General features: G+C 57.4%; 54 protein-coding genes and 1 tRNA gene (2 of these 55 cut by a window edge). 25 read left to right on the plus strand and 30 right to left on the minus strand.

Going from position 1 to position 57,076, the window contains the following annotated elements:
* The 8 genes from ACR0C6_RS05690 to ACR0C6_RS05725 form a co-directional block, all read left to right on the plus strand.
* A protein-coding gene (locus tag ACR0C6_RS05690) for a DMT family transporter (protein WP_480618617.1) crosses the window boundary here: on the plus strand, positions 1-830 show its 3' portion. The gene continues 76 nt to the left of window position 1, outside the view; 830 of the gene's 906 nt are visible here — the last part of the coding sequence; its start codon lies off the left edge, out of view; it ends in the stop codon at positions 828-830.
* A 126-nt stretch (positions 831-956) separates the two neighbouring features.
* The gene (locus ACR0C6_RS05695) at positions 957-2,117 is read left to right on the plus strand and encodes an OmpP1/FadL family transporter (protein ID WP_152457810.1); all 1,161 of its coding nucleotides are present in this window, start codon (positions 957-959) and stop codon (positions 2,115-2,117) included.
* A 101-nt stretch (positions 2,118-2,218) separates the two neighbouring features.
* The gene (locus ACR0C6_RS05700; RefSeq protein ID WP_480444960.1) at positions 2,219-3,115 is read left to right on the plus strand and encodes a DMT family transporter; all 897 of its coding nucleotides are present in this window, start codon (positions 2,219-2,221) and stop codon (positions 3,113-3,115) included.
* A 48-nt stretch (positions 3,116-3,163) separates the two neighbouring features.
* Positions 3,164-4,036 carry an ATPase gene (locus ACR0C6_RS05705; protein WP_171228638.1) on the plus strand — a complete coding sequence of 291 codons (873 nt, stop codon included), beginning with the start codon at positions 3,164-3,166 and terminating at the stop codon, positions 4,034-4,036.
* Positions 4,037-4,072: 36 nt separating this feature from the next.
* Entirely contained in the window at positions 4,073-4,990 is a 918-nt protein-coding gene (metA, locus tag ACR0C6_RS05710; protein ID WP_480618619.1) for a homoserine O-acetyltransferase MetA, read from the plus strand.
* Positions 4,980-5,933 (plus strand): alpha/beta fold hydrolase, encoded by a 954-nt coding sequence (locus tag ACR0C6_RS05715; RefSeq protein WP_480618621.1) that lies wholly within the window; start codon positions 4,980-4,982, stop codon positions 5,931-5,933. Before metA ends, ACR0C6_RS05715 begins: the two co-directional genes overlap by 11 nt.
* Before the next feature lie 49 nt (positions 5,934-5,982).
* On the plus strand, positions 5,983-6,852 hold the full coding sequence (gene ppk2, locus ACR0C6_RS05720; RefSeq protein WP_480618623.1) for a polyphosphate kinase 2: 870 nt from the start codon (positions 5,983-5,985) through the stop codon (positions 6,850-6,852).
* A gap of 113 nt (positions 6,853-6,965) precedes the next feature.
* Positions 6,966-7,580: a TetR/AcrR family transcriptional regulator gene (locus ACR0C6_RS05725; RefSeq protein WP_152457804.1), complete on the plus strand. Its 615-nt coding sequence runs from the start codon at positions 6,966-6,968 to the stop codon at positions 7,578-7,580.
* A 5-nt stretch (positions 7,581-7,585) separates the two neighbouring features.
* Here ACR0C6_RS05725 and ACR0C6_RS05730 read toward each other — a convergent pair whose 3' ends face one another.
* Both ACR0C6_RS05730 and ACR0C6_RS05735 read right to left on the minus strand, forming a co-directional pair.
* Positions 7,586-8,644, minus strand: coding sequence for an adenylate/guanylate cyclase domain-containing protein (locus ACR0C6_RS05730; RefSeq protein ID WP_171116220.1), 1,059 nt, complete (start codon positions 8,642-8,644; stop codon positions 7,586-7,588).
* Positions 8,641-9,009: a group I truncated hemoglobin gene (locus tag ACR0C6_RS05735; protein WP_152457802.1), complete on the minus strand. Its 369-nt coding sequence runs from the start codon at positions 9,007-9,009 to the stop codon at positions 8,641-8,643. Before ACR0C6_RS05735 ends, ACR0C6_RS05730 begins: the two co-directional genes overlap by 4 nt.
* Positions 9,010-9,408: 399 nt before the next feature.
* On the opposite strand from ACR0C6_RS05735, the gene speB reads away from it, so the two are divergent.
* The gene (gene speB, locus ACR0C6_RS05740) at positions 9,409-10,383 is read left to right on the plus strand and encodes an agmatinase (RefSeq protein WP_480618625.1); all 975 of its coding nucleotides are present in this window, start codon (positions 9,409-9,411) and stop codon (positions 10,381-10,383) included.
* Positions 10,384-10,416: 33 nt separating this feature from the next.
* Here the strand turns inward: speB and ACR0C6_RS05745 are convergent, their stop codons facing one another.
* The 7 genes from ACR0C6_RS05745 to ACR0C6_RS05775 form a co-directional block, all read right to left on the minus strand.
* Positions 10,417-11,637 carry an aminopeptidase P family protein gene (locus ACR0C6_RS05745; RefSeq protein ID WP_480618627.1) on the minus strand — a complete coding sequence of 407 codons (1,221 nt, stop codon included), beginning with the start codon at positions 11,635-11,637 and terminating at the stop codon, positions 10,417-10,419.
* 163 nt (positions 11,638-11,800) lie between these two features.
* Positions 11,801-13,012: an ABC transporter permease gene (locus ACR0C6_RS05750; RefSeq protein WP_152457799.1), complete on the minus strand. Its 1,212-nt coding sequence runs from the start codon at positions 13,010-13,012 to the stop codon at positions 11,801-11,803.
* Positions 13,013-13,017: 5 nt separating this feature from the next.
* Positions 13,018-14,292 (minus strand): ABC transporter permease, encoded by a 1,275-nt coding sequence (locus tag ACR0C6_RS05755; protein ID WP_480618629.1) that lies wholly within the window; start codon positions 14,290-14,292, stop codon positions 13,018-13,020.
* Positions 14,293-14,362: 70 nt separating this feature from the next.
* Positions 14,363-15,454, minus strand: coding sequence for an extracellular solute-binding protein (locus tag ACR0C6_RS05760; protein ID WP_480618631.1), 1,092 nt, complete (start codon positions 15,452-15,454; stop codon positions 14,363-14,365).
* A gap of 103 nt (positions 15,455-15,557) precedes the next feature.
* The gene (locus ACR0C6_RS05765) at positions 15,558-16,658 is read right to left on the minus strand and encodes an ABC transporter ATP-binding protein (RefSeq protein ID WP_152457796.1); all 1,101 of its coding nucleotides are present in this window, start codon (positions 16,656-16,658) and stop codon (positions 15,558-15,560) included.
* Between the two features lie 137 nt (positions 16,659-16,795).
* Positions 16,796-17,506 (minus strand): maleate cis-trans isomerase family protein, encoded by a 711-nt coding sequence (locus ACR0C6_RS05770; protein ID WP_480444952.1) that lies wholly within the window; start codon positions 17,504-17,506, stop codon positions 16,796-16,798.
* Positions 17,503-18,648, minus strand: a complete 1,146-nt coding sequence (locus tag ACR0C6_RS05775) for a M24 family metallopeptidase (RefSeq protein ID WP_480618633.1) — start codon at positions 18,646-18,648, stop codon at positions 17,503-17,505. The genes ACR0C6_RS05770 and ACR0C6_RS05775 overlap by 4 nt, the downstream gene beginning before the upstream one ends.
* A gap of 194 nt (positions 18,649-18,842) precedes the next feature.
* Between ACR0C6_RS05775 and ACR0C6_RS05780 the strand changes: the two genes are divergently transcribed.
* Positions 18,843-20,027, plus strand: coding sequence for a M24 family metallopeptidase (locus ACR0C6_RS05780; RefSeq protein WP_480618635.1), 1,185 nt, complete (start codon positions 18,843-18,845; stop codon positions 20,025-20,027).
* 33 nt (positions 20,028-20,060) lie between these two features.
* Here ACR0C6_RS05780 and ACR0C6_RS05785 read toward each other — a convergent pair whose 3' ends face one another.
* On the minus strand, positions 20,061-20,903 hold the full coding sequence (locus tag ACR0C6_RS05785; protein ID WP_480618636.1) for a LysR family transcriptional regulator: 843 nt from the start codon (positions 20,901-20,903) through the stop codon (positions 20,061-20,063).
* A 106-nt stretch (positions 20,904-21,009) separates the two neighbouring features.
* On the opposite strand from ACR0C6_RS05785, the gene ACR0C6_RS05790 reads away from it, so the two are divergent.
* From ACR0C6_RS05790 to ACR0C6_RS05810, 5 genes are read left to right on the plus strand one after another with little or no spacing between them, the layout of a single operon-like run.
* Entirely contained in the window at positions 21,010-21,609 is a 600-nt protein-coding gene (locus ACR0C6_RS05790; protein WP_480618637.1) for an amino acid synthesis family protein, read from the plus strand.
* Positions 21,581-22,369: an alpha/beta fold hydrolase gene (locus ACR0C6_RS05795; RefSeq protein ID WP_480618638.1), complete on the plus strand. Its 789-nt coding sequence runs from the start codon at positions 21,581-21,583 to the stop codon at positions 22,367-22,369. The genes ACR0C6_RS05790 and ACR0C6_RS05795 overlap by 29 nt, the downstream gene beginning before the upstream one ends.
* Entirely contained in the window at positions 22,366-23,283 is a 918-nt protein-coding gene (locus ACR0C6_RS05800) for a flavin reductase family protein (RefSeq protein WP_480618639.1), read from the plus strand. The genes ACR0C6_RS05795 and ACR0C6_RS05800 overlap by 4 nt, the downstream gene beginning before the upstream one ends.
* Positions 23,284-23,286: 3 nt before the next feature.
* The gene (locus ACR0C6_RS05805) at positions 23,287-24,321 is read left to right on the plus strand and encodes an LLM class flavin-dependent oxidoreductase (RefSeq protein ID WP_480618640.1); all 1,035 of its coding nucleotides are present in this window, start codon (positions 23,287-23,289) and stop codon (positions 24,319-24,321) included.
* Between the two features lie 9 nt (positions 24,322-24,330).
* A complete protein-coding gene (locus ACR0C6_RS05810; protein WP_480618641.1) occupies positions 24,331-25,809 on the plus strand; it encodes an aldehyde dehydrogenase in 1,479 nt (492 codons plus the stop codon).
* Positions 25,810-25,861: 52 nt separating this feature from the next.
* Here the strand turns inward: ACR0C6_RS05810 and ACR0C6_RS05815 are convergent, their stop codons facing one another.
* Genes ACR0C6_RS05815 through ACR0C6_RS05840 form a run of 6 tightly spaced genes read right to left on the minus strand, consistent with a single transcriptional unit; the run spans position 25,862 to position 29,881 of the window.
* Positions 25,862-26,182, minus strand: coding sequence for a hypothetical protein (locus tag ACR0C6_RS05815; RefSeq protein ID WP_480618642.1), 321 nt, complete (start codon positions 26,180-26,182; stop codon positions 25,862-25,864).
* A 52-nt stretch (positions 26,183-26,234) separates the two neighbouring features.
* Positions 26,235-27,023 (minus strand): SDR family NAD(P)-dependent oxidoreductase, encoded by a 789-nt coding sequence (locus ACR0C6_RS05820; protein ID WP_480618643.1) that lies wholly within the window; start codon positions 27,021-27,023, stop codon positions 26,235-26,237.
* A 22-nt stretch (positions 27,024-27,045) separates the two neighbouring features.
* Entirely contained in the window at positions 27,046-28,014 is a 969-nt protein-coding gene (locus ACR0C6_RS05825; protein WP_480618644.1) for an LLM class oxidoreductase, read from the minus strand.
* A 12-nt stretch (positions 28,015-28,026) separates the two neighbouring features.
* The gene (locus ACR0C6_RS05830; RefSeq protein ID WP_480618645.1) at positions 28,027-28,803 is read right to left on the minus strand and encodes a CmcJ/NvfI family oxidoreductase; all 777 of its coding nucleotides are present in this window, start codon (positions 28,801-28,803) and stop codon (positions 28,027-28,029) included.
* 49 nt (positions 28,804-28,852) lie between these two features.
* Positions 28,853-29,155, minus strand: coding sequence for a DUF1330 domain-containing protein (locus ACR0C6_RS05835; protein ID WP_480618646.1), 303 nt, complete (start codon positions 29,153-29,155; stop codon positions 28,853-28,855).
* An 18-nt stretch (positions 29,156-29,173) separates the two neighbouring features.
* The gene (locus ACR0C6_RS05840; protein WP_480618647.1) at positions 29,174-29,881 is read right to left on the minus strand and encodes an NAD(P)H-dependent oxidoreductase; all 708 of its coding nucleotides are present in this window, start codon (positions 29,879-29,881) and stop codon (positions 29,174-29,176) included.
* Positions 29,882-29,992: 111 nt separating this feature from the next.
* Here ACR0C6_RS05840 and ACR0C6_RS05845 point away from each other — a divergent pair, with 111 nt between their 5' ends.
* Complete coding sequence (locus tag ACR0C6_RS05845; RefSeq protein WP_480618648.1) at positions 29,993-30,922, plus strand: LysR family transcriptional regulator; 930 nt, start codon at positions 29,993-29,995, stop codon at positions 30,920-30,922.
* 52 nt (positions 30,923-30,974) lie between these two features.
* Here the strand turns inward: ACR0C6_RS05845 and ACR0C6_RS05850 are convergent.
* The 9 genes from ACR0C6_RS05850 to pyrH all read right to left on the minus strand — a co-directional run bounded on the left by ACR0C6_RS05850 (position 30,975) and on the right by pyrH (position 41,323).
* Positions 30,975-31,064: transfer RNA gene (locus ACR0C6_RS05850), tRNA-Ser, on the minus strand.
* Positions 31,065-31,198: 134 nt separating this feature from the next.
* On the minus strand, positions 31,199-33,625 hold the full coding sequence (locus ACR0C6_RS05855) for a DUF3772 domain-containing protein (protein ID WP_480444930.1): 2,427 nt from the start codon (positions 33,623-33,625) through the stop codon (positions 31,199-31,201).
* Complete coding sequence (locus ACR0C6_RS05860; RefSeq protein ID WP_171639622.1) at positions 33,625-34,659, minus strand: cysteine synthase A; 1,035 nt, start codon at positions 34,657-34,659, stop codon at positions 33,625-33,627. Before ACR0C6_RS05860 ends, ACR0C6_RS05855 begins: the two co-directional genes overlap by 1 nt.
* A gap of 68 nt (positions 34,660-34,727) precedes the next feature.
* Positions 34,728-35,843, minus strand: coding sequence for an NUDIX domain-containing protein (locus ACR0C6_RS05865; RefSeq protein WP_480444928.1), 1,116 nt, complete (start codon positions 35,841-35,843; stop codon positions 34,728-34,730).
* Positions 35,844-35,870: 27 nt separating this feature from the next.
* On the minus strand, positions 35,871-36,311 hold the full coding sequence (locus ACR0C6_RS05870; protein WP_171228617.1) for a TrgA family protein: 441 nt from the start codon (positions 36,309-36,311) through the stop codon (positions 35,871-35,873).
* Positions 36,312-36,326: 15 nt separating this feature from the next.
* On the minus strand, positions 36,327-37,535 hold the full coding sequence (locus ACR0C6_RS05875) for a class I SAM-dependent methyltransferase (protein ID WP_480444926.1): 1,209 nt from the start codon (positions 37,533-37,535) through the stop codon (positions 36,327-36,329).
* A gap of 69 nt (positions 37,536-37,604) precedes the next feature.
* Positions 37,605-39,029 carry a cryptochrome/photolyase family protein gene (locus tag ACR0C6_RS05880; protein ID WP_480618649.1) on the minus strand — a complete coding sequence of 475 codons (1,425 nt, stop codon included), beginning with the start codon at positions 39,027-39,029 and terminating at the stop codon, positions 37,605-37,607.
* Between the two features lie 50 nt (positions 39,030-39,079).
* Positions 39,080-40,306, minus strand: coding sequence for an aminotransferase class V-fold PLP-dependent enzyme (locus tag ACR0C6_RS05885; protein ID WP_480444922.1), 1,227 nt, complete (start codon positions 40,304-40,306; stop codon positions 39,080-39,082).
* 264 nt (positions 40,307-40,570) lie between these two features.
* Positions 40,571-41,323: a UMP kinase gene (gene pyrH / locus ACR0C6_RS05890; protein WP_152457773.1), complete on the minus strand. Its 753-nt coding sequence runs from the start codon at positions 41,321-41,323 to the stop codon at positions 40,571-40,573.
* A 97-nt stretch (positions 41,324-41,420) separates the two neighbouring features.
* On the opposite strand from pyrH, the gene miaA reads away from it, so the two are divergent.
* The 5 genes from miaA (at position 41,421) to ACR0C6_RS05915 (ending at position 49,183) form a co-directional block, all read left to right on the plus strand.
* Positions 41,421-42,314 (plus strand): tRNA (adenosine(37)-N6)-dimethylallyltransferase MiaA, encoded by an 894-nt coding sequence (gene miaA / locus ACR0C6_RS05895; RefSeq protein WP_480444920.1) that lies wholly within the window; start codon positions 41,421-41,423, stop codon positions 42,312-42,314.
* 363 nt (positions 42,315-42,677) lie between these two features.
* Positions 42,678-44,342, plus strand: coding sequence for an ABC transporter substrate-binding protein (locus tag ACR0C6_RS05900; protein ID WP_171639628.1), 1,665 nt, complete (start codon positions 42,678-42,680; stop codon positions 44,340-44,342).
* 136 nt (positions 44,343-44,478) lie between these two features.
* The gene (locus ACR0C6_RS05905) at positions 44,479-45,525 is read left to right on the plus strand and encodes an ABC transporter permease (protein WP_152457770.1); all 1,047 of its coding nucleotides are present in this window, start codon (positions 44,479-44,481) and stop codon (positions 45,523-45,525) included.
* 13 nt (positions 45,526-45,538) lie between these two features.
* Positions 45,539-47,002 (plus strand): ABC transporter permease, encoded by a 1,464-nt coding sequence (locus ACR0C6_RS05910; RefSeq protein ID WP_480618650.1) that lies wholly within the window; start codon positions 45,539-45,541, stop codon positions 47,000-47,002.
* Between the two features lie 93 nt (positions 47,003-47,095).
* Positions 47,096-49,183: a dipeptide ABC transporter ATP-binding protein gene (locus ACR0C6_RS05915; protein WP_480618651.1), complete on the plus strand. Its 2,088-nt coding sequence runs from the start codon at positions 47,096-47,098 to the stop codon at positions 49,181-49,183.
* Positions 49,184-49,303: 120 nt separating this feature from the next.
* Here the strand turns inward: ACR0C6_RS05915 and ACR0C6_RS05920 are convergent, their stop codons facing one another.
* From ACR0C6_RS05920 to ACR0C6_RS05930, 3 genes are all read right to left on the minus strand, one after another.
* Complete coding sequence (locus tag ACR0C6_RS05920) at positions 49,304-50,362, minus strand: MBL fold metallo-hydrolase (protein WP_480618652.1); 1,059 nt, start codon at positions 50,360-50,362, stop codon at positions 49,304-49,306.
* A gap of 58 nt (positions 50,363-50,420) precedes the next feature.
* Positions 50,421-51,383 carry a LuxR C-terminal-related transcriptional regulator gene (locus ACR0C6_RS05925; RefSeq protein ID WP_480618653.1) on the minus strand — a complete coding sequence of 321 codons (963 nt, stop codon included), beginning with the start codon at positions 51,381-51,383 and terminating at the stop codon, positions 50,421-50,423.
* A gap of 97 nt (positions 51,384-51,480) precedes the next feature.
* Positions 51,481-52,059: a lytic transglycosylase domain-containing protein gene (locus tag ACR0C6_RS05930; protein WP_152457765.1), complete on the minus strand. Its 579-nt coding sequence runs from the start codon at positions 52,057-52,059 to the stop codon at positions 51,481-51,483.
* Positions 52,060-52,262: 203 nt separating this feature from the next.
* Between ACR0C6_RS05930 and ssb the strand changes: the two genes are divergently transcribed.
* Both ssb and ACR0C6_RS05940 read left to right on the plus strand, forming a co-directional pair.
* A complete protein-coding gene (gene ssb, locus ACR0C6_RS05935; RefSeq protein WP_152457764.1) occupies positions 52,263-52,751 on the plus strand; it encodes a single-stranded DNA-binding protein in 489 nt (162 codons plus the stop codon).
* A gap of 18 nt (positions 52,752-52,769) precedes the next feature.
* A complete protein-coding gene (locus ACR0C6_RS05940; RefSeq protein ID WP_480444916.1) occupies positions 52,770-53,840 on the plus strand; it encodes a site-2 protease family protein in 1,071 nt (356 codons plus the stop codon).
* Between the two features lie 9 nt (positions 53,841-53,849).
* On the opposite strand, the gene aroB is transcribed toward ACR0C6_RS05940, so the two are convergent.
* Together aroB and ACR0C6_RS05950 are read right to left on the minus strand one after the other, a co-directional pair.
* The gene (gene aroB / locus ACR0C6_RS05945; RefSeq protein WP_480618654.1) at positions 53,850-54,962 is read right to left on the minus strand and encodes a 3-dehydroquinate synthase; all 1,113 of its coding nucleotides are present in this window, start codon (positions 54,960-54,962) and stop codon (positions 53,850-53,852) included.
* On the minus strand, positions 54,963-55,550 hold the full coding sequence (locus ACR0C6_RS05950; protein ID WP_480618655.1) for a shikimate kinase: 588 nt from the start codon (positions 55,548-55,550) through the stop codon (positions 54,963-54,965).
* Between the two features lie 79 nt (positions 55,551-55,629).
* On the opposite strand from ACR0C6_RS05950, the gene ACR0C6_RS05955 reads away from it, so the two are divergent.
* Together ACR0C6_RS05955 and ACR0C6_RS05960 are read left to right on the plus strand one after the other, a co-directional pair.
* The gene (locus ACR0C6_RS05955) at positions 55,630-55,779 is read left to right on the plus strand and encodes a hypothetical protein (RefSeq protein ID WP_171168466.1); all 150 of its coding nucleotides are present in this window, start codon (positions 55,630-55,632) and stop codon (positions 55,777-55,779) included.
* Positions 55,769-57,076, plus strand: the 5' portion of a protein-coding gene (locus tag ACR0C6_RS05960; protein ID WP_224855463.1) for a hypothetical protein. It continues 213 nt past the right edge of the window; 1,308 of the gene's 1,521 nt are visible here — the first part of the coding sequence; its start codon is at positions 55,769-55,771; the stop codon falls past the right edge of the window. Before ACR0C6_RS05955 ends, ACR0C6_RS05960 begins: the two co-directional genes overlap by 11 nt.

Genomic DNA, 57,076 nt, shown 5'->3' on the forward strand with positions numbered 1-57,076 from the left:
CGGTTGCCGGTCGCGAATTGAGCCTCGTGCACGACACGTTCGAGATCATGATGTATCGAAGCCTCGTCGGGTTTCTTGTTGTCGCCCTCGTCCTCACGGCCACAGGCGGTTGGGATCAGGTTTCCACGCAACGCCTGGGGTTGCACGCCCTGCGAAACACCCTGCATTTCACAGGGCAGAATCTTTGGTTCTATGCGGTCGCTGTTGCGCCTCTGGCGCAGGTGTTCGCGCTGGAATTCACGCAGCCGCTTTGGGTGATCCTGCTGTCGCCGCTGCTGCTGAACGAACGTCTGACGCGCCTCAAGATAACGGCAGCGCTTATCGGTTTTGCGGGCGTTTTGATTGTCACGCGCCCAGGCAGTGCGCCTTTGAGCCCCGGCCTTGCTACCGCGGCCGCGTCTGCGATTTTCTTCGCATTTACAACGATTACCACGAAAAACCTCACTCGTTTTGCCAGCATCGGCTGCATCGTTTTCTGGCTTACGTCCATGCAGGCGGTGCTTGGGGCCATCGCAGCCGGTTTTGACGGGCAGATTGCCTTGCCCACGGCGCAAACCCTTCCGTTTTTGGTTCTGGTCGGGCTGGCGGGGCTGCTGGCACATTTCTGCATTACCAACGCGCTGGCGATCGCCCCGGCGACAGTTGTGATCCCATTTGATTTTGCGAGGCTTCCCACCATCGCTGTGGTCGGAATGATCCTATACCACGAACCCATTGACCATTGGGTTCTGATCGGTGCGGCGATCATCTTTTCAGGAATATTCCTGAATATCTGGTCTGAAAGCCGTAACAGTTTAGCAACAGTTGAAAACAGTAGTCGCAATACGTAACGCACCGTCACCAGTTGACCTTAAAGTAACCAAAAAGAGAGTATCGCTCATCATACACGGGATAGGCGTTCGTAACACTCAGCCAAACGCCATTGAAACCCGCCTGAGATTGTTAGGGAGGACAGAATGAAAAAAACACTACTCGCGACCTGCGCTTTGTGCGTTGGAGCGACGGCAGGATATGCAGGCGGCCTTGATCGAAGCGGTCAGGGCATCAACCTGATCTTCGAAGAAGGGTCAGCAGTCCAGTTTCGGTTGGGATACACCAACCCCAGCGTAACGGGCACCATGCCAGCTTTGGCTGGACCAAACATCGGGCAGCCGGTCGATTCCGGAGAAGTTGCGAACGACTTTTTCACACCGCATCTGGGTTATAAAACGTCACTGACCGAAAAGCTCGATTTCGCGATCATGTATGACCAGCCCTTTGGGGCCGACATTGAATACGCAAACACCTACCCTCTTTCGATCAACCCTATTCCGGGTGGTCGTACCGATGTTTTGAGGGCTACAGCAGACACGGACGCCATTACGGCATTGCTGCGTTACAAATTCGATGGCGGGTTCAGCGCAATCGGCGGTATTCGAGCACAGCGAGTGAAGGCTTCTGTCACCGTCCCGCTTGCAGCAGGGTACCAGGTTGACACCGATGCCGACACTGCATTCGGCTACGTTATCGGGGTTGCATGGGAGAAACCGGAAATCGCAGCACGTGTGTCACTGACATACAACTCCAAGATCAGCCACGATCTATCGCAAACAGAATCTCTGAACCCACCACCGTTCCCTCCGATTCCACCCGGGACCGTGGCCACCTTCAACACAAACAGCGAAATTGAGACGCCTCAGTCGATCAACCTGGACTTTCAGACGGGCGTCGCGCCTAAAACGCTGTTGTTTGGTTCTGTTCGTTGGGTCGACTGGCCACAGCTGGTGTACAACCCGCCAAACTACCCGCCGACCAGCAACCTTGTTGACTACGACGATGCGACCTTCACCTATTCGTTGGGCTTGGGGTATCAATTCTCGGAAGAGTTCAGCGGTGCTGTAACACTAGGCTATGAGTCTTCTCAGGGCACTCCTGTATCCAACCTCGGCCCGACTGATGGGTTCTGGAGCATTGGTCTGGGCGGAACATATTCGTTGGAGAATGCCAAAATTTCCGGTGGCGTACGCTACACTGACATCGGTGATGCAACGGCAGATGGCGCCTTTGGGCAAACAGCCACTTTCAGCGGCAACAGCGCCTGGAGTGTTGGGTTTCAGATCACTTACGCTCTGAACTAAATCCAAGGTGTTTTCATCTTAGGCTCCGCTGTTTCAGCGGGGTCTTTTTTATGCGCAGGTTTCGGGTCGTATATCTATCGAATGAATGAAATTGTGCGGCCATGAACACGCAAAAACACCTTTCTCGGCGCGCCTGGGTCGAACTTCTTCTTCTGGCCGTGATCTGGGGCGCATCCTTTGTAGCCATCCGGATCGCTCTGGACTCCATTCCCGTTATGACATCGGTTCTGCACCGCACGTTCTGGGCGATGCTGGTGCTGTGGTTGGTGGCATGGGCCAAGGGGCTTTCGCTGCCCCGCTCTCTGCGCATCTGGGGCGCATTTCTGATCATGGGATTGCTGAACAATGTCATCCCATTCAGCTTGATGGCATGGGGTCAGCTTTACATCGATTCTGGTCTTACGGCCATTCTGAACGCGACCACGGCCATCTTTGGCGTTCTGGTTGCGGCGCTGTTTTTCAAGGATGAGCGTTTGACACAAGCCCGGGTCATCGGAGTCGTTTTGGGTTTTCTCGGTGTCTCGATCACCATCGGAATACAGACCTTCACGTCTTTCAGCCTGCAAAACACGGCGCAGCTTGCGGTGTTGGCCGGAACGCTGTCGTATGCTTTTGCGGCGGCTTGGGCGCGGTATCATCTGTCTGACCTTCACCCCGTCGTCGCGGCCGCTGGCATGCTGACCGGTTCGACTGTGCTGATCCTGCCGCTGGCGCTCATGACGGACGGGGTGCCAACGCTTGCACTGCCCGCGATCACCTGGGCTGCGATTGGCTATTACGCCATTGTGGCAACAGCGGGGGCATATCTTTTGTACTATCGAGTCCTGGCGATGGCGGGCAGCGGCAACCTGATGCTGGTGACGCTTGTCATCCCTCCGGTCGCCATCGTGCTTGGCGCAATTCTGCGGAACGAAGCGCTGCCGCCGAATGCCTATTTCGGCTTTGTCATCCTTGCCATGGGCCTTCTGGTATTGAACCGAGCTGGCCGCCGTGATTGACGCCGTGCGCTGCCCGATTTAGCAAAGGCAAAAAAGGGACAGCACAAGATGATCTACAACTCAGCCGAAGACTGGCGCACGGCAAGCCGCAAGAAGGTGCTGTTCTTTGGCATGTCCGGTCTGGGCAAGACATATGTCTCGAACATTCTTCGGGACTCAGGCAACTGGTTTCACTACTCGATCGACTATCGCATCGGCACCCGGTACATGGGCGAATACATCACCGACAATGCAAAGGCCGAGGCGATGAAAGTCCCGTTCTTGCGTGACCTGCTTCTGTCGGATTCCATTTACATCGGCTCGAATATCTCGTTCGCGAACCTGACTCCGGTCGCAGCCTATCTGGGCAAACCGGGCAACCCTGCCCTTGGCGGATTGGAGATGCCGGAATACCGCCGCAGGCAGGAACAGTTTCGACTGGCCGAAATACACGCTCTGCTGGATACCGAGTATTTCATCGACCGAGCCGAGCGTTTGTACAAATACCCCCATTTCATCTGCGACACCGGTGGATCGATCTGCGAATGGGTAGACCCCGAAGATCCGAACGATCGGGTACTGTCCGAGCTTTCGCAACACACCCTGATGATCTGGCTGAAGGGGGATGAGGAACACACGGCAGAGCTTGTCCGCCGTTTTGACAAAGCTCCAAAGCCGATGTCTTACCAGGCCGAATTCCTGACCAAGGCGTGGACAGATTATCTGGACCTGCAAGGCTGTTCAGAAGCGGATGTTGATCCCGATGATTTCGTCCGTTGGACCTATGCACAGGCCTTGGCGCACCGCCAGCCGCGTTACGAGGCCATGGCGAACAACTGGGGCGTGGCGATCGCTGCCAACGACATCGGAAAAATCCGCGATGCCGCCGATTTCAATGAGTTGATCGAACGCACACTTGAGACCACGCGCAATAACGCCTAACTACCAGTTTTCACTGATCTCTTAGAAGCCTGACACATGCCCATCAAAATCCCATCGGAACTGCCTGCATTTGACGTCCTGACCAAAGAGGGCGTCATGGTCATGGACGAAGATCAGGCAATGCGTCAGGACATCCGCCCGCTGCGCATCGGTTTGCTGAACCTGATGCCCAAGAAAATCCAGACCGAAAACCAGTTCGCGCGCCTGATCGGGGCAACCCCGTTGCAGATCGATCTGTCTTTGATCCGCATGACCGAACACCGGACCAAGAACACCGCCGCCGAGCATATGTCCGAATTCTATCGCCCGTTTCAGGAGATCAAAGATCAGAAATTCGACGGCCTGATCATCACCGGTGCCCCGATCGAACATCTGGAATTTCATGATGTCACCTATTGGGACGAAATCAGCGAGATCTTCGACTGGACCCAAACCAACGTACATTCCACCTTTGGTGTGTGCTGGGGCGGGATGGCGATGATCAACCATTTTCACGGCGTCAAAAAGCACATGCTGGACGCAAAAGCCTTTGGGTGTTTCCGGCATCGCAACCTGGACCCGGCGTCTCCGTTCCTGCGCGGTTTCTCGGATGACTGCGTCATTCCGGTCAGCCGATGGACGGAAATGAAACAGGATGAAATCGATCGCGCACCCGGGCTGAGGACCCTGTTGGGCAGCGACGATGTCGGCCCCTGTCTGGTCGAAGATCCCGGCCATCGCGCGCTGTATATCTTCAATCACTTCGAATACGACAGTGACACGCTGAAACAGGAATATGATCGGGACGTCAGCAACGGCACGCCTATCAACGTGCCGATAAACTATTACCCAGATGATGATCCAACCAAAACACCGCAGAACCGGTGGCGCAGTCATGCACATCTGCTGTACGGCAACTGGATCAACGAAATCTATCAGACCACGCCATTCGACATAACGAAAATTGGCCACTAAAGTCCTGATATCCCTTGGCTTGGCCGTTCTGGGCCTTGTCATACTGGCAACCTGGCGCAGCGCCCGGAACGAAGCGCTGGCCGAGGCGGCTTTCCCCCCCGAGGGTCGGATTCTGGATGTGGGCGGCATCGCCGTGCACGCCGTGGTCATGGGGGACGGCCCTGATGTCGTTCTGATCCACGGTTCCAGCGGGAACACGCGCGACATGACCTTCGCGCTGGCCCCCATTCTGGCCAAGTCATACCGCGTGATCGTTTTTGACCGACCGGGCCTGGGCTATTCCGAAAGCTTCAATCCGGATGGCGAAACCATCATTGAACAGGCGGATATCCTGCAACGGGCGGCGGCTCAGCTTGGTGCGGAAAAACCCATCGTGGCCGGGCAGAGCTATGGCGGATCGGTCTCGCTGGCCTGGGCCGTGACCCGGCCCGAGAATATCTCGGCTCTGGTTCTGATCGCCCCGGCCGCCATCCCATGGGAAACGCCTTTGGATGGGTTCAACCGGCTTGCGTCAACTACGGCGGGCAATGTGCTGGCCTTGCCCTTGATCAGCTCTTTCGTGCCCGAATGGTACGTCACACAGGCGTTGGACAAAGTTTTTGCACCGCAAACGGCGCCCGAAGGTTATGCGGAACATTTCGGGCCCGGGCTGACGATCCGGCGTGGCTCGATGCATGCAAACGCCAAGCAGCGCGCCAACCTGCTGGACGAAATTACCCCTCTGCAACCCAGATATGGCGAGATCTCCGTTCCGACGGAAATCATCCACGGAACGGCCGACGACACCGTTGGTCTTGAATGGCATTCTGAACGCCTGATCGAACAGATCCCCGGGGCCGAGTTGATCGAGCTACCGGGTGTCGGCCATATGCCACAGGTGGTCGCAGCGCCCGAGGTTGCCGCCGCGATAGATCGCGCGGCGCAGCGCGCGGGTTTGCGTTAACCCACGCTCTAATCCATAGTCAGATATGGATTTTATCGCGAGGTGACATATGGCCCGGTCAGGAAAAGGCTCTATCGAGAAGTATTTTCAGAAAGACGCGCCCAAATCTGTACGGGAAGAGATTCAAAACGCGAAAAAGGGCGATATTCTGAACCCGACCTACCCGTATTCCGAAAAAATGAAGACCAAAGATTATGATGAGCAGATGGACCTGCTTCAGATTGAATTGGTCAAAATGCAATCCTGGGTCAAGGAAACCGACCAGCGGGTTGCCATCATATTCGAAGGTCGCGATGCCGCCGGCAAAGGTGGCACCATCAAACGGTTTCGCGAAAACCTGAACCCGCGCGGCGCGCGCAACGTTGCGCTGGCCAAACCATCAGACGCCGAACGCAGCCAATGGTATTTTCAGCGCTACATCCCGCATCTGCCCGCCGCTGGAGAGATCGTGTTCTTTGATCGCAGCTGGTACAATCGAGGTGTCGTCGAGAATGTCTTTGGCTTCTGCACCCAGGAACAGCGTGAGAGGTTCTTCCGTCAAGTCCTGCCGCTTGAAACGGGCCTGGTGAATGACGGCATCCATTTGTTCAAGTTCTGGCTCAATGTCGGGCGCGCGGAACAACTGAACCGTTTTCTGGCGCGCGAAAACGACCCATTGAAGCATTGGAAGCTCAGCGCGATCGACGTCGCAGGGCTGAACAAATGGGATGAATACACGCAGTCGATCTCGGAAACCCTGACCCGGTCGCATTCTGATGCCTGCCCGTGGACGATTGTGCGTTCCGACGACAAGAAACGCGCGCGGCTTGCGGCCATCCGAACGGTTCTGCTTGCCTTGGACTATGATGAGAAGGACAAGAAGAGTATCGGCGAGATTGATGCCCGTATCTGCGGTGGCCCGGATATGTGGGAGGCGTAGATTGTCTCTCTGCCCTGCCCCGTCGATACCTTCACGATCATGCATTGGACGAAAATGCGTCGGTGGTCTATGTCCTTGTCTTCCAACACGCAATCAATGCAACTGAGGCCGGGATGACGAAACGCGGTTATCACCACGGAAACCTGAAGCAAGCCCTGATCGAGGCTGCCTTGTCCCTGATCGAAGACAAGGGCCCGACCGGTTTCACGCTGTCCGAGGCGGCCAAAACGGCCGGTGTCACGCCTGCCGCCGTCTACCGTCATTTTCAAGGGCGCGAGGACCTGATTGCCGAAGCCGCACGGCAGGGGTTTGAGATGTTCGCAGACCTGATGCAATACGCCTATGACGAGGGGCAGCCTTCAGCCCTTGCCGCTTTTGAAGCAACGGGGCGTGCATATCTGGCCTTTGCGCGCAAAAATCCCGGGCATTACATCGCCATGTTCGAAAGCGGGATTTCCCTGAACCGGACACCCGAATTGTCCCTGGCAGCCAACCGGGCGAAGGCCGTTCTTGAAAAAGCGGCAGCGGACCTGTCCCAACATATTCCGCCTGACAAGCGCCCGCCCGCGTCGATGTTCAGCGCCCATATCTGGGCGATGAGCCACGGAGTCGTCGAGCTGTATGCACGAAATACCGGCGCAACTTCGCCTTTTCCTCCCGAAGATTTGCTGGAAAGCGGTATCGGCATCTACCTGCGCGGTTTGGGTCTGATCCCCCAGGACGAGTGACGCAGTCAGAACGAACGACTGCCCTGAGGCATACTCAAGCCCGATGTCACATTGATCAGATCCATCTCACCCATCCCCTTGATATCAACGCACCCAAGCTCCGAGACCTGAAACTCGTCAATCAGGGCATATTTCATCTCTTCCGGGGCCACGATGTTCATGGGGTTGGCAAAGACCTGCAACCGGGACGCGATGTTTACGGCAGGGCCAAACACGTCATAGACATATTTCTGAATGCCCACGACCGATCCAACCGCCGCACCCATCCCCAACCCGATCCGGGCCTGCCACTTATGCGGATGGCTTTCGTTGCGGCGTTCTAGATAGCGCAGGAACCTTACCGCACAATGCGCCACGGCGGTCGCATGATCCGGTGTTGGATCTGGCATACCTGACACGGCCAGATAAGCATCTCCGATCGTTTTGATCCGCTCACACCCGAATTGTTCCACGATCCGATCAAAGGCCGTGAAGATGTCGTTCAGTTCACTCAAGGTGACCGTCGGGTCGGTCTTGGCCGCAAAATCCGTGAACCCGACAAAATCCAGCATAACTACCGAAACCTGCTGATACAGCTGCGGTGTGACGACACCGAACGTCTTGAACTCTTCATACACGGCTCGGGGCATCAGGTTCAGCAACAGCCGTTCCACTCTTTCCTTTTCGCGCTCAAGCTCTCGGGTGTTGCGCTCGACCATGGTGGAATAGCTGTCGATCATGCTTTCCAATTCGCGAATGCGGGTGATGTTCTGACATTCCACGATCAGCACCTGCTCGGACAAGCCATTGGCCAATGAGACCGTGACAGCAAAGATCAAGGTCCTGCGTTTCGGCTTTATCTGCAATTCGACCGAGTACCGAAGGCCGGACTGCTTTACGTCCTCAAGTTCCTTTGGGTCGAGATCCGACAGAACGTCGCTTAGGGTACTGCCCTTTTCAGGAGTGCCGAACCACTCCGTAAAAGGCCCGTTGTGAAACACGAATTGCAGGTCGGATGCGCGCACCACGGCGACGCCGACTCCGATCGCACGCAGCAATTGCTCGTTTATCGCCAGAATGCTCATGCCGCGTTCCGGGTGACTATGATCGAACGTTTGCCTTCGATTGCGGTCAGCGCAGTTTTGATGTCTCCATCGGACATGCCATGCTGACTCAGCGCGTCGCCAAACAGCTCGGCCATGACGTCGAATTCGTTGTGCGAAATGTTCAGATGCCGATGAACTGCTTCGATCCTGTCATCACTGAAGGATGCCGGCCCGCCAATCAAAGACGAGACGAACTTGGTTTGATGGTCGATCAGGCGCGGCATATCAATGTCTTCGAAATGATGGCCGATCTCATCCGAATCCAACGCCATTTCATAGAAGGTCATCACGACCCGGCTGATCGTTTTGAAACCGCCATATTTTTCATAAAGTGTCTGTGCCACACGAATACCCGCGCGTTACCAATCAATAACCCCACAACTTTATATCAAATCGATATTTTTGTTAACGCTTATGATTTTCTGGCCCGGAAGAATCCAAAACCGTCTTTCCGCACAGGAAAACCTGCCACAGTAGCGCTGAGGCCGAATGGGATCTTTCACTCGTTCTTTAGGAATGGGAAACGAAGGAAAGGCAACACCATCAGCGGGGTTATCTTTTGACTGATCTTGAAGCGTTCTGATGGGCTGGGCCGGGTCAGCTTTGAACGCAAGCCAGCCCCTCTGACAGAAAACTTCGTCTGATCCCCCCAAAACCCGCCGTTCAAAGAGAATTTCGTTTCAATACGGCGTGTCCTCATGTTCACATGCAGGAAAACGGCACAACAATCGAAAGGACCAAAAGTGCAGGAACATGGATATGCGTCCGGGCGACTGAACCTTCCTTTTGTCGGAATATCGACCTTCGCAAAATCTCCATATGTCGAGAACTGGGACGGAATCGAGGCCGATGTTTGCGTGCTCGGCGCGCCGTTCGACTTTGGAACCCAATGGCGCCCCGGCGCGCGTTTTGGTCCTCGGGCCGTACGAGAGGCATCGACCCTTTTCAGTTTTGGCCATGCCGGCGCCTATGATCATGAGGATGACGCGACCTATCTGGACAGCTCGGTTCGGATCGTCGACTTGGGCGATGCGGATATCGTCCACACCAAGACCCAGACCAGCCACAAGAACATAGCCTTTGGCGTGCAGAAAATTCTCGAAGCCGGGGCACTTCCCCTGGTGATTGGCGGTGATCACTCGGTCAACATCCCCTGCATTTCCGCGTTTGAAAGCGACTGCGCCGAAAACGGCCCGATCCATGTTGTTCAAATCGATGCGCATTTGGACTTTGTAGACGAACGTCACGGCGTTACCAACGGGCACGGAAATCCCATGCGCCGCGCGATCGAGAAAGACTATGTTTCAGGTATGACCCAGCTGGGCATTCGAAACGTATCGTCCACTGCCAAGGAAGGGTATGACGACGCGCGCGCGCGCGGATCGGATATCCTGTCGGTGCGGCAGGTTCGCAGATTGGGAACAGAGGCTGTTCTTGACCGCATTCCCGAAGGCAAACGGTACTATGTAACGATCGATATCGATGCGTTCTGCCCCTCGATCGCGCCCGGAACCGGCACTCCGAGCCACGGAGGTTTTTTGTACTATGACGTTCTGGAAATCCTTCAGGGGCTGGCGAAAAGGGGCGACGTGGTGGGCATCGATCTGGTCGAGGTGGCCCCCGCCTACGACCCCACTGAAAGCACTCAGATTCTGGCGGCGCAGCTGCTGTTGAATTTTCTGGGTTTCATTTTTCACGAACGTGCCCGACGCACGTGAAAAGCGGGTGGAGCGGAAGCTCCACCCAAAACCTCAGGCGTCGATAATGTTGTGCCCCGGCCCGTAGGGGAAGCCTGTGATGTTTTCGGCTCCGTCTTCGCCCACCACCAAAATATCGTGTTCCCTGTAACCGCCTGCACCAGGCTGGCCTTCGGGGATCCACAGCATCGGCTCGATCGACACCACCATGCCGGGTTCCAGCACTGTGTCGATGTCTTCGCGGAGTTCCAGACCGGCTTCGCGACCATAGTAGTGGCTCAGAACACCAAACGAGTGCCCATAGCCGAAGGAACGATATTGAAGCAGACCTTCGTCGGCAAAGAACCGGTTGATCTCGGCGGTGATACCGGAACATGTGGCACCGGGTTTGATCAGGCTCAATCCAAGTTCATGCGCGGCCACATTGGCCTTCCACAGGCGCAGGCTGTCGGCATCCGGCTCACCTAGAAACAAGGTCCGCTCCAGGGCGGTGTAATAGCCCGAGATCATCGGAAAGGTGTTCAGCGACAGGATATCACCTTTTTGCAACGCGCGTTTGGTGACCGGGTTATGCGCGCCGTCGGTGTTCAAACCCGACTGAAACCAAACCCATGTGTCGCGGTATTCGGCATCCGGATAGGCCCGCGCGATTTCCACTTCCATCGCGTCTCGACCAGCCATCGCAATTTCGATTTCGGTTGCGCCTTCGCGGATTGCGGCATGGATCGCAGCACCACCCACATCGGCCGTGCGCGCTCCACCCTTGATCAATTCGATCTCTTCAGCGGATTTGATCATCCGCGCAGCCATGGTGTTGGCCGCGATGTCAACCAACTCTGGCTTGTCCAGCGTGTTCAGCGCCGTGTCGCGCGCCGCAAGCGTCATGTGGTCGCCTTCGATGCCGATCCGCTTTGCATTCCCGATCAGGCTCGCAACTGCCCGCCAGTAGTTGTCGCGTTTCCAGTCAGTATAAATCACATTGTCTTCAACTGACCGGCGCCAGGGTTGTCCGGCATCAATATTGGCGGAAACGGTGGTGCAGTTGTCTTGGGTTACAACACAGCCATAAGGGCGCCCGAACGCACAGTATAGAAAGCCCGAATAATAGGCGATGTTCTGCATCGATGTCAGCAGCACCACCGGGATATCCCGCTGGGCCATGATCGCGCGCAGCTTGCCAAGGCGGCGGTCATATTCGGATTTGCTGAACGGCAACGGGGCCTTGTCGCCATTATGGCAGGTGAAGAACTGAGGGCGGTTTGAAATGTCAGTCATCCTTGGTCTCTCATCTATGCCGGGCATGCATTTTCCCGGCCACATGTCCCGGCGTTCAGGACAGGCGGTCTCGGGGTCCGAGAGCCGATCACCTCCGTAGTCGCCGCGACGCCATCGCGGCAGAGATGAACAGGTGAATCGTTAGATCAGACGATTTGCTGCGTCAAGCGGGCGAAAGGCCCCGCAGACGCTCTGACCGGCGCCGCAACAGTTCAACCGTCGTCAGCAGGGCAATGGATAGGACCACAAGGATTGTCGCGACCGCCAGAATGGTTGGACTGATCTGTTCCCGCAGGCCGGTGAACATCTGCCACGGCAATGTCTTTTGCGAGGCGGAGCCCACAAACAAGACCACGACCACTTCGTCGAACGATGTGATGAAGGCAAACAGGCCGCCCGAGATTACGCCCGGTAATATCAACGGCATTTGTATCTTGAAGAAGGTCCTAACGGGCCCTGCGCCCATATTGGCCGCCGCCCGTGTCAGAGATCGATCAAAGCCCACCAGGGTCGCCGTCACGGTGATGATCACAAAGGGAATACCTAGCACTGCGTGGGCCAGGATAACTTTCAGATAGCCTACGAAGTTCTTGTTCATGCCAAGTGTACCTTCGAGGAAACGTCCGATATCACTGTAGAAAAAGAACATACCCGTCGCCGAGATGATCAGCGGAACAATCATCGGCGAAATCAGAATTCCCATGATCGCACGGCGTCCTGGAACGTGAGACTGGCTGAGCCCAATGGCGGCCAGCGTTCCCAACGTTACCGAAATAACCGTCGCAATCGGCGCGATGATCAGCGAGTTCTTGAAGCTGCGCTGCCATTCGTTGTTGGTGAAGAAATCTCGGTAATGCTTCAGCGAATAGCCTTCCGGATCAAGCCGCAGCATCTCGGGCGTGAAGGTAAAGAAGTCCTGCGCGTTGAAAGACAACGGCAACACCACCAGAATCGGCGTGATCAGAAAGACGAAGATCGCACCACAGATCACGCGAAACAGGTAGTGATAGAAAACCTGTTGCGCCGTGAGATACGGCAGCAGTTTGCGCCTATACCGCCCCTCGTACAACCAATAGATAAACCAGGCGAAAAACCAGCCGCCGAGCAGCCCCAATACACCGCCCATCAACCCGGCCACTAAAAAACCCACGACACCGAATCCGATGATATTGATCAAGCGTGCGAGGTTTTCGTTCTTCACGATATTGATGTAGACCCAGGCCAGCCCCGCGATCAGGACGGCTCCGCCCAGTATGCCCAGAAGGACCGAACCATTTCCGGCCCCGACGAAAATGCCGGCAAAGGCTCCGGCAAGTGCCACACTGGGCAAAACCATGGACATGGGTTTGCGGGATATCGGTGTCAGTGCTGCCATCTTGATTATCCCAACTTCACGTTATCGATGCCCACGATCTTGTCGTAGACCCAGTAGAGCAACAGCACGACCGCCAGAAGGATCGTACCCAAGGCCGCAGCCAGCCCCCAGTTCAGTGAGGACGAGATGTGATAGGCAATCCGGTTCGAGATGAAGACACCCTTGGTGCCGCCCACGATCTCGGGCGTGATGTAGTACCCAATCGCCAGAATGAACACGAGGATCGAACCGGCACCGATTCCGGGCACGGATTGCGGGAAGTAGATGCGCCAGAACGTCGTCCAGTTCGTTGCACCCATGGATTTGGCCGCACGCGTGTAAGACGGCGGAATGGTCTGCATCACCGAATACATTGGCAGGATCATGAACGGCAAAAGGATGTGTGTCATCGCAATGATGGTGCCGATCTGGTTGTTGATTATGATCAGGCGAGCGTCATCAGCGACCAGCCCCAACCAAACGAGGGTATCGTTAATAACCCCCTGTTGCTGCAACATGACCTTCCAGGCGGACGTTCGAACCAGAAGGGACGTCCAGAAGGGCAAAAGAACAAGTATCATCAACAGGTTCGATACCCGCATCGGAAGTGTCGCCAACAAATAACTGACAGGATAAGCAAGCAGGATACAAGCACCTGTTATTACGAGCGACATGAACAGAGTACGTCCAAAAAGCTTGATCAGGATCTGCTTGTCTTCGGGTTGGGCCTGTGCGCCTTCCGGGGTTCTGCGCATATCGACGGCATTCAGGAAGTAACCATTGGTAATCGCTGGTGAGTGGGTCTTGATCACTCGCCAGGTTTGCGGATCTCCCCATCCGTCATGAATCTCGATCAACTTTTCCTTGAAAGGCCCATCCGTTTCAGGATCCAGTTTTTTGATCTGACGCCCGGATTTGCGGAACAGCGAAGACATACCTGTTTCTTCATAGTTCAGACGCGAACCAAGGCGAGTGTGTTCTTTGTTTTCGACCGCAACGACCATATCGCGAACGAAAGCATCGTAAACCGCTTCATCCGGAAGCTCGCCGCTTTGAGCATCCCAACCCTTCAGAGTTTCCACAGTAAGTGGAAGGGTTTCCGACACCATGCTGTTTTCCACCGAACGAAACAGCATCGACGCAATCGGCACGATGAAGGAAAACATGACGAACAGCAGAAGCGGAGCGACGAGCATCAACGCCCGCAATTTCTGCCGCCGCAGTGAACGTGCCAGCGATTGCTTGAGCGGCGTTCCGTCCGCTGCCAGCATCGGCCCTGCATTTTGGCTTGCGTCAGTCATCTGTGCCCCTTGGCTCTGCTTGAGTCTGAGGGCGGCGCGCCGCCCTCGACTTTTTCATGAAAACGCGCGCTTATTGCGCCAACCAAGCTTGGAACTTGGCTTCGATGTCGTCGCGGTAATCCGCCCAGAACTCGTAGTTGTAAAGGAACGTGTTCTTGGCGTTTTCCGGATCGGTCGGCATATGGGGGGCCATATCGATACCCAGTTCGGCGTGCTGACCCACCAGTGGCGCTGACGATGCCCGGGCCGGGCCGTACGAGATGTACTTGGCCTGATCCGCCAAACGCTGGGTGTCAGTTGCGAACATGATATAGTCCAGCGCGCGCTGCTGACGCTCTTCGCTCAGACCAGCAGGGATGATCCAACCGTCCAGGTCAAAGATTTGCGCGTCCCACAACATGGCAACGGGCTGCTTCTGCTCTTCGATCACGCTGAACAGACGACCGTTATAGGTCGAACCCATGACGATCTCGCCATCAGCCAGAAGTTGCGGTGTATCCGCACCAGCGGACCACCAGACTACGCTGTCTTTGATCGTGTCGAGCTTGGCAAGCGCCTGATCCTGTCCTTCCGGAGTGGCCAGAACGTCATAGACATCGTCCTTTGCGACGCCATCGCACAACAGGGCCCATTCCATGTTGTTGATCGCACGCTTTTCAAGCGAACGCTTGCCCGGATAGGCTTCCAGGTCAAATACGGCGCAGACATCGCTGGGCGGAGTGTCTCCGACCAGATCGGTGCGGTAACCAAAGGTGGTTGAATACACGATCTGCGGGATAAAACAGTCGCTGACCAAAAGGTCGCCGAAATCTTCGGAGGCAGGTGTGCCATCCGGCGCCGGCGCAAGCTGGGTGTCAAAGTCGATTTCCAGCGCAAGACCTTCATCACACAGACGAATTGCGTCTGCGGCCACAACATCAACCACATCCCAGGTGATGTTGCCGGCTTCGTTCATCGCGCGCAGTTTCGCAACTGCTTCGGCCGAGCTGTCATCATTCAGGATGGTGACACCTGTCTTTTCAGAATAGGGCTCGTGATACGCCTTCAGCTGCGATTTGGAATAAGCGCCGCCCCAGGAAACGATCGTCATCTCCTCGGCGAACGCACCGCCGGCAACCGCCCCAACTGCAGCTGCTGTCAACAATGTTTTGGTTTTCTTCATGAATAACTCCCAGTTCTTCCCGTTTATGTGTGTGGTCGACTGATGCACGGGTTTTCACCAGCCGGTCCCTCAGTGAGGTCGCGCTTGTTCCGCGCGACTTGGCCTATGCGTCGAGCGCACGACAATCCTGAGCCAGCCAGCCGATCTCGATCTCCTGACCGGGCGTCAGACGGATTGCGTCTGGCGCGTTCCGTGTTTTAACGATGAATTCATCATTTCCTGCAACGGACATGCGGAAACGGAATACGTCACCCATGTAGATGAACTCTTTGACAGTCGCTTTCAGCGTATGAGCATCGGCGTGCAAGCGATCCTTGTTGAATTCCACCCGCTCAGGCCGGATTGACACCTTTGTCCTTTCGCCCGGATTGCGAACATTGATCGGAACCGCGTCAATTTCAGAGCCATCATCAAGTTGGACAAGGCATGTGTCGCCATCAATCGATTTAATGACACCTTCCAAGGTGTTGTTTTCCCCGATGAATTGGGCAACAAAGCTGTTTTCTGGTTCTTCATAAAGTTGATCAGGCGGTGCAAGCTGCTGAATACGGCCATCGTCGAACACAGCGACACGATCTGACATAGTCAACGCTTCGGTCTGGTCATGCGTCACATAGACCGTAGTAATTCCAAGCTCATGCGCAAGTCGCGTGATTTCAAACTGCATATGCTCGCGCAGCTGTTTGTCCAGTGCGCCCAAGGGTTCATCCATCAACACCAGTTCGGGTTCAAAAACCAAGGCGCGCGCCAAGGCTATTCGTTGTTGTTGACCGCCAGACAACTGAGCCGGGCGTCGCCCACCAAACGCACCCATCTGAACCATGTCCAGGGCCCGCTGAACCTTTTCATCCCGTTCAGACTTGCCCAATTTGCGGACTTCCAAGGGGAATGAAAGGTTTTCGGCCACCGTCATATGCGGAAACAGGGCGTAGTTCTGGAAGACCATGCCAATCCCACGCTTGTGTGGAGGGATATTGTTGATGGGTTTCCCGTCAAGAAGGATTTCGCCATGTGTGGCGGTTTCGAATCCGGCAAGCATCATAAGGCAGGTAGTCTTTCCAGACCCGGACGGCCCGAGCATGGTCAGGAATTCGCCTTTAGGCATTGCAAGGTTGAGATCTTTGACAACGAGATTCTCGCCATCATAAGATTTTTGTACGCGTTGGAATTCAACAAACGCGGCATCAGTATTTGTGTCGGTCACAAGACCCCCTGTTGCGTCAAATGATTATCCGAGAGTTGCGGATTTCATTGATCTGTAGTCAGCAGTTAAGACCATGCAGTAGGCACTTGGCAACATTAGATGACGCTTTTGCGAATATTCATATCATATTTGCTGTTTCAATCAGCAAGATTGAGACGACCCATATGCCATGCAAGACTTTGATTGCTTGAAAGAACAGGCTTACCAATCCGTTTGCGAATCTCAGGGATTGCTTCAATGGTCCGAAGGTTGGTGCAGCTAATGAATACCGCTTCTACCGACGGATCAGATCCCAATTCTGTCGCAGCTTCGATCACGGACTGCACCGAAATCCGAGCAACTTTTGCCTCTTCGGCCTGCCCGAATGTCCCGAAAACATCCATGGTTATTCCGTTTTCCGAAAACGCGGCACGCAGCGGTGCGTTGACCTCTTCGATGTAAGGCGACAGCATCGCAAACCTGGACACGCCAAGATCCGCGGCGCAGGCCGTGGCCGCGCGCAAAGGGTTCGTAACCTCTTTTGTATTGCACGACTGTTTGACAAGTTCCTCCACACGCTTTGATCCAATGACGGAACTTGCTGACGTGCAGCCATAACCCACCACCCGGAAAGGACGCGCGCTGGGCAGCAATCTCGCCGCCGCCGGCAGGGCCTCTTCCATCTCGGCCAGGCTTTCCGGTGTCACTTCAATGCCGCTGGGTATCCGTGTTACATACAACGGGCTTTTCCGGCCCGAGAAAATCGTGCTGAATTCCGGCTCGATCGTCTCGTCGACTTGAAGAACAATCAATCCAAGCGGCGGGGCTTGCGGGTCGTCCTCGTCAAGCGTGTAAGGCACGTAGGTCATAGCTGGATCATCTCCGGCCCCATACGCGGGCTGATAAAGCGCGGAACATCGTCTGTTACGACGATGTTTTCTTCGTGAACCAAGATATTGCCACCAACGGCAATGCCCGGCTCCAAGGTCAGCACCATGCCTGGCTCAAGAACTGTCTGGTCCGTCGGGATGAGCGACGGCCATTCGGTCAGCGACATTCCCAACCCGTGCCCCAATCGACCGGCATCCGTGCCTTCGGATGCCTTGGTCAGCACCGTGTTCATGGCATAAAACAGCTCTGCTGCGGTGGCGCCGGGGCGGGCGATTTCGAATGCGGCATCCGACGCCTCGATCAGCCTGGCGTAAGCAGATTTCACGTCCGGACTTGCCGGGCCGACCGACCAGTTGCGGTCGAAGTCACTGAAATAACCATCCCAGACCAAGCCGGTATCAAGCATCAGTACATCGCCATCCTTCAAGGGGGACGAAGACGCCGGCGATATTACGTCAGAGTAACCGCCCTGCTCTGCCCCACCAGCGAGATACGGCACCCAGTCGGCACCCTCTTCCAGACAGAGTATCTGGAAACCGCGAAAAACTTCATCCAAAGGCACGCCGGCCCGAGCAATCTCGGGAACTCGGGCAAAGGCCCGGCCGGCTATGGCGCATGCGGTTTCGATTTTGGCAATTTCCGCCTCGGATTTGACCATGCGAAGTTGGCGCAAAATACCGTGATCTCCGGTGATGTGGCGCGAACCGAGCCTGTTTCGCAGGCGTTCGATATCCGACATGGGCATACGCGCGTGCGTCTCGTGACCATCGGGCATTCCAATACGGCCTTTGACGGGTGTCAATTCCGTCAAGGCATCCGTCAAAAGCGAGACGCCGTCATCCTGAAGGTCGGGTGAGCTCCATGTTCGGATGTCGTCGATCCAGGTTTGCCCCATCAACGAGGCACCGATCGAAGGGATAACCGCAACCGGTTTACCGGCCGCAGGCAGGATCAGGAACCACGGGCGGGTCGGGCTTTCCCAGAATCTGGTCAGGTATCCGGTAAAGTAACGCACATCGGTTTCCGTGGTCAGCAGCAGCGCCGACAGGCCAGCGGCATTCATCATCACCTGTGCGCGTTCGGTGCGCGCTGAGAATTCTGTTGGCTCGAACCCTCTCATCCGGCGGCCTCAGAGGTAGAGCGCCGCACGCAGCCTGAACCGTTGAAACGACACCGCTTGAATGGCCCGGTGCTATGGCCCGTTCGGTGTAGATTGATATCGGCTTTCATGCAGCACCCCGAATTTTCGTTCGTTGACGTGAGCGGATCGGTAGGGTTCTGTCAACCAAAGTCTTTTGTTGACCGGAGGCGCCAATGACCCACCCTGATCCAGCCTTCAGCCGCGCGGAATATGATCGCCGTCTTGCCAAGACCCGAAAGGCGATGGCCGCAAAGGGAATTGACTGCCTTTTTGTCGAAGACCCCTCGAACATCGGATGGCTCACCGGGTATGAGGGCTGGTCTTTTTACGTTCACCAAGGTGCCTTGATCTTTCTTGACGCGGACCCGATCTGGTGGGGGCGCCGGCAGGATGCAAACGGTGCGCTGCGCACGGTGTGGATGGGGGACGATCGGGTTTTCGGATACGCCGATCACTTCGTGCAGTCGACAACACGGCATCCAATGCAGGACCTGGCCAAACTTATTGCGGACTGCGGACATGGCCAAAGCCGAATTGGGGTGGAACTGGACAATTATTACTACTCGGCCAAAGCCCATATTACTCTGACAACGGAACTGCCCGGGGCGACCCTGATCGATGCAACGGCCTTGGTCAATTGGCAACGGGTCGTGAAATCCGACGAAGAAATCGCCCTGATGCGCAAGGCGGCCCGGATTTCAGAGTTTGTAATTGACGGCGTGCTTGAGCGCGTTGAACCCGGCCTGCGCAAGAACGAGCTGGTCGCTCAGATTTACCATGACGCAATCACGGGCGTCGGTGATGACTGGGGGGATTACGCAGCCATCGTCCCACTTTTGCCGTCCGGCTCAGATGCCGCCGCGCCGCACCTGACCTGGAATGGAGATGTGTTCAAATCGGGCGAATGCACCTTCTTCGAACTCTCGGGCTGCTATCGCCGATATCATGCTCCGTTCTGCCGGTCGGTATTTCTGGGTCAACCGCCTGATTATCTCAAAAGGGCCGAGGCGGCCTTGGTTGAAGGGTTGGAAGCGGGTCTGGAGGCTGCGCGCCCCGGCAATCGCGCGAAGGATATCGCCAAAGCGCTGGCGGCGCCTCTCGAACGTGCGGGGATCGAACGCGGTGCTCGCTGTGGCTATCCCGTCGGCCTCAGCTATCCTCCGGACTGGGGCGAACGCACGATCTCGCTGCGGGACGAAGACGATACGATCCTCGAAGCTGGCATGACATTTCACTTCATGCCCGGGCTCTGGATGGATGATTGGGGGCTTGCGATCACCGAAACCATCCTGATCAAGGATAACGGTCCCGCAGAGTGTCTGTGCAAACGACCACGCAAAGTATTCGTCAAGCCCTGAGTGGTGCACGAACGATCCTAGGCCTGCGCCTGATCAAACACGTATCTGTTCAAGCAACCAGTCACGAAACAATGCGGCCGCCGGATTGCTGGCGTCAGCGGAAAGATAATACCCTTCGTTGCAGTCGACAGTGCTGTCATGTGCGCTTTCGACAAGACCGGTTATCATCGCATGTTTCGCCAGGAACTCGCTGATCAGGGCAACCCCGCTGCCATGAACCGCCAATTGAAGCGCCATGCCGAACGTATCGACGAAAACGGCAGGCTGCCGCTGCACGCCCTGCTTGTCGAACCACGTCTTCCATCCGCTTGAAGTGCCGACTGCCTCTATCAGGGGAAGGTCAAACGGATCCCCTGCAAGCGTCGGCGCCTTGAGAGCGACAAGCCTGTCCGGCCACAAACGTTCGCCCCCCCCGCCCACTTGTTTTTCGGACCCGAACCTGACCTGAACGTCAGCTTGCGACGCGTGAAAATCGTCAGGCCAGATTGCGCTGAGCAGCCGCACACTGATCTCGGGATTGCGGGTGGTGAAGTCCGCGAGGTTTGGGGCGATGACCCATTGCGCGACGCTGACAGATGTGGCCACCGTCAGGACGTCTCCTGGTGCGCTTGCGTCGGCCCTTCCGGCGGCGGCGGCAAGCGCCTCAAGCGCTCTGCCGACTTCGGGCAACAGTTTCCGCCCTGCATCCGTCAGGGCCAGACTGCGCGGATGCCTTATGAAAAGCGCTGTCCCCAGACGCATCTCAAGGGATTTCACCTGCTGACTGACGGCCGATTGGGTCAGGCCGATTTCCTCGGCCGCCGCGGTAAAACTCAGGGTCCGGGCCGCCGCCTCGAAGGATCGGAACCAGGTCAGGGGTGGAAGTGATTTTGCCATTGATCAAGTTAGCCATTAATCTTTTTAATGCGAAAGCACATAATTCAATCATTTGTCAAAAACCACACCCGTTTCTACCTTCTCCCAGCGCGACAGGAGAGGTGTGATGAAGCCGGAAATACGCAAGATTGTTACCTACGACGAGGAAGTTCTTGTCGAGGGATTTCGCCCTGCGGAAATCCCATGGCGCATGTTCGCCGTGGCCGCAGTGATCACCAATCCCTGGACGGGTCGATATGTCGAAGACCTCAAACCGGAAATCCACGCATATGGCCCCGTATTGGGAAAGATGATGACGGACCGCATGATCGCGTTGGCCGGCAGTGGCGACGCGATCGAAGCCTATGGCAAGGCAGCCGTCGTCGGGCTGAATGGCGAGGTCGAGCACGCCTCGGGCATCATTCATACCCTTCGGTTCGGCAACCACTACCGGCAGGCGGTCAGCGCGAAATCCTATCTGGCTTTCACAAATACGCGCGGCCCCGCAAATGCGCCGATCATGGTGCCGTTGATGGACAAAAACGATGCCGGGCGGCGGTCTCACTACCTGACCGTTCAATTCTCGATCCCGGACGCACCGCGCGACGACGAAATTGTGGTGGTACTGGGGGCGGCAACATCGGGCAGACCGCATCACCGTATCGGCGACCGGTATCAGGATCTCAAGGATTTGGGTCATGACGTGGACAACCCGGCCGCGGTCTGAAATCGGCGGGCTGGCCGCCATCCAGGCAGGCACAGGTCCGGACATCCTGTTGCTGCACGGGGTTGGCCTGCGGGCCGAAGCTTGGGGCGCGCAGTTGGACGGGTTGGCCTCTGAGGCTCGCCTGACGGCGCCGGACATGCCCGGTCACGGCGAAAGCCCGCTGAGATTTTTCGGTACGGAACTGTCGGAATACAGTGATGCCGCAGGGAACGTGCTGGGCAATCTGAACGGTCCGGCCCTTGTTGTCGGCCACTCGATGGGCGCGATGATCGCGTTGGACCTTGCCACCAAGGCGCCCGACCGGATTTGCGGCGTCGTGGCAATGAATGCCGTTTTTGAACGCAGCGCAAAGGCAGCGCAGGCCGTTCAGGAACGTGCTGCGGGACTGGATGGTGAAACACCGGTTGACCCAACCAGCACGCTGCGCCGGTGGTTTGGTGACATCGGTTCGCCTGAACGTGATGCCTGCTGCGAATGGCTTACGGCCATGGATCCAGCTGCTTACAAGCTGGCCTATACGGTTTTTGCCCAAGGCCAAAATCCGCGGCGCGAAGCGCTGGAGAAACTCGCCTGCCCCGCGCTGTTCATAACCGGCAGTCAGGAGCCGAACTCCACCCCAGACATGTCGCTTAAAATGGCTGAAATCACCCCGAACGGCCGCGCGCTGATCATCGATGGGGCGGCCCATATGATGCCGATGACACATGCAAGTCAGGTCAACGCCGCCATTTCCAGCTTTCAAAGCGAGGTGCAATCATGACCGAACTCGACCCCCGCGACCTCCGGCGGGCATTCGGCAAATTCATGACCGGCGTGACCGTCGTTACCACGCGCAGCGCCTCTGGCATGGCCCTGGGCTTCACGGCAAATTCCTTCACTTCGGTTTCGCTCGACCCGCCGCTGTTGATCGTCTGCCCCGGCAAGAACTTGTCTTCATACGGCGAATTCTCGACCTGCACCCATTTCACGGTGAGTGTTCTGGCCGAGGGGCAAGAGGATGTGTCCAACACTTTCGCCGGCTTCAAAGGTGACCGGTTCGCCAAAACCGACCATGACCTCGACGCGCGAGAGATCCCTTTGATCAACGGCGCGGTCGCGACATTCTCCTGCCGGACCCACCAAGTGATCGAGGCAGGAGACCATTGCGTTCTGATCGGACAGGTCGAAACCTATTCCCACAACGACCGCCCGGCGCTGGGCTACGCGAACGGGCAGTATTTCAGCCTTGGGCTGGAACGGGGGGCGCTTGAACCGACGGGGCGCAGGATTGTCTGTGGCGCAATCATCGAACACGAAGGCCGCGTGCTGCTTGAGAAAACGGAAGCCGGTTTCAGACCGCCGCAGGTCACATTGTCCGACCGGCGACAGTTGCGCGACAGCCTTCGGCAGGATCTGCATGATCGTGGCATCGACGCACGTCTTGGCGTCGTCTACTCGGTCTATGACGATGCCACAGCGCATAATGTCTACATATTGGGCAATGCGCCGGAACTTCCCAAACACGGCAAGCTTGAGGCCGTCGCGATTGAAGACCTGGCAACCCTTGCCTACTCGACGACGCCAATCACCACCATGATTTCTCGTTTCGCGCTGGAAAGCCGAACCCGCGACTTCTCACTGTATCTGGGCAGTGCGCAGCAAGGCGACGTGCACAGCTTTTCTGAAAGGACCTGATGGATGGAGTTTTCCCTTTTCGCACACATGGAACGGCTGAGCCCCGATCAACCCCATGAGAAGCTGTATGAAGAATTCATCGCGCTGTGTAAAATGGCCGATGAGGCGGGAATGCGCGCCGTCTGGACCGGCGAGCACCACGGGATGGACTTTACGATCGCGCCCAACCCTTTGATGTCTTTGGTCGATATCGCACATCACACCAAGAATGTGCGGCTTGGCACGGGTACAGTTGTTGCACCGTTCTGGCATCCGATCAAACTGGCGGGCGAAACGGCTGCGGCGGACCTGATGACAGGCGGCCGTATCGAGCTGGGCATCGCCCGCGGCGCCTATTCGTATGAATATGAACGGATGATGCCGGGAATGGATGCCTGGGACGCTGGCCAGCGCATGCGGGAAATCGCGCCGCTTTTGCCCCGGCTGTGGGAGGGTGACTGCGCCCATGATGGAGAATATTTCAAATTCCCTGCCACCACCTCGGCCCCCAAACCGGTGCAACCCGGCGGACCACCGATCTGGATCGCGGCGCGTGATCCGAACAGTCATGAATTCGGTGTGCAGAACGGCTTTAACATTCAGGTCACACCGCTCTGGCAGGGCATGCAAGAGATTGAAACGCTGATGGGCCGCTTTGAAGATGCATACGCAAACCATGACGGGCCGCGCCCCAAGATCATGCTGCTGCATCACACTTACGTTGGCAGCGACGATGATGATCTGGATCTGGCCGCTCGGAAATTGTCGCGCTTCTACAACTATTTCGGGGCCTGGTTTCAAAACAAGCGGCCAGTCCGGCAGGGCTTGATCCAGACGTTGACGGATGAAGAGATGGCGGCCAACACGATGATGGCACCGGAAAACCTGGCGCGTGATCTGACTGTCGGAACCCCGGATGGGGTCACGGAACGTCTGAAACGATACGAAGATCTGGGCTATGATGAGTATTCGTTCTGGATAGACAGCGGTATGAGTTTCGAACGCAAACGCGCATCGCTGGCCCGTTTCATCGACGACGTCATGCCAAAGTTTCAGTGAGGATCGATGATGCATCAGAAACCACATTTCCAGCTTTACATCGACGGTGCGTGGACCGAAGGGGCACGCGGGCAAGTGATGCATTCGCAAAACCCGGCGACGGGCCAGGACTGGTCCAGTTTCGCCTGCGCCGCACCCGAAGACGTTGACCGCGCCGTGTCCGCGGCGCGTCGGTCACTTGATGATCCCGCGTGGCGCGACATGACGCAAACTGCACGCGGCAAACTGTTGTTCAAACTTGCCGAACTGATCGAGGAAAACGCCGGACACCTGGGCCAGCTTGAGACCACAGACAGCGGAAAGCTGCTTGCCGAAACCGCAAGCCAAACAGCCTATGTCGGTGACTATTATCGATATTATGCAGGGCTTGCGGACAAGATCGAAGGGGCGGTTCTTCCGATCGACAAACCGGACATGCACGTCTTCACCAAACGCGAACCGATTGGCGTGGTGGTCGCAATCGTCCCCTGGAACGCACAGATGTTCCTGACCGCAACCAAGCTTGGCCCCGCGATAGCAGCAGGCTGTTCGGTCGTGCTGAAGGCCTCTGAAATTGCGCCCGCTCCGATGCTGGAGTTCGCGCGGCTGATCGATGAAGCTGGCTTTCCGCCCGGTGTCGTCTCTGTCATTACGGGGGATGCCGAAAACTGCGCCATCCCGCTTACCCGGCACCCGGATGTGGACCGGATCGCATTCACCGGCGGCCCGGAAACAGCGCGCCATGTCGTGCGCAATTCGGCTGAAAACTTCGCGGTGACCACTTTGGAACTGGGCGGGAAATCCCCGATCATCGTTTTTGATGATGCCAATCTGGATGGCGCCGCCAATGGTTTGATTGCGGGAAACTTCGGCGCCTCGGGTCAAAGCTGCGTGGCCGGCTCGCGCGGGTTGATACATCGCCCGGTACTGGACGCGCTTGTTGACAAGATCGAAGAGAAGATGAAGGGCGTCGCAATCGGCGACCCGTTGGAAACGGCCACCCATGTTGGCCCGCTCTGCACCGCAGCTCAGGTGGACAGAATTCAGGCGACTTTGGCGAAAGCCACAGAACAAGGCGCACGCATCCGCTTCGGGGGAAAACCTCTGGACCGGCCGGGCAACTTCATGGCCCCTACGCTGGTGGAGTGTTCGAGCCCAGAGACCGAGACGCTGAAGGTCGAAATGTTCGGCCCCGTGATGTCTCTGCTGCCATTCGATACGGAAGAAGAAGCGATCGCATTGGCCAACGACTCGCAGTTCGGGCTTGGGTCCGGCGTTTTCACTGAAAATGTCGCCCGCGCCCATCGGGTTTCATCCCGCCTGAAATCGGGAATTTGTTGGATCAACACGTATCGCGCAGTGTCCCCGATCGCTCCGTTTGGTGGCTACAATCAATCCGGCTATGGCAGGGAAGCCGGGATCGAGGCCATTCACGATTACACAAGGACCAAAACCGTCTGGCTGAATACGTCGGAACAGCCAATGTCGAACCCGTTCGTCATGCGGTAACAAGATCTTGCTGCATTGTTTTGTCAAAGGCGCCGGACTTTAGCGTTTCGGGTCACCTACAAAACCTTCTTGCAACTGTTCCAGCCAAATAGCTGCGTCTTCCAATCTCGTACACACAATAAAGTCCGAGTTTTTGAGCCAGCATCTTTTCACCAATCTCGTCCTCAGAGTTTTGCGGGCGCACGAAGGAATTTCTGCAAAGAGATAATAATATCTGGTGCCCATCAGATGTAGCGACGAAGGCGGTGGGTCTGGTGTCGAAATCCTGCTCCGGTAATCCCAACTGCGCGACGCGCAGGTCCCAGACGCCCACCTGCCGCTTTGGCTTGCCGGAGGCATGGCCACTGAGGTCGAAGCACAGTGCCTGGCCCAAAGGGGACCGAACACCTCAAAGCCGGCGCAAGAGCACCGGGCATATCGCAGGTCTAAACTCCGTCGTCGGTCAACGCCGCGATAGCATCCTTGACCCGCGCCGCATGATCGCGGTCGGCCGCCGCCGAGTGTGGATCAGAAAAATGTCCGCTGTCATTGTCGAAATACAGCCCCGAGGCATTGGCAAATTCGTCCGACAGCGCGGCCCGTCGCAGGATATCAGCGCCGATCGCCAAGTCATTGCCGGCCATTCCAAAACCCTCTCGGACCATCTTTGAGGCCAGAAGCGAGCCAGGGTTGACCGCGACGAAGACTGGGCCTTTTGGGTGCGCGCGCGCCATTTCCCGTGACCAGATCGTGAGCGCCAGCTTGCTTTGCGCATAGGCCTCCATGTCACTCAATTGCCGCTTACCGTGCATCGCATCCACATCCACCGGCGCCTGCGCGGCCGATGAAAGGTTCACCACGCGCCCTTCGGCTGGGATGATCGGCAACAACCGTCGGGTCAGCACATGGGGCGTCAGAGCGTTTACCACGAACCGAACATCCATCCCGTCGGCCCGGTGCGGGTGCGGAGTCTTGTAGACACCGGCATTGTTGATCAGAACGTCCAGCCGGTCGTGCCGGGCGCGCACGGCGTCAGCAAGCGCGGCGGCTTCGTCCAGATCGGAAAGATCGGCGCGGAAGGTCTCGGGGTTGCCGCCAACCGTCTGCGCGGCGGCCTTCAGCTTGTCAGAGCTGCGTCCGTGCAGCAGCACGCGGTGGCCTTCGGCCGCCAGTGTCTTGGCGGTCAACAGGCCGATGCCGTCGGTCGCGCCGGTGATCAGTATAGTCTTGGGCATTGAGGCCTCCTTGGGGATGAAATCAGTCGTGAAACTCGGGCAGGACCTCGTCGGCCAGCCGGTGCAGGGTGGGTTCGATCCCGGCCACGTTAAAGCGCAGGTTCAGTGCCACGTGGTTGATGCCCAAATCGCGGATCTCGTGCAGGTAGCGGCGCAGGTAATCGGTGCCGGCACTGAACCCAAGATGGATCGGGCGCGGCGGAGCGTCGGCTTGGTCCACCAGATCAACATAAAGCGACTGCATCACCGGTTTGTCGGACAAGCCGGCCTGTGCCACACGCGCTCGATAGTCGGCCACAACGCGGGACTGCGCCGCCGCACCACGCGGATAGGTCATCCAGCCGTCACCGTGGCGCGCCACCCACTCTGGCGTCTGCTGGCTGCCACCGGTGATGAGCAGCGGCAAGCGCCCGGCAGCAGGCTTAGGCAACATGTCGATACCGCCCGAGAGGTCGCCCTGCGGGTTATCCAGTCGCGGGTAATCCTGCGCCATGGCGCGGATATAGGCGAGGCTTTCACGGAAGCGCGCCCCGCGATCAGAGAAATCCTTGTTCAGCGCCGGGTATTCCTCGGGACGATCCCCCGAGGCCACACCCAGAAGCAGCCGCCCGCCCGACAGCTGGTCGGCCGAGGCTGCCGCCTTGGCCACATGGGCCGGGTGCCGTAGTGGCAGCACGATCGAAGCCACGCCAAGCGCGATGTCGCGCGTCGCAACACCCAGCGCGCCGAGATAGACGAAAGGATCGAACATCTGTCCCGCATCGCCGAACGAGGGCACGTTGAAGGGCACGTCTCGCAGCCAAAGCGCGGCAAAGCCCAGTTCGTCGGCCAGCACGGCACGTTCCAGATGGCGCGTCATAGTAGGTACCGGATCGTTGCGGTTTGCCTCGAGCGGGACCACAAGCCCAATGCTCAGCCTACCAGGGCGGAACACCGCGTTGAACGCGCGGTTGAGTGGCGCGAAGTTTGGCGTGTTGGATTTGTCCAGCATTTTCTGCCTTTCTCAGAACCGCACCAGCGCCCGGCTTTCCAGGCTTTTGCGGATGGTTTGCAGATCGGGATCTTCGGCAAGATCAATCGCGCTGTGGCCCACCGTTGGACGGCCGCGATTGTCGTAGATGTTGAACCAGACGATCTCGTCCGGCGTCATGCGCGAAAGATACACCCAATCATGACGCGGGTTGGCCGCCAGGCCGAGGATACGACCGCGCCGGTCGGGATAGATCAGGTCGATGTCGATCCAGTCCGCGTCGTCCACGGTTGCAGGGCGCACGAAACCCAGCGGGGCGGTGTTGATCGGGTTTTCCACCGGCCGCCACAGGTTAACGAAGGCGAAATGCCCCGCCGCCCAATCGCGCGCCCGCTCGGTCCCGAGGATATCCACCAGCCGCTGGTGCGCACCTTGCGGGCTCAGGTCGCTGTGCACGTTGCGCGCGGGGCGGCGGTTGGCTGCCGGGTCGTCAATGCGCAATGTGTGGTCGAAGAACAGCACCTCGCGCGCGCCGATCCGGTCGCACAGCAGATCGGCCAGTTCGCGGTCGTAAACCTTTTGCCAGCCGGGGGATTCGAAACTGATCACCCGCGTCGGTGCCACACCAAATTCGAACCCGTCAGAGACAAAGCTGGCCCCTGCCCGCCCGGCACGCAGATCGGTCAGCGCCACCTCGGTCGCGGCCAGTTCGGGCGAGACCAGATTGCCAGCGATGCTGTCCGCGTCCAGCACGAATGCCTGCGGCGCGGGCTTGTGAACATGATAATTGACGGTTCCGGTCCGGGTCATGAAAGCCTCCTTGGGGGTGCCGGCCCGGCATACCGGGCCAGTGCTGCATTCAGGCGAGGTCGTCCCTCCCCGCGATCAGGTAGTGATGGCTGACCGAGCCCTTGGTGCGGGCGGCCAGGTGCGGTGCATAGGCCGGGTCCGCCATGAAGGCGCGGGCCGCCTCTTCCGAAGGCCACTCGATGATGATCCTCAGCCCGGCGGGCTGATCCTCGCCTTCCATCTGCGCGTGGGTCGCGGTACGCGCAAGATACTTGCCGCCATGTGCCGCCACGCGTTCGTTGGCGGTGGGCAGGTAGCCGGGGATCCAGTCCTCGGCGGTGGGGGTGACGTCCAGAACGGAATAATAGGTCATCGTGTATCTCCTTCGGGGTCAGAACCAAGCGACGGTGTCTTGCATCGTGCGGCGGGTCTTGGGGAATTCAGGATCTTTCGCGCGATGACCAAAGGCGAACATCACCGCCGGTTTCCATTTCGCGGTATCGACGCCGAAGTGTTCGGCCAGCGTCTGCGTCGTCCGCTCCATGTCGAAGCCCTCGATCGGGCAGCTGTCGATCCCCATCAGCGCACCGGCGGTCATCATGTTGGCCAGCACGATATAGGCCTGCTTGCCCGACCAGTCGGTGATCTCGCGGTCAGAGATGATCTTGTGATCCTCGGCCTGGAACTTGCCGTATGCGCCGTTGAATATCTCGATCACTTCCTCGGGCAGCTGCTTCACTTGCCGGTAGTGGTCTTGCAGATAATCCGATCCGGCGCGCATCAGTTCACCCGTCGCCGCCAGAATGATGCCGAAATGGCTGGCGGTGCCAAGCTGGCCGGTTGACCCGTTCATCATCCCGTTGGCACCCCATGAAAACTCGCGGAACAGCTCGCGCTTGTCGGGCGACTGGATCATCAGGATGCGGAAGGGCTCGTGCCCGAACGAAGTGGGCGAAAGGCGTGCAGCCTCGAGGATCGTCTCGAAGTCAGCGTCGCTCACCTTGCGTTCAGGGTCGAAGATCTTGGTGGCATGGCGAGAATTGAAGGCCTCGATGATCTGCGCGTTGATATCGGTCTTCACCTCGGTGATCGCATTCATTTTATGTCTCCGTTGGGGTGTGTGTCGGTGTGCATCTGACTTATCACTTGTAAGAACAAGGAAAAGGTGGTGTAAAATAAGTTCAGTTTTCGTATTTTGGATATAATCAGTATGGATACCGACAGCCTGCGCCTGTTCGTCATGGCGGCCGAACGGCTCAATATCAGCGCCGCCGGGCGCGAGCTTGGCCTTGCACCGGCGGTCTCGAGTGCCAGGCTGGCCAAGCTTGAGAACGAACTTGGCGTCGAGCTTTTGCACCGCACCACGCGCAAGGTGTCGTTGTCATTGGAAGGGTCGGAGTTTCTGCCTTATGCACGTGAAATTCTCGCCCAGACGGATGCAGCGCGCGCTGCCCTCGGAGGCACGGATACCGGCCCCACAGGCACCTTGCGTTTCGCGGCCCCCAGCAGTTTTGCCCAGTTGCACATCATGCCGCTGTTGCCCGAGTTTCATCAACGCTATCCCGACCTGACGCTGGACCTGCGACTGTCGGACAAGCCCTTCGACGCCATCGAGGGCAGTTTCGACCTAGCCCTGCGCAACGCGCCGCTGGCCGATAGCAGCCTCAAGGGGCGCAAACTTTCAGATGACATCCGCCTGCTCTGCGCTGCGCCGGAATATCTTAAGCAGCACGGAGTGCCTTCGACACCCGAGGATTTGACGGGGCATCGCTTCATCGCGTGGGCCAATCTCGACCGGCGCGAACTGGTTGATCCTGCTGGTCAGAAGGCGGTCCTGAACCCGCGCGCGATGATCAGCCGAACCATCGTCGATGACGGCACCGCGCAACGCGCGGCGACGCTGGCCGGGGCGGGGCTGTCGATCAATTCGCTGTGGAGCGTGGCGCATGAGCTGCGCGCGGGCCGGCTCAGGCAGGTTTTGCCTGACTGGCGGCTGAATGATCATGCAGGGCTGTGGCTGATCTATCCGCGCTCGAACGTGCTGACGCCCAAGACACGAATCTTCATGGATTTTCTCGTCGAAAAACTCGGCGACAGGTCAGGCACCGGCTGGGTCGAAGCGCAGCAGGACAGCTTGTAATCGTGCATCGCGTTCGCGGACAGGTGCAGTTCAAGTTACGCAATGGTGATGGTGGCGGAGAGACAGGGATTCGAACCCTGGAGACGGTTTCCCGCCTACACACTTTCCAGGCGTGCGCCTTCGACCACTCGGCCACCTCTCCGTGCCGGCGATATTTGGACGAATGCCGTCGGATTTGCAAGGCCTCAATTCGACGAAATCAGGGGAATAGCGCAATTTAATCAATGCACCCACCGACGGGTGATCACAAGTCAACACGTGCTGCGATCTGGCCCCTCAGATCTCATCACCGGCATCCGGGTCCATATCCGCCTCGGTCAAATCCGCCGGAGCCTCTGCAACTTTGCGTGGCTTATCCTGCACAGGTGCGGAAGGCTCCTGCTTGCTCGGGTCAGATGCCCGCAGGGTTTCGGGATTTCGCAGCCAGACATCACGTTGTGCGAACGGGATCTCGATCCCTGCTTCCGAGAATCTACGGTTGATTTCATGGTTCATGTCAGATTTCACCGACAAAACCCAATTCACATCCCGCAGGATCGCCCGTATTTCAAAATCCAAGGAATCTGCTCCAAACCCCTGGAACACAACGCTTGGCGCCGGGTTGGCCAACACCATCGGATGGTTGTTGGCAATTTCGCCCAGAATGGTTTCGACCAGGCGCGTATCAGTTCCGTATGCGACACCCACCGGAACGATCACCCGCCCGATCGTGTTGCCGCGGGTATAGTTCGTTACAACACCGCTGATCAGGTCAGAGTTCGGAACGATGACATCCGTCCTGTCAAAGGTCTCGACCCGGGTCGAACGAACGGAAATGTCCTTAACATATCCCATCATGCCATTCACATCGATCCAATCCCCCTTGGAAATCGGACGCTCGACCAAAAGGATGATGCCAGAAACGAAGTTCGACACGATTGTCTGCAAACCAAAGCCGATGCCAACAGACAACGCGCCAGCGACGATCGCCAGCGATGACAGATCAAAACCGGCCACCATGATTGCCACCAACGCGGCAAGGAATATGCCAACGTATCCCGAACCCGCGACAATCGCGTTTTGGCCACCCGGATCTATGTTGGTTTTCGGCAGAAGCGAATTGCGCAGCCCGCTTTGCAACAGACGCGTCAGCGTATAACCGATTGCAAACACGGCAACAAAGGTCAGAAAGTTGCTGGGCGAAATTGTGACGCCACCGATATCAAAACCAAGCAGCAGGCGCGACCATGCTTCCAGCAGATCGGTTTCCCGCGCACCCCAATAGATCGCCAGAATGGGAAGCGCCAAGATGGCCAATGCAAACCCAACCAGTACGGAAAAAAGCGAATCCCCCGCGGCTTCGCCCTGCCCGGTGACCCAGCCGTAAATCTGACTGATGAACCGTTGCAGGATGACCAAGGCCCCGATCAGCACCAATGTCTTGACGGCAGGAAACACGATTGCTTCGGCCGCATTGGTGTATCCGAAAATAGCCAGCAAGGGAGACATGATCCCCAACAGGAACAAAGCCCGGCGCAGGAACTCGACCAGTTGGCTAAAACCCGCAGAACGGGTTGAGGCAGCTTGATCCGGAGGCCCGTCGGTTGTTCGAATCTGACGTACTCGCAACAACAACAAAGCCGTCGCGACAATGACCGGGAAACTGACTACGGCGCGAGTGGCGTCGGAAATGTTTTCGATCCGTTCGAACAAAAACGCCAATTCGTGCAAAACCAGCATCAGGGCAAGCAGATCGATATACACGCGCAGTTCAGTGATGCGCGCAGCGGACAGACGTTGGAACCCTTGCGACGCGCCGATCACGTATACCTGGCGACCAATCCAGTCATAGAAAAACACGATCGCCGCCCAATACGGAACATTCTGAAGCAAAAGGCTGCCCCGCAGACCCGGAACGCCTGTGAGACTGATCGCCGTGACCACGGCCACCACACCGATCCATGGCAACAGAATTCTCAGAAGTGAGATTACGAACGACCAAACCCCCGTCCCGGCCCCGCCGAGTAACCTCAGGTAGTCGCCTCCAAGTTCAGACCACCGTTTGCCAAAGATCAGCAGCACGGCTGAAATGACCAGAAGTATGAAGATTGCGAGCCCACGAGCGCGAATTTGCTCGCGCACGACATCTGAACGCAAATTCGTGATCGTTTCGTTTACCAGGCCTTGAACGGCCTCTTTGACATCCACCCATGCCGGACCCCAATACGCCGGGTTGATCGGCGAAGGGCCCTGTTCAAAGAACTCTTTTTTCTGGCGCGCGCGAAGGATCTGATCAATTTCGCTGATCAGCCCGTTCGCACGGCTATACGCCTCTTCGGATATGATGCGCGGAACACGCAGGCTGTTGAGCTGTTCCTCAAGATGCACGCGAAGATTTGCTATGTCTTCAGGTTCAGTCGTGTCCCCTTCGGGTTTGGGCCCCAACGCTTTTATCTGGCTTTCCAGCGTCGTTATACGGTCGGTATTCGCACCACGAGCTCGATTGAAGTCGTCCCTGTAACCATTTATTTCAGAACGTAAATTCTCCAGCGCAGCGTCAGACGCCCGGTTCGCCTCGATGACGGCTTCGGCCCGGCTCGCGGTTTTGACCCAGCCTTGGTAATACTCACTTTGACGATCCGTCAGCTGTGCAACAGCGCTATTCGAAAACCCGACAAAGCACAGGAATAGCAGGGTCAGAAACAGGCGGACCTGTCCAAGCATCACACGTCCTCGAAAACGCCGGGAATGCTGCGCGGTGCCTCGGTCATCCAATCCGGAACCGGAAGCTCTTTTTCACGCAGGAACTCGGGGTTGAACAGCTTTGATTGATAGCGTGTGCCATAATCGCACAGGATGGTCACAATGGTATGGCCGGGCCCCATTTCCTTGGCCAGGCGCACCGCCCCTGCCATGTTGATCGCGGTCGAGCCGCCCATGACCAGGCCTTCGTCACGCAGAAGATCAAAGATGTAGGGCAGCGCTTCGTTGTCAGTGATCTGATAAGAAAAATCCGGCGTGAACCCCTCAAGGTTTTTGGTGATACGCACCTGCCCGATACCTTCGGCGATTGACCCACCTTCCATCGCGATCTCGCCTGTTGTGTAATACGAATACAGGCCAGCCCCCATAGGATCTGCAAGACCGATCTTGACGCCCTTGGGTTGCAAAACTTCGGCAACGCCTGCCAATGTCCCACCCGACCCGACCGCGCTGACGAACCCGTCAACTTTGCCGTCTGTCTGGTCCCAGATCTCGGGGCCCGTGGTTTCCACATGTGCCTGACGATTCGCCACATTGTCGAACTGGTTGGCCCAGATTGCGCCATTGGGTTCTGTCTGCGCCAATTCCTCGGCCAGACGGCGGGAATAGTGCACGAAATTGTTGGGGTTGCGATACGGGGCCGCGGGTACCTGAACCAACTGTGCGCCCGCCAGACGCAGCATATCCTTCTTTTCTTCCGATTGGGTCTCGGGGATAACGATAACCGTTTTGAACCCCATCGACGCACCGACCAAAGCCAGACCAATACCGGTGTTGCCGGCGGTGCCTTCCACGATGGTGCCGCCCGGTTTCAGATCCCCGCGTGCGATGGCATCTTTGATGATAAAAAGAGCAGCACGATCCTTTACCGACTGACCCGGGTTCATGAACTCGGCTTTGCCAAGAATCTCGCATCCGGTCTCTTCGCTGATACGGCGCAGCCGGATCAACGGTGTTTTTCCTACTGCGTCAGCAAGATCTCGTGCAATGCGCATGGTCGCCTCTTGTCATTTGGTATCTTCGAAGATTTACAGGCGCACTGCCGGGACCACAAGCGCGATAGTCACGCGCGCAAACGATCCCGATGGCGGGCCAGCCAGTAAGCCAGAGACACCAGCTGCAAATCCTTGAAAAGATGACGGTCTGTCATATCGATGAATTCGTCGAACGGCAGAATCCGACTGCGAATATCTTCGCCTTCTGTGTCCAGGCCACCGGTGATGGTTGTCTGGGTCAAGTTGCCAAGCCCGACATAGAGATACATGAAACCCGTCGACGACCCGCTGGAGGAATACGCCCCGCCCGCATATTCCAGCCTGTCAAATCGAACTCCGGCTTCCTCCATGGCTTCGCGATGTGCCGTCTGTTCCGGCGTTTCTCCGGGGTCGATCATCCCGGCAACCGCTTCCCAAAGCCATGGCTCTGGATCGTCGATCAAAAACACCGGCGGTCTGAACTGCTCGACCAGAAGCACGGTGTCGCGGATCGGGTCATATGGCAGAACGGACACCGCGCTGCCCTGCATCAAGCCGCCCCGGTGCAGCACGGGGCCCATGCTGCCGTCATGTTGCCGGTGCTGAAGGTCTATTTCCTCCATCCCGAAATAGTCGACGTAAACGCGTTCATGACGGTGGACGATTACGTCTTCGGCTATGTTCCGCGGATCGCCGGTTCGTCGTTGCCTGGCCATGATCTTTGCCCAGGCGCGGGTTTGAATTGCGCGGACGCTGCGCGCCATGGTTTTGGGGTCGACTCTGCCGAAATAAGCCATTTCTTCTTCGGCGGCGAGCGCCGTAACCTCGCCCAATTTGTCTGCCCAGCCCTGCAACGACCACAACTCACCGGGTTGCCACGCGCCCGGGGTCGGGAAAAAGACCTGTGCCTGTGCTTCGCCCCCGTCCTCCAGAATGACATTCAACGATTTCAGCTCATAGTCGAAGGATCCTTCGTAATAAGCCAGTCTGGCCAGATCATCGGATGACAGGCCCTGCACCAGCAGGCCTTCGGCAGCGGCACCCTTGGCGGGCAGGATCATCGGGAAATCCTGCCCCTGGACCGCGTGAACCGCGTGATCGCACAGCTTGGCAGCGTGAAACGTTATTTCACTCAGCGGACGACCCAGGACACGCTGCAACAGCGGCAGATACCGCAACGTTCCATAGAAGAACAAATCAGACAAATTTAATCTCTCTTGTGACGAAACGGTTCAGCGCCATTTGCGGCTGGCCTGTTCCGTGGCCAGACCGGCGACAACGGCGCCAATTGCGAGTGCAACCAGAATTTCGGGATAGATCAGCTGCTTGCCATAATCGATACCAATCGAAAAAATGGCCATCACAGCTTCGAACGGGCCGCCATATCGATTGCGCATCGCAAGGTCGAACATGCGGTAGCACCCCTGCACAAACAGCGCCCAGAAAACCAGCGAAGCAACGCCGGTCAGGCCGTTATTAATTCCCGCTGTCCAACCACGCCCAGCGCGCTTGCCCATGATTTTCCAACCACAGATCGCACCAAGAGCCATATTCACATAGGTGAAGTAACCATAGTCCTTACCCTCTTCGCCGTTTTCGATAACCATGCTTGAAACAAGAAAGGCCAGCACGACGAGACAAACAGCGGCGACGAGACGCGAGGCAGTGGGCATGTGACGGTCCGTGAGTTAACTTGGTTTTGCTATTGTGATCTGTGTCACATCGCAATTGCCCGTGTCAAAGGCCGCACCGCACGCAGTCAAATAATAATTCCACATGCGGCGGAAACGCTCATCGAACCCCATGTCCGAGATCTGATCCCATTTGTCGTTGAACGTTTCATACCAACGGCGCAGAGTCAGATCATAGCTTCTCCCGAATTCCTTCGAACGCACGACTTTCAACCCGGCCTGATCGATCTGCTGACGCAGGATGGTCGGCGACGGTAGCATCCCGCCGGGAAAGATATATTTCTGAATGAAATCAACGCCGTTCTTGTAAAAATCCCAGCGATGATCACCCACCGTGATGATTTGCAAGGTTGCCTGGGCACCGGGCTTCAACCGCTCACGAACGGTTTCGAAATAGACCGGCCAGTATTTCTGACCCACGGCCTCGAACATTTCGATGGATGCGATGCCGTCATAGACCCCGCGTTCATCCCGATAGTCTTGCAGCTTGAATTCAACCCGATCTGATAAACCTGCTTTTTCAATACGTTCCTTGGCGTACTTGAATTGCTCCTCACTGATGGTCAGGCCGGTGACACGCAAACCTCGTTCCTTTGCGGCATATTCCGCGAAGCCGCCCCAGCCACATCCGATCTCCAGCACATGATCACCCGGTTTGGCACCCATCTCATCCACAAGGCTTGCGTATTTGGCGATCTGGGCCTTCTCGAGGCTTTCCTGCCCAGACTCAAAAATCGCGCTGGAATAGGTCATCGTGTCATCCAGCCAAGAACTGTAAAATTCGTTACCCAGATCGTAGTGATACGAGATGTTCTTTTTGGCTTGCGCCCTGTTGTTTCTGTGCAGCCAGAACCGCAGCCGTTCATAGGCCTGAACAAGAAACTGGCCCGTAAACCCGTCATAAACGGTCTCGGTTCCAAGATGCACAAGATCCATGAAAGACCGCAGATCGGGTGTGCTCCAATGTCCGTCCAGATACGCATCGGAGAAACCCAGTTCACCTTCGCGGATCAGGCGCGCAAAGACATCGTCGTCGTGAATATCGACCTGCGCCACCGGCCCGGCCTTTGCGCCTTCTGCGCGAAACGTGCGACCGTCGGGTAGTCTGATATCAAGACGCCCGGTTTCCATCCGGTTCAACATTTTAAAGACTTGGGCGAAATATCTGGGCAGGTCTTTTTGCCCTTCGGTCGTCGTCAGGATCATCCGCTCTCCCCTCTGCGGTACGCGTACAAAGCTAGGCGGCGAAATTGTTTCTGGCAAGTTTTCAGTTCCTTAGTGGGATTTTCGGCTTTCATATGCGCGCAAGGCGCGGGTCCGCCCTTCGGGCAATTCGACTATGGGTTTGGGGTATTCCGCATCCGGACGCAGCCCCCATGAACGCGGGACGGCATCAAAATACGACAGGGCGGTCTTGCTGGGTTCGGAATAACCTTCGGCAATCCAGCGATGCGTATAGTTCCCGTCGGGATCGAATTTCTCGGCTTGCGTCTGGGGATTGAAAATCCGGAAAAACGGGGATGCATCGGGCCCAGATCCAGCAACCCACTGCCAGCCCATGGCATTGCAGGCCGGATCCCAGTCGATCAGGCAATCCTCAAACCAATTCATCCCTATTTTCCAGTGGGTCATAAGATGCTTGGTCAGATAGCTTGCGACAATCATCCGCGCACGGTTGTGCATTCGACCCGTCACATACATTTGCCGCAGCCCGGCATCGACAACAGGTATTCCAGTTCTGGCCTGCCGCCACGCAGCAACCTCGAGATGGTCCGGATCAGTATTCCAGGGAAAACTGTCCCATTCCGGCTTCCAGTTGGAAGCCACCAGTTGGGGCGTGTGATACATCAGGTGATAGGCAAACTCGCGCCAGACGAGTTGACGTAGATAGGCATCGGCACCGGGTGTTCCAGTCAGCGCGGCCCTTTGGACCATATGCCAAACTGTACGCGGCCCGATTTCACCCAAAGACAGGTATTCCGACAGGTTGGACGTCCCGTCCTGATCCAACCTGTCCCGGTTGCTGGAATAGTGGGAAAGTCGCCCAAGAAACGCCTCGAGCTGATCCAGAGCTGCCTGTTCGCCGGGTTTTACATGAGGGCGAACGACGGCCGCGCCCCTGTTCATGGCATCCCCCATCTGCCAATCGCTCAATTTGTCAGAAGCGGGCCACGACACCGGGGCCTGCAAATCGGCAACCCGCGCGTCGGGAAATTGTACATCCCGCCCCTGAACCGCACGCCACATGGGCGTGAAAACCCTGAATGGATGCCCCGACTTGGTGGCGACAGTCCAGGGTTCGAAAAGAAGATGCCCGGCAAATGACTTTGCCCTCACTCCTTCTTTTGTAAGCGCAGACTTGATCCTCTTGTCGCGTTCGATTGAGGCCGGATCGTAAGCGCGAGACCAGAAGACGGAGGTTGCGCCGGTCTCGGCCATGACCTGCTGCACCTGTTCAAGTGCTTCGCCGCGTCGGAAAATCAGTCGGCTGCCCATATTGGCCAGTGACGCTGTGAAAGCCTCCAACCCCAAACCCAACCGCCACTTCGGCGCGGCCCCCATCTGTTCGACGAGGTGGTCATGAATAAACAAAGGAATGACCGGACGGCCACTTTCGGCCGCTGCAGTCAACGCGGGGTGGTCCGACAGACGCAAGTCCCGTCGAAACCACAAAATGATCGGAGCCTGCTGTTGCTTCACAATACGCCCTTGAGGTTTTTTGATTTCTACGCACCCTCAAGAGTAGTGGATCACAAAACGCGCTCAAGAGCCTCTAAAAGCTGATCAATTTCCTGCTTTGTGGTGTAGTGGGTGAAGCTGACCCTCAAAACACCCTGCGCCGGGTCGACGCCCATCGCCTGCAAGGGGCGCACCGCATAGAAGTCTCCGCCACCCGCCATGACACCGTATTGCGCCAGTTCCGCCGCAACCGGTTCAGCCGGACGGTTCAACGAAAGCGCGACGGTGGGCGCGCGCCGACTGGCGTCGGAAGGACCGATCAGGCGCACAGCGTTTCGATCCTTTACCGCATCCAGAACCGGTTGCAGCAACGACTCTTCGTGTGATCGCATCAGATCGTGGACAAATACGCCCCGCTCTGCCGCGCCCGTCTCGGGCCCGCCATGGTGGGCGCAAAGCAGCTCAACATAATCCGCCATACCTGCACTGGCCGCAATCTGCGCGTGATCGGGGCCAGCCGGGGTGAACCGCTTGTACAGGACGTTGCCGTTGAAATAATGGGCCTGGTTGGGCAACAGCTCACCCAATGTGCGGCGGATGACCATGCACCCCTGATGCGGGCCATAGGTCTTGTACGCAGAAAACAAATAGATATCCGGCCCCAGATCGCCAACATTCGGAAATCCGTGCGGGGCGTAGGATACGCCATCGACGCAGACAAACGCACCCGCTGCATGCGCAATGGCAGTGATCTCGGTGACCGGATTGATCTCGCCAACGACATTTGAGCAATGCGGAAAACAGACCAGACGCACTTTTTCGTCCAGCATGTTTTCCAGATCCTGAGGGTTCAGCGACCCGGTTTCGGGGTCGATCTGCCATTCCCTCACCTCTATCCCGGCCTCGACCAGACGACGCCATGGGCCAGAGTTGGATTCGTGATCCTGATTGGTCACGACGATCGCCTCGCCGGGCTTCATCCATTGCCGGAACGCCTGCGCCAGGACATAGGTGTTCTGGGTGGTTGAAGGACCAAAACTCAGCTCATCCGTGTCGACGCCCAGAATGGCAGCCATGCGCGCACGCGCCTCGTCCATTTCGGCGCCCGCAAGGCGGCTGGCCTCGTATGGGGCGTAAGGCTGAACCTTGCGCTGCGTGTAGAACCGCGTCAGCCGGTCGATCACTGGTTTGCAGGTGTAAGACCCACCTGCATTTTCGAAGAACGCCTGCCCTTGCAGGCTGGGTTCTGAAAAGGCCGGGAACTGCGCCCGAACGAAATCGATATCCAGAGAGCTCATGCCTCATTGCTCCTTAGTTGTGCAGTCAGATCAATGAGATGCCCGCACATGTTTCCGGACACCTCAGAAATCATGGCAGGTCTTCCAGCCCAGCCTGTGCTTGGGCCTTTGGCCGACGAAACACGGGGCAGCCCTTCGTCTTGGAAGGACAACGATACTTAGACAGGGCCGCCCACAACCGTCAAGCGAAAGCAAAACGCAAAAGCCCCGGCTCAACGCTGGGGCTTTGAGAGCTTGCGGAATCGTCGGGCGCCTCCTCTGGCTTCAACCCTGAACCTTGGTATAGGTCCCCTCGCCCGCGAGAATTCCTCGGAAGCCGCCGGGCTCATCAAGCCCGAAGACGATCAGGGGCAGATTGTTGTCGCGTGCCAAGGCAATGGCCGAAGCATCCATGACCCGCAACCGTTTGGCCAGCACGTCATCATAGGTCACGGTATCATAGCGTACGGCGTCAGCATGTTCCGCAGGGTCTTTGTCATACACGCCATCCACTCCGTTTTTGCCCATGAAGATCGCCTCGCACGCCATTTCGTTCGCGCGCAGGGTGGCTGCGGTGTCTGTCGTGAAATACGGGTTGCCAGTACCGGCGGCGAAAATACAGACCCTCTTCTTCTCGAGGTGCCGAACAGCCCGGCGGCGGATATAGGGTTCGCACACCTCGTCCATGCGAATGGCCGAGATCACGCGGGTGAACACTCCGATCTCTTCCAGTGCGGATTGCATCCCCAGCGCGTTCATCACCGTGGCCAACATACCCATATAATCCGCCGTTGTCCGCTCCATGCCTTGGGCTGAACCGCTCAGGCCGCGAAAAATGTTTCCGCCACCGATGACCATGCAAATCTCAACGCCCAGATCGTGAACCGATTTCACTTCTTGCGCGATGCGTTGAACGGTTGGCGGGTGCAAGCCGAATCCCTGATCCCCCATCAATGCTTCGCCTGAGATTTTCAACATGACCCGATTGTACTTTGTTTTCGGGGTCTCGGCTGTTTCAGAAGAAGGGGAAAGGCTCATGTTGCGCTCCGGGCTGGCACGGGGTTAATTTCCGGCGCAAAATGAAGCAAAAGCTCCGCAGGTTCAATGCGGTTGGTGAGGATAGAGGCAACCGCGCATGACCCGGCGATCAACAGACCTGCTTTTTCGGCAACTGCCGCCTGTTCCGGACGACAAGCCGGTTCTGATCGCGGGGCCTACGGCATCCGGGAAATCAGCGCTGGCGCTGGAGATCGCCGAACGGCATGGCGGGGTTATCGTCAATGCGGATGCAAGCCAGGTTTATGACTGCTGGCGCGTCATCTCGGCCCGGCCATCCGCCCAGGAAGAAGCCCGCGCGCCGCATCTGTTGTACGGGCACGTCGCCTATGATCAGGATTATTCCACCGGCCATTGGCTGCGCGAGGTCCTGCCCCTGCTAACGGGGCACCAGCGCCCGATCATCGTCGGTGGGACGGGATTGTATTTCTCGGCCCTGACCGAAGGCATGGCCCAAATTCCTGCGACGCCACCCGAAGTTCGGGCCGAGGCCGATCAGATGCCCATGGCAGACCTTTTGGAGGGGGTCGATGCAGACACGCTTGCAAAGCTGGACATACACAACCGCGCCCGCGTGCAACGCGCATGGGAGGTGCAGCGCGCCACAGGTCGCAGCCTGTTGTCCTGGCAAGCCGAAACGCCCCCACCGGCACTTCGGTTGAACGAGACCCTACCAATCGTTTTTGACGTTGATAAAGCATGGCTGCTGAACAGGATAGAACGCCGCTTTGACCAGATGCTGGAACAGGGCGCGATCGAAGAAGTGCGCGCCATGCAGGACCGGTTCGATCCCACCCTTCCGGCCTGCAAGGCCATAGGCGTGCCGGAACTCAGGGCATATCTGGACGGCACGATGACTTTGGATCAGGCGCGAGAGCGCGCAACCATTGCGACGCGGCAATTCGCCAAGCGTCAGCGTACCTGGTTTCGCGCCCGAATGAAGGCCTGGAATCACGTCGATCCCTCTTGTTAGTACCCGTTAGTACCCGGCTCTTTTGACTTAGCAAAAGCAAGGCGCCGCCAAGTCTCAAAGCTTAAGAGAACTTAATGATTTGCTGCGATTTCCCTTAACAAACTAAGAAAACAATGGGGAAACCGGCATCGCTTTGGGCTGCCAGAAGAAATGCTTCTCCACGACTTCAACTGATCGCGAATGTCGTTTTTGTACTACTTATGACGATTTCGAACATTGACCTTATCTGAAATCTGGTGCCGAATAACGACATGGGGATGAACAGAGTCCAAAAAACAAAATCCTTCACTCTGGCGACCGAAAGAAACCGGGTCGCGTAGAGCCATAATCAATCAACAAAATCAGTGTCACAGGGAGACATCCATGACGAATACCGTATCCACCGAAGACAAGGTGCACTGGGCGGCAGCGATGCACGCTCAGGAATACCGCGACGGCAAGCTAAGCCGAAGGGAATTCATGACACGCGCAACCAGTCTTGGGGTTACTGCCGCAGCGGCCTATGGCATGATCGGATTGCCGACACCTGCTTTGGCCGAAACAGCAAAGCAGGAAGGCGGCACGCTGCGTGTGCAGCAAGAAGTCCGCGCCCTCAAAGATCCCAGAACCTATGACTGGTCGCAGATCGCAAACGTGACGCGCGGCACGCTGGAATATCTGGTCGAGTACAACTCGGACGGATCGTTCCGTGGCATGCTGCTGGAAAGCTGGGAAGTCAACGACGACGCGACCGTTTACACTCTGAATGTCCGTCCGGGCGTCAAGTGGAACAATGGCGACGATTTCACGGCTGACGACGTTGCCCGCAACATCGCGCGCTGGTGTGACAAGAGCTCGGAAACCAACTCGATGGCGGGCCGCTTTGCAACCTTGATCGACGCGGATACCGGTCAGGCCGGTGAGGGTGTCATCGAAGTCGTCGACGCAACCACGGTCAAACTGAACCTGCCAAAGCCGGATATCACTCTTATTCCGGGCATGGCCGACTATCCCGGCGCGATTGTTCACAGCTCGTTCAGCGAGACTGACCTGCTGAACAATGTTGGAACCGGCCCCTATCTGATGGACGAACTTGAGGTTGGCGTTAAAGCCGTTCTGGTTCGCAACCCGGATCACAACTGGTGGGGTGAAGAAGTGTATGGCCGCCCTGCCCTGGATCGTATCGAGTACATCGACTACGGAACCGACCCTTCTGCCTGGTTGGCGGCGCTGGAATCCGACGAAGTCGACATGCTGTATGAATCGGTGGGTGAATTCATCGACGTGATGGACGGGCTTGGCTATGTGAAGTCAGAAGTGGTGACCGCCGCGACCATCGTTATTCGTCCCAACCAACTGGCCGAGATCGACGGGCAAAAGCCTTATGCGGACAAACGTGTCCGGCAGGCCCTTCAGATGGCCGTAGACAATTCAGTTTGTCTGGAACTGGGCTATGGCGGTCGCGGAGCGCCGGCGGAAAACCATCACGTGGCGCCGCTGCATCCGGAATATGCCGAGCTTCCGCCGCAAAAGGTTGATCCCGCAGCGGCCAAGGCGTTGATGGACGAAGCCGGTTTCGGTGATTTCGAGCACGAGATCATCTCGATCGACGATGACTGGCGTCGCAACACCACAGATGCCGTTGCCGCGCAACTGCGCGATGCCGGGATCAAGGTCAAGCGGACCGTTCTGCCGGGCAATACCTTCTGGAACGACTGGGCCAAGTACCCGTTCAGCTCGACCAACTGGAACCCGCGTCCGTTGGGTGTTCAGATTTGGGCGCTTGCTTATCGTACGGGCGAAGCCTGGAACGAGTTCGGCTATGCGAGCCCAGAGTTTGACGCCATTCTGGAAGAGGCGCTGGCCATTGCCGACGCGGACAAGCGTCGCGAAGTCATGGCGCGTGGCGAAGCACTGCTTCAGGAAGATGGGGTTACTATTCAGCCCTATTGGCGCTCGCTCTATCGCCACATGAAAGAGGGTCTTGTTGGAACCGACATGCATGTGACCTTCGAACACCATCACTACAAGTGGGGCTGGGCTGCCTAGTCGCTGCTATCCACACCCGAGGGGCGCCTGACACGGGCGCCCCTTTCCAGCCGCAGACTTGCCGACGCGGGGTCGGACGTCCGAGGCCAGAAAATGGTCCAATGATCTGCGGAATACCTGAACAACAGGGGCCAACATGGGACTATTCATCCTACGACGGTTCGGGGTGATGCTGCTTACGGCATTATGTCTGACATTCGTCGTCTTTTTCCTGACCAACCTATACCCAAACCTTGAAAAGCTGGCGAAAACGCAGGGCAACCAGCGTATGTCGGATGAGCAGGTCGAAGCCTGGTTGGAAAACCGCGGCTACTTGCAGCCGACACTCGTGAAATACGGCCAATGGCTGGGCGTGATGCCCGGGTTCCAGAATACACTGGAAGATGGCCAGTTCGTGGGAACCTGCACAAGACCCGGTTCGACGGCAGAGGACACGGCAAGGTATTGTGGTGTTCTTCAGGGCGATTGGGGATACTCAACCGTTTTCAAGGAAGAAGTCGGAACCATCGTTGGCAAGCGCTTGGGCAACACAGGTTACCTGATGTTTTGGGTTTTGGTCCTGATGGTGCCTTCCGCCCTGATCGTTGGTGTACTGGCCGGGATGCGAGAGGGGTCGGCCCTGGATCGATCATTGTCGACCTTCTCAATCATCACGACAGCGACACCGGAATACGTATCGGGCGTTATCTTCATCGCGATCTTCACCTCGTCCACCGTGGGGCTGAAATGGTTCAAGGGAACCGCGACGCAAGCGATGGAGAACCCGACATTCGAGAACTTCTTCCTGCCGGTTCTCACCATTGCGCTGTACGGTATGGGCTATATCGCCCGGATGACCCGCGCTTCGATGACCGAAGTGATGACGGCGCAATACATCCGGACCGCACGGCTGAAGGGTGTCTCGTTCCCGAACATCGTCATGAAACACGCCTTGCGCAACGCGTTGATCGCGCCGTTCACGGTTATCATGCTGCAGTTCCCATGGCTGCTGAACGGCGTGGTGATTGTTGAAACCCTGTTCAACTACAAGGGTTTCGGCTGGGCGCTGGTTCAGGCCGCTGGCAACAACGACATTCAGCTTCTGCTGGCGATCTCGGTCGTGTCGGTCTTCGTGGTTCTGATAACGCAGCTGATCTCGGATATCGGCTACGTTTACCTCAACCCGCGCATTCGCATTTCATAAGGAGGGTGAGATTATGGAACCACTAACCTGGACCGGCTCTATCGCCTTCCTGAACCCGCTTCTGATGATCGCACTGGCTGCACTTTTCCTGTCTATCCTGGTCTGGATCATCGCCAGTATCTTTTTGCCTGAACAGCAGATTGTCGTGAATCCGGATGGATCCGTCAGTTCTGGCGGCGGTGTCCGTGGATTGACCCAGCTTGTGCTGCATTACAGTTTCCTTGCCAGCGTGGGATTGGCCGTGGCTTATCTGGCGCTGGGCATCCTGATGGGCACTGGCGCAGGGATCATCGGCGCCATTTCCCAGCAATTCCTGCCTGTATGGGTCGCGCTGATCATCATGTTCGCCATGTCCATCGCCTTCAAACGACGGTTGGGGTTGTACGGCAAACTGTATGACAGTCCCATCGGAATGATCGGCTTTGGCCTTGTGATGTTCTGGGTCTTTACCGGCATCTTCGGCGCGCTTGATCTGATCGTGACCCATGACCCGCTGACACAGATCTCTGGCATGAAGAACAAAGTGCCGGGAACGCCTCTGCCAAATCTGGAGGACGGCGAGTATGCTTGGTATCTTCTGGGCGGTGACAATCTGGCGCGCGACGTATTCAGCCGGATGGTCAAGGGGGCCTGGGTTGTGGTGCAAATTGCACCGCTGGCAACAATGTTCGCCTTCATGGTCGGCATTACGCTGGGGCTTCCCGCCGGTTACTATGGGGGCCGTTTTGATACGTTCCTGTCCTTCCTCGCCAACCTGATCCTCGCCTTCCCGGTGATCCTGCTGTTCTACCTGCTGGTGACACCGGAGATCGTGGCGACCGGGGTACCGAACTACATGGCGGCCGTGCTGTTCGTGTTCCCGATCCTGTTCATCGGCGTATTGCTGAATTCGCGCTATTACACGCGCCCGAATTTCCGTACACCGTTGCTGATCGGTGTTCTGGGTGTTGCGATCTGGCTATATCTGTCGCTGATTTCGACCGGTGGCTACATCATCAATACCGAGGCCTACCGGATCTGGGGTCTGCCGACCTATCTGGACCTGTTCGATATCCCCGGCGGTATTCTGGTGGTGTTCGTCTCGGTGGTCTTCGTCAACTCGCCCACGGTCTTCCGTATCGTGCGCGGCCTGGCGCTGGACATCAAAACCCGCGATTACGTGGCTGCGGCCCAGACACGCGGCGAAGGGCCGTGGTACATCATGCTTTGGGAAATCCTGCCCAACGCCCGTGGCCCCCTGATCGTCGATTTCTGTCTGCGCATCGGGTACACCACCATTCTTCTGGGGACTTTGGGCTTCTTCGGACTGGGCCTTCCGCCGGAAAGCCCGGACTGGGGATCCACGATCAACGAGGGGCGCAAGCTGCTGTCGATCTACCTGCACCCTGCCCTTCCTCCTGCCTTTGCCCTGCTGTCGCTGGTTCTTGGTCTGAACCTGCTGGCTGACGGTCTTCGTGAGGAAAGCCTGAAGGACTGATGTGATCGAGGCCGGGGGGCCAGCCCCCCGGACCCCCCGGGATATTTTTGGCCAGATGAAGGGGAACCCCGCATTTGGTGAGGAGTAAGCAAAATGAGCAAAATGGCGGATTATGACGGCCCGATCCTGGAGATCGACAAGCTGTCCATCTCATTCTTTACCCGCCTGCGGGAAATCCCCGCCGTGATGGATTTCTCGGTCAGCGTAGAGCCCGGCGAAGCCGTGGGGCTGGTTGGTGAATCCGGTTGTGGCAAATCGACCGTGGCACTGGGCGTGATGCAGGATCTTGGCAAGAACGGTCGCATCGTCGGAGGCACGATAAAGTTCAAGGGCCGCGATCTGGCAGAGATGTCGGCCGAAGAGTTGCGCGACATTCGCGGCAATGAAATCGCGATGATCTATCAGGAACCGATGGCATCGCTGAATCCGGCGATGAAGATCGGCAAACAATTGATGGAAGTGCCGATGATCCACGAGGGGGTAAGTCAGGAAGAGGCTTATTCCCGCGCGCTGGAAGTGGTGACGGACGTTCGCCTGCCAGACCCCGAGCGGATGTTGAATTCATTTCCGCACCAACTGTCGGGTGGTCAGCAGCAGCGGATCGTGATTGCGATGGCGCTGATGTCGAAACCGGCGCTGTTGATCCTGGACGAGCCGACAACAGCTTTGGACGTGACCGTCGAGGCCGCTGTGGTCGAACTGGTCAAGGATCTGGGCAAGAAATACGGCACCTCGATGTTGTTCATCTCGCACAATCTCGGGCTGGTTCTAGAAACCTGCGACCGTCTGTGCGTGATGTATTCGGGTGAAGCGGTCGAGCGTGGCTCGATCAAGGATGTGTTCGACGAGATGCAGCACCCTTATACACAGGCGCTGTTCCGTTCGATCCCGCTGCCGGGGGCTGACAAGAACACGCGTCCGCTGGTGGCTATTCCGGGGAACTTCCCATTGCCCCACGAGCGGCCTCCGGGTTGCAACTTTGGACCGCGGTGCGACTATTTCGAAGAGGGGCGCTGTGACGCGAAAGAAATCCTGATGGAAGCCGTTCCGGGGAATGACCGGCACCACACCCGCTGCCTTAAATTCCAGGAAATCGACTGGAACGCCCCACTTGCGCTGGCCGATCAGAAAGAAAAGGGTGAGATTGGCCGAACGGTTCTGAAAATGGACAACCTCAAGAAGTATTACGAGGTTGCGGCAAATGCCTTGTTTGGCAGCGGTGAGAAGAAGGTGGTGAAGGCCAACGAAACGCTCAGCTTCGAGGCGCACGAATCCGAGACACTGGCCATCGTGGGGGAATCCGGCTGCGGCAAGTCCACCTTCGCCAAGGTCCTTATGGGATTGGAGACGGCCACAGACGGGCAGATCCTGCTGGACAACCGCAACATCGAACAGGTGCCCATCGAAGAACGCGATGCCAAGACGATCGGCGAAGTTCAGATGGTTTTCCAGAACCCGTTCGACACGCTGAATCCGTCGATGACCGTCGGCCGTCAGATCATCCGGGCGCTTGAAATCTTTGGTGTCGGAAACTCTGAAGCCGAGCGAAAGAAGCGGATGCTGGAACTGCTTGATCTGGTGAAGCTGCCGCGCGCCTTTGCGGACAGGATGCCGCGACAGCTGTCCGGTGGGCAGAAACAGCGCGTGGGTATCGCGCGCGCCTTTGCCGGCGATGCGCGTATCGTTGTGGCGGACGAACCCGTCTCGGCGCTGGATGTGTCGGTTCAGGCTGCCGTGACGGATCTGTTGATGGAGATACAGCGACAGCACAAGACCACGCTGCTTTTCATCAGCCACGATCTGTCCATCGTGCGTTACCTCAGCGACCGGGTCATGGTGATGTATCTGGGCCATGTTGTGGAGTTGGGCACCACGGATCAGGTCTTTGCCCCGCCCTATCACCCCTATACCGAGGCGCTGCTGAGCGCGGTTCCGATTGCCGATACCTCGATCGAAAAGCAGCATATCGTTCTGGAAGGCGATATTCCATCGGCCATGAACCCGCCACCAGGCTGTCCGTTCCAGACGCGTTGCCGATGGAAATCCGAGGTGCCTGACGGTCGGTGCGAATCCCACGTGCCGCCGGTGCAGACGCTGGCGGATGGGCACCAGATCAAATGCCACCTGGCCGAAGATATACTGGCCCGGATGGAGCCGGTGATCAAAGTCGCGGCGGAGTAAACCCGTTTCTGAACCTTGAAAAAGGGCCGGTCAGGGACCGGCCCTTTCTTTTGGCGCCGTGGTTTCTTGGGGAGACAGGCGGCGCTTGGGAGTGGCGTGAGTGGCGACCCCGGTAATTCGTCAGCCGGTCATGACAATGTTGCCGAAATGTATGAATTCCTGGTTCATTCCCGCAATGTCACCGGCTTCAAGCTGAAGGCTGGCACTGTCGAGCATCTTGTAACTCTGCTGCCCCTTCACCCAGTCGTCGGCAGATTGCAGAGTGGTCAGCGTGTAGGATGTGACCTCGTTAAGGTAATGTGTGGGGATGATCACCTTGGGCTTGAGCTTAGATACGATGTCGTTGCCCTGATCGAAGCTGAGGATATGTTCCGAGCCATCAACCGGCAGCGTCAGAACGTCCACCCGTCCGATCGCGTCCCAGAACTCCTGTGGCGGGTTGTGGCGGTTGTCGCCCCAGATCAGCGTTCGTATGCCGCCGGTCTCGACCAGATAGACGACCATATCCATGTGGCCCACGTTGTTCGGCGGGCAGGCTTCCACACCGAACTCGGCCAGCGCATTGGTCCAGTCATACCATCCCGGCGCGACGCAGGCGTGTTTGTCGGCAAAACCGGTGATCTTGATGTCTGCAAACTCGAAATTGCCTACCATGCGATCCAGCACCATGGTCGAACTTGGGCGCTCAATCGCATCTTGATCAAAATGGGCATGGGTCGACAGGGTGATATCCACCGGGATTTGCGGGAATTCGTTGCGGAACCAAAGCCCCCATGCGCCCGACGGATCGTCGCGCCAGGGATCAAACAGCACTGTTGCGCCATTGGGCGAGGTGATCTTGATCGCACAATGACCATAATAGTCGATGCCAACTGGCCCGGTGCTGGCCTGACCCGTTGCGCCTTGCAGATCGATCACGTGGTTGTTGTTGCCCGGCTGTAGCCACGCCTGAGACTGCGCCTGAACCGGTCCTGCGCCCAGTACGGAAGCAGTCGCGCCGACACCGGCAGCCCCCGCCGCCATAAAGAACGACCGGCGAGACAGCCCCGGCGCCAGATGATCCTTGTCGCCGTTCAGGATGGTTGGTTCCAGATCTTTGCGATCGATTTTTGTGTACCTCTCTGTTGGACATGTGCAGGTTTTCCGCACGTCCCAACCAAAGGTAACAAGCCAGGGCATATTGGCTCAGACCGAAAAAATGGGGGCGGAATATGGGGGAAAACCCCATATTCCATGTTCACGAAATCGAGAGCAAATGACTGCGCAAGTTCTGGCTGCGCCCTTCAAGTCCCAGCTTGCGGCGAATGTTGTTGCGGTGAAAATCGATTGTCGATGTTTCTCGGGACAGGGCCTTGGCGATGTCCTTGGTCGTTTTTCCAAACATGACCATCTGCGCAATCTCGATCTCGGTCGGAGTCATTGCTGCAAACGCATCCGTCAGTTTGTCCGACAATGAAGACGTGATCTCGTTCAGGTTCTTCTCGGCCAACTCAAGATAGACATACTGCGCTTCGTCCCCGGAAAGCTGCGTTCGAGCCTTTTCCAGATAGGGCAGAACTCGGCCGCGCACCTGTTCGACAATTTCGTGATCGCGGTTTTTGCGTTCGTCATCCAGACTGGACAGCAGGACGCGCAGCGCCGTGTTGGTTTCCTGCAACTCACGGGTACGATCCGCGACACGGGTTTCAAGCTGCGCCAGTGTTTCGTTGAGCTTCTCTTCCAGCGCGCGGCGCAGGTAAACCTCTTGCAACAAAGCCAAATCCGACTCGACCATGCGTGCGAACTGCGCCAACCCTTCGCGGAACAACAAGGCACGCCGGTTCTGCTTTCGATCCAGAACACAAATCGTTCCGAACACCGATCCATCGGGCCATTTAAGCGGCAGGCCGATGTAAAATGTCATCCCATGTTCCAGATCGTCATTGTCCGCCCAATCCGGATCGCAAGCTGCATCCTCAACCACCAGCTCTCCGTCCCGTTGCAGGACGCCCTGACAATAAAGTTTGGGATTCAACTGGAAACTCAAACCAACCGGATACGGGTTTTCGGGATGATCCGAGGTGATCAGCACCGCGTGATCCGGTGCGTCGGTTTTCATGATCAGGCTTGCGGGCACATCCGCCAATTCCGCGACCAGATCGACCAGTTGCTGCCAATTGGCCAGCGTTTCTTGCGGAATCTCAGGGTGGTCAACAGGCATGAGGAGACCTCACCAGTTACTGGACGATACCCTTTCAGATTAGTTGGACTGGTTGAGCCTGATCAAGAACCGGACGTTCTGCGCCGCGGCATCGGGTTTAACCGCCCCAGATTACCTTCACGTAGTTCTGGGTTTCTTTGTATGGCGGTATGCCGCCATGCTTTTCCACCGCTTTTGGGCCGGCATTGTAGGCGGCCAAAGCCAGTGGCCAGGATTTGAACTTGCGATACTGCCAGGACAGGTATCTGGCCCCACCTTCGAGATTCTGCTTGGGGTCATGCGGGTTGACCCCCAGAAGCTCGGCGGTCTGAGGCATCAATTGCGCCAATCCCAGAGCACCCTTGTGAGACTTCGCGTGAGGGTTCCATCCGCTTTCCTGCTGAACAAGGCGAAGGAACAAGTCTTCGGGAATGTTGTGAAGGCGGGCAGCCTGTTTCGCCAGATCCAGATACTGGCCGCGATACTTGCCAGTATATCGCTTGCCGGTATGCGCACGGGATGTCTTGGGTTTCAACCTCGCGGAGTCGCGATACTGCGTCGCCGCACGGGAATCCAGAATCTTGGACTGCTTGAGGAAGATATCCTTGCGGCTTTTGGTAGATAGAGTTTGCGCCTGCACAGGCAAAACGGCCAGCACAAGGCAGACAACAGAAAACCCAGCAACCCAAGAACGCATCAATGCCTATCCTGCTCGATAAGAAACCAGTCGGATTATAGGTATTCCCACAAAAAATGAAAGCTTGGTAAAGGCCAAAGTAAGACTCTTGCCCAACACTGTTGTATCTACTGTTTTCATCCATGATGCAGGCCGTATAGGGTCTCACGAAACAAGTCGCGCCAGATTCGGCGCGCATACGCGAAAACAGAACGAGGAATTACATGGCGGGTTCAGTCAACAAGGTCATTCTGGTAGGTAATCTTGGCCGCGACCCCGAGGTCCGGTCGTTCCAGAACGGCGGAAAGGTTTGCAATCTGCGCATTGCCACGTCAGAGAACTGGAAAGACCGCAACACGGGCGAACGCCGCGAACGCACGGAATGGCACTCGGTCGCAATCTTCTCGGAACCGCTGGCCCGTATTGCAGAGCAATACCTGCGCAAAGGCAGCAAGGTTTATATCGAAGGCCAGCTGGAAACCCGAAAATGGCAGGATCAGTCCGGGCAAGACCGTTATACAACCGAGGTTGTTCTGCGCCCCTACCGCGGTGAATTGACCTTGCTCGACAGCCGCGGCGAAGGCGGCGGCAGCGGCGGTGGTTACGGCGGCGGCCAAGCCGGTGGCAGCGGGTACGGAGATCCTTACGGCGGTCCGTCCAGTTCCCCGGCACCGGCATCGGGTGGAATCGACGACGACGAGATTCCGTTCTAGAAAATTCGGAGACACGACATGACATGGTCCTTTTCTCTCGGCCGGTTGCTCGGGTCCGAACTGAGGGTCCATGTCACGTTTTTCCTGCTTCTGGCCTGGGTAGGCTTTGCCGCCTATTCCGCCGGTGGCCTGCCGGCCGCCATAGACAACCTGTTGTTTGTTCTGGCCTTGTTTGCCTGTGTGGTCGCGCATGAATTCGGTCATGCCCTCATGGCGCGGCGCTTTGGAATCAAGACCCCAGACATAACACTGTTGCCGATCGGCGGGTTGGCCCGACTTGAAAGGATGCCGGAAAAACCGATGCAAGAAGTGCTTGTGGCACTTGCAGGTCCGGCGGTGAACATCGTGATCTGGGTCATACTGGTCGCCTTCGGAGCGGGAGTGCCGATCGAGACGCTTTCCCAGATCGATTCACCGGGTATCGAGTTTCTGAACAGGCTGGCCTACATCAACCTGCTGCTGGCCGTATTCAACATGATCCCGGCCTTCCCCATGGACGGAGGGCGCGTATTCCGCGCCCTTCTGTGCCTGCGCATGGACCGCGTCAAAGCAACACGCGTGGCTGCGGTCGGAGGTCAGATCGTTGCGGTGGGTCTGGGTTTTTTGGGGCTGAGTTCAGGCAACCCGTTTCTCGTGCTCATCGCCGTGTTCGTGTTCATCGCCGCCAACGCCGAAAGCCAGGACGTCGCCCTGCGCTCCGCAGCGCGCCGGGTACTGGCCCGGGACGCGATGATCACCGAGTTTCACGCGCTTTCCCCCGACGATACGCTGAGCACGGCGGCGCAAGCCGTGATCCACACCACGCAACACGAATTCCCTGTATTGGACTCAAGCCAGGCCCTGCTGGGATTCGTCACGCGTGAACGGCTGTTTGCTGCGCTGGCAAGTGACCAACCCAGATCAGCACCCGCCACGTCGATCATGGACGCGGCGGTCCCCTCGGTTTCGCTCACCACCGGGCTCGAAACCGTTCTGGAGCACTTGCACAACGGCGCTCCGGCCATCGCTGTGGTCACTCGGGGTGGTCGCATGATGGGTTACATCACGCGCGAGAACATCGGTGAACTGATGGTCATTCAGGGGCGCTAGGCATTCAGGTCAAGCCGTGGCAAGCGCATCAGACAGGACCGAAAGAACCGCATCTTTCGGTACATCTGAGGTCACGAACGCTTCTCCGATCCCACGCGCCAGAATAAACCGAAGCTGGCCGTCCACGACTTTCTTGTCCTGTCCCATAAGATCCACCAGCGCCTCGGCGCTTGGCAATTCGCCCGGAATATCGGCCAGATCCGTCTTCATCCCCATCGCGCGCAAATGCGCGCGCACCCGGCTTGGGTCCTCTTGCGAACACAAACCCAGGCGCGATGACAACTCAAACGCCAGCGCGCAGCCAATTGCCACACCTTCGCCATGCAGAAGGCGGTCGGAATAACCCGTCGCGGCCTCCAGGGCGTGGCAGAAGGTGTGCCCCAGATTGAGAAGAGCCCTGTCACCTTGTTCGGTTTCATCCCGCGCGACGATGTCAGCCTTCATTTGCACCGAGCGCGTCACCGCGTGTACCCGGGCCGCCATGTCACCCGAGGAAACGCTCGGCCCGTGCGCCTCAAGCCAATCAAAGAACTTCGCATCGCCAAGCAATCCGTATTTCACGACCTCGCCATAGCCTGACAAGAAGTCTCTTTGGGTCATGGTCCCCAGAACAGAGGTGTCCGCCAGAACCAGCGAGGGTTGATGAAACGCGCCGATCAGGTTTTTGCCCTGCGGTGCGTTGATCCCGGTCTTTCCACCGACCGAGCTGTCCACTTGTGCCAGCAAGGACGTTGGAATCTGCACAAAGCGAACACCGCGCCGCAAAACCGCCGCTGCAAAGCCTGCCAGGTCTCCGATGACGCCGCCCCCCAGGGCCACGACGACATCCCGGCGTTCGACTTTTTCCGCGAGCAGCCACTCGACGGCGCGCTCGAAATGCGGCCAGCTTTTGGTTGCCTCACCGGCGGGCAGCGCCAGCGCGGTCATCTCGATCCCCTCGGCACTCAGCCCGGCGCGCAGCGCCTCAAGATGCAGACCGGCCACGTTTTCATCCGTCAGAACCGCGACTTTTGGCCGGGCCAGAAGTGGTGATATCCAGCCCCCCGCCCGCGTCAGAAGATCCGGACCGATTTCAACATCATAGGATCGGTCACCCAGGTCCACATGTACTGTTTGGTGCATTTATTTGAGTTCCAAAACATCAGGGCGCGCCAACAGAGCGTCGACAACGCGGCCTACCATATTTTCGATCGAGGTCTCGCCATCCGAATCCACTGTCAGATCGGCCTGAGCATAAACCGGCACGCGGGCCTCGTAGAGGGATTTCAGCGTCGCATAGGGATCGTCGGTGCGCAGCAGAGGACGGGTGTCTTTGTGGCGCACACGGTTCCACAGAACATTCAGATCCGCGCGCAGCCAGACGGCAGCGCCCTTTTCAGCGATGATGCGACGGTTTTCCGGCTGGAGAAACGCCCCTCCACCCGTTGAAAGAATGCCTTTTTGTTCATCCAGCAAGCGCCCGATGACCTGGGATTCCTTGGTGCGAAAGAAAGGTTCGCCGTCACGCTCAAAGATTTCAGGAATGGTCATGTTGGCGGCTGATTCGATCTCGGCATCGCTGTCCAGAAACGGAACACCCAGACGTGCGGCCAACGCGCGGCCCACCGCAGTCTTGCCAGCTCCCATCATACCCACCAGAACCACGGTTTTGTGCAGATCAAAACCAACCTGTGTGTCTGTGGAATGTGTGTTATGCTTAATTTCGCTCATTTAAACGTGAATGACGTGATCTTGGGAAAAATGCCAGTTATAACTTGGCCAAAATCAAAAATTGAGGCAGCGTGGGGCCATGGGCCGACTGATCAAATTCCTGATATATGTTCTTTGCCTGGTATTCATTGGGCTGGTCGCTTACGCCTATGTTGGCCCATTCTTTGGCGCGGATTTTTCTGCGCCTCAAAGTGAAATCCGCGAACCGGTCGTATTGGATGTCAACTAAGCAGGCGCTGTTGGCGGTCTTTCTGGCGGGATCGGCACATGCGCAGACCCCGTTATCCGCGATCGAGTGGCTTGCGGATCCGCCGGAAAACCTGCCCGGAACCGTATTGCTGGAACCGCCGGTGGCACAGAACGGCGGATTGCCCGAAATTGAGGTCACGCCGCTTGAAGCGTTGTCGCAACCTTTGGGCCTGGTCGCATCATCCGTCACTGGGTTGCCCGTGGATTTGTGGCAAGGCAGCGATGCGAACCGGCTGGCGGAGCTGATCGCGAAGACGCCCGTGCGCGACAACCCGGCCATGCAACGCCTGTTGTTTACATTGCTTCTGTCGGAAACCCGGGCACCGGCGGGCCCTGATGCGCAAGAGATTATGCTGCTGGCGCGGCTGGACCGTCTGATGCAACTGGGCGCGGCTGATCCCGTGCAATCACTGGTTCAACTGGCCGGGCCGACCGATACACAGGATCGATTTCAGCGCTGGTTTGACGCAACACTGCTGACCGGTGATGAGGATCGCAGCTGCACCGCCCTTATCGCCGAACCGCATCTGTCAAAGGATTACGCCGCGCAAGTGTTCTGCAAAGCCCGACGCGGAGATTGGGCATCGGCAGCGTTGACGCTTGAGGCAGCGCATGCCCTGGACATCCTGCCGCCGGAAGAGCTGGCGGTTCTGGATCGTTTTCTAAGCCCTGAACTCTATGAAGGCGCGGCTTATCTGCCCCAACCTGAAAACCCGGATCCATTGAGTTTCCGACTGTTCGAAGCGATCGGAGAACGGCTTCCTTCCGCCTCGTTGCCACGCGCTTTCGCCAACGCGGATCTTCGGGATGTGGCCGGATGGAAAGCGCAGATCGAAGCCGCCGAACGGCTTACACGCATTGGCGCTTTGACGCCCAATCAATTGCTTGGACTTTATACCGAAAGGTCCCCGGCAGCGTCCGGCGCAGTTTGGGACCGGGTCGCGGCCATCCAACGATTTGAAAGCGCGTTGGATACGCGAAACGCTGAAGCCATCGGAAAAACGCTGCCACCGGTCTGGCAGCAGATGCGCAGCGTCGGGCTTGAAGTGCCCTTCGCCGAATTGTTCGCCGAGCGTCTGTCGAAGGTTTCGCTGTCGGTGCCGGCGACTGAAAACCTGCGCTGGCGCATTCTGATGCTGTCTGGCCTGTACGAACAGGCTGCGCAATCAGCACCGGACAACTCGATCGATACCCTGTTTCTTGCGGCGCTGGCGCAGGGTGATCCGGGGCGGGCGGTTTCTCCTTCTCCGTTGGCCGACGCGGTTTCTCAGGGGTTT

The organism is Ruegeria sp. AL12, from assembly GCF_056540885.1.

Excerpts from the sequence above, each read along its gene's own strand:
- ACR0C6_RS05790 (WP_480618637.1), top strand. The coding sequence starts at position 21,010 with ATGAAGCCGGAAATACGCAAGATTGTTACCTACGACGAGGAAGTTCTT.
- ACR0C6_RS05760 (WP_480618631.1), bottom strand. The coding sequence starts at position 15,454 with ATGAAGAAAACCAAAACATTGTTGACAGCAGCTGCAGTTGGGGCGGTT.
- ssb (WP_152457764.1), top strand. The coding sequence starts at position 52,263 with ATGGCGGGTTCAGTCAACAAGGTCATTCTGGTAGGTAATCTTGGCCGC.
- ACR0C6_RS05950 (WP_480618655.1), bottom strand. The coding sequence starts at position 55,550 with ATGAGCGAAATTAAGCATAACACACATTCCACAGACACACAGGTTGGT.
- ACR0C6_RS05755 (WP_480618629.1), bottom strand. The coding sequence starts at position 14,292 with ATGACTGACGCAAGCCAAAATGCAGGGCCGATGCTGGCAGCGGACGGA.
- ACR0C6_RS05840 (WP_480618647.1), bottom strand. The coding sequence starts at position 29,881 with ATGAATGCGATCACCGAGGTGAAGACCGATATCAACGCGCAGATCATC.
- ACR0C6_RS05885 (WP_480444922.1), bottom strand. The coding sequence starts at position 40,306 with ATGAGCTCTCTGGATATCGATTTCGTTCGGGCGCAGTTCCCGGCCTTT.
- ACR0C6_RS05795 (WP_480618638.1), top strand. The coding sequence starts at position 21,581 with ATGACGTGGACAACCCGGCCGCGGTCTGAAATCGGCGGGCTGGCCGCC.
- ACR0C6_RS05955 (WP_171168466.1), top strand. The coding sequence starts at position 55,630 with ATGGGCCGACTGATCAAATTCCTGATATATGTTCTTTGCCTGGTATTC.
- metA (WP_480618619.1), top strand. The coding sequence starts at position 4,073 with ATGCCCATCAAAATCCCATCGGAACTGCCTGCATTTGACGTCCTGACC.
- ACR0C6_RS05725 (WP_152457804.1), top strand. The coding sequence starts at position 6,966 with ATGACGAAACGCGGTTATCACCACGGAAACCTGAAGCAAGCCCTGATC.
- ACR0C6_RS05825 (WP_480618644.1), bottom strand. The coding sequence starts at position 28,014 with ATGCTGGACAAATCCAACACGCCAAACTTCGCGCCACTCAACCGCGCG.
- ACR0C6_RS05810 (WP_480618641.1), top strand. The coding sequence starts at position 24,331 with ATGCATCAGAAACCACATTTCCAGCTTTACATCGACGGTGCGTGGACC.
- ACR0C6_RS05775 (WP_480618633.1), bottom strand. The coding sequence starts at position 18,648 with ATGAGAGGGTTCGAGCCAACAGAATTCTCAGCGCGCACCGAACGCGCA.
- ACR0C6_RS05745 (WP_480618627.1), bottom strand. The coding sequence starts at position 11,637 with ATGACTGACATTTCAAACCGCCCTCAGTTCTTCACCTGCCATAATGGC.
- ACR0C6_RS05730 (WP_171116220.1), bottom strand. The coding sequence starts at position 8,644 with ATGAGCATTCTGGCGATAAACGAGCAATTGCTGCGTGCGATCGGAGTC.
- ACR0C6_RS05875 (WP_480444926.1), bottom strand. The coding sequence starts at position 37,535 with ATGATCCTGACGACGACCGAAGGGCAAAAAGACCTGCCCAGATATTTC.
- ACR0C6_RS05695 (WP_152457810.1), top strand. The coding sequence starts at position 957 with ATGAAAAAAACACTACTCGCGACCTGCGCTTTGTGCGTTGGAGCGACG.
- ACR0C6_RS05930 (WP_152457765.1), bottom strand. The coding sequence starts at position 52,059 with ATGCGTTCTTGGGTTGCTGGGTTTTCTGTTGTCTGCCTTGTGCTGGCC.
- ACR0C6_RS05830 (WP_480618645.1), bottom strand. The coding sequence starts at position 28,803 with ATGACCCGGACCGGAACCGTCAATTATCATGTTCACAAGCCCGCGCCG.
- ACR0C6_RS05855 (WP_480444930.1), bottom strand. The coding sequence starts at position 33,625 with ATGCTTGGACAGGTCCGCCTGTTTCTGACCCTGCTATTCCTGTGCTTT.
- ACR0C6_RS05905 (WP_152457770.1), top strand. The coding sequence starts at position 44,479 with ATGGGACTATTCATCCTACGACGGTTCGGGGTGATGCTGCTTACGGCA.
- ACR0C6_RS05705 (WP_171228638.1), top strand. The coding sequence starts at position 3,164 with ATGATCTACAACTCAGCCGAAGACTGGCGCACGGCAAGCCGCAAGAAG.
- aroB (WP_480618654.1), bottom strand. The coding sequence starts at position 54,962 with ATGCACCAAACAGTACATGTGGACCTGGGTGACCGATCCTATGATGTT.
- ACR0C6_RS05915 (WP_480618651.1), top strand. The coding sequence starts at position 47,096 with ATGAGCAAAATGGCGGATTATGACGGCCCGATCCTGGAGATCGACAAG.
- ACR0C6_RS05920 (WP_480618652.1), bottom strand. The coding sequence starts at position 50,362 with ATGCCCTGGCTTGTTACCTTTGGTTGGGACGTGCGGAAAACCTGCACA.
- ppk2 (WP_480618623.1), top strand. The coding sequence starts at position 5,983 with ATGGCCCGGTCAGGAAAAGGCTCTATCGAGAAGTATTTTCAGAAAGAC.
- ACR0C6_RS05805 (WP_480618640.1), top strand. The coding sequence starts at position 23,287 with ATGGAGTTTTCCCTTTTCGCACACATGGAACGGCTGAGCCCCGATCAA.
- ACR0C6_RS05925 (WP_480618653.1), bottom strand. The coding sequence starts at position 51,383 with ATGCCTGTTGACCACCCTGAGATTCCGCAAGAAACGCTGGCCAATTGG.
- ACR0C6_RS05940 (WP_480444916.1), top strand. The coding sequence starts at position 52,770 with ATGACATGGTCCTTTTCTCTCGGCCGGTTGCTCGGGTCCGAACTGAGG.
- miaA (WP_480444920.1), top strand. The coding sequence starts at position 41,421 with ATGACCCGGCGATCAACAGACCTGCTTTTTCGGCAACTGCCGCCTGTT.
- ACR0C6_RS05870 (WP_171228617.1), bottom strand. The coding sequence starts at position 36,311 with ATGCCCACTGCCTCGCGTCTCGTCGCCGCTGTTTGTCTCGTCGTGCTG.
- pyrH (WP_152457773.1), bottom strand. The coding sequence starts at position 41,323 with ATGAGCCTTTCCCCTTCTTCTGAAACAGCCGAGACCCCGAAAACAAAG.
- ACR0C6_RS05820 (WP_480618643.1), bottom strand. The coding sequence starts at position 27,023 with ATGCCCAAGACTATACTGATCACCGGCGCGACCGACGGCATCGGCCTG.
- ACR0C6_RS05900 (WP_171639628.1), top strand. The coding sequence starts at position 42,678 with ATGACGAATACCGTATCCACCGAAGACAAGGTGCACTGGGCGGCAGCG.
- ACR0C6_RS05780 (WP_480618635.1), top strand. The coding sequence starts at position 18,843 with ATGACCCACCCTGATCCAGCCTTCAGCCGCGCGGAATATGATCGCCGT.
- ACR0C6_RS05845 (WP_480618648.1), top strand. The coding sequence starts at position 29,993 with ATGGATACCGACAGCCTGCGCCTGTTCGTCATGGCGGCCGAACGGCTC.
- ACR0C6_RS05770 (WP_480444952.1), bottom strand. The coding sequence starts at position 17,506 with ATGACCTACGTGCCTTACACGCTTGACGAGGACGACCCGCAAGCCCCG.
- ACR0C6_RS05800 (WP_480618639.1), top strand. The coding sequence starts at position 22,366 with ATGACCGAACTCGACCCCCGCGACCTCCGGCGGGCATTCGGCAAATTC.
- ACR0C6_RS05785 (WP_480618636.1), bottom strand. The coding sequence starts at position 20,903 with ATGGCAAAATCACTTCCACCCCTGACCTGGTTCCGATCCTTCGAGGCG.
- ACR0C6_RS05700 (WP_480444960.1), top strand. The coding sequence starts at position 2,219 with ATGAACACGCAAAAACACCTTTCTCGGCGCGCCTGGGTCGAACTTCTT.
- ACR0C6_RS05860 (WP_171639622.1), bottom strand. The coding sequence starts at position 34,659 with ATGCGCATTGCACGAGATCTTGCTGACGCAGTAGGAAAAACACCGTTG.
- ACR0C6_RS05835 (WP_480618646.1), bottom strand. The coding sequence starts at position 29,155 with ATGACCTATTATTCCGTTCTGGACGTCACCCCCACCGCCGAGGACTGG.
- ACR0C6_RS05910 (WP_480618650.1), top strand. The coding sequence starts at position 45,539 with ATGGAACCACTAACCTGGACCGGCTCTATCGCCTTCCTGAACCCGCTT.
- ACR0C6_RS05750 (WP_152457799.1), bottom strand. The coding sequence starts at position 13,012 with ATGGCAGCACTGACACCGATATCCCGCAAACCCATGTCCATGGTTTTG.